Consider the following 56778-nt stretch of genomic DNA (forward strand, 5'->3'; position numbering starts at 1 on the left):
CTGTCCCGGTGCCGGCGAGCAGCGGCGGGAGTGCGGGGCGGCCGGGGTGTGCCGGGAGTGCGGGCAATAGCCGGGGTGACATCATCGTCACCTCCTCAACTGTGCGTGTCCAGCCTCAAAGATTCATCTGGTTCGAATCTATCGTGAGGCACGGACACAACTCCCACCCACGCCCGGAGAGCACCGACACCACAGGTGAAAGACCCTCGACTGAGAGAACACAGACTGCTGACGACGATCACAGACACCGCGCACAGCAGAGACCGCCCGCGCACAGCAGAAACCACCCGGACACAGCAGAGCGGGCCCGCCGAACTCCACAGAGTCCAACAGGCCCGCTCCTACCGAGTCATACGAGACGTATCAGTGAGCGTGCGCTCCACGGTCGTACTCGTACACGAGGCCGACGAGGCCGACCACCGCGAGCACACCGCCGAACGGCATGATCCACCAGCCCACGGCGACGCCCACGAAGGTCAGCGCCGCGCCGGCGCAGAGGAGGATCGGCCACCAGCTCCACGGGGAGTAGAAGCCGTACTCGTAGTGCTCGTCCTCGATCTCCGCGTCGAGGTCGTCCGACGCCAGCGGCGGGCTCTTCTTCTCCCGCAGCCACAGGAACACGCCGATCATCAGCGTCATCCCCCCGACGAGGAGGATCGCCGGGAAACCGACGAGCTCGTCGAAATCGGTCAGGTAACCGTAGACGAACGCGATCGGGAAGAAGAAGCCCACGCTGAGCATGAAGATCCATGCAGATGTCTTCACTGTGCGACCGCCTTTGCTTCAGAGTGGCCGTGCGCCTGGAACTCCAGCAGCTCGGGGTGGTTGGCCTCGAATGCCGGGCGCTCGGAGCGGATACGGGGCAGGGAGGTGAAGTTGTGCCTCGGGGGCGGGCAGGAGGTCGCCCACTCGAGCGAGCCGCCGTAGCCCCAGGGATCGTTCACCGTGACCTTCGGAGCCTTGCGCGCCGTCACCCAGACGTTCCAGAAGAACGGGATGAGCGAGAGGCCGAGGATCAGCGAGCCGACGGTGGAAACCTGGTTCATCCAGGTCCAGCCGTCCTGCGGCAGGTAGTCCGCGTAGCGACGGGGCATGCCGACCGCGCCCAGCCAGTGCTGGATGAGGAAGGTGCCGTGGAAGCCGATGAACAGAACCCAGAAGTGGATCTTGCCCAGCGTCTCGTCCAGCATCTTCCCGGTCCACTTGGGCCACCAGAAGTAGAAGCCGGCGAACATCGCGAACACCACGGTGCCGAACACCACGTAGTGGAAGTGCGCCACCACGAAGTAGGAGTCGGAGACCGACTGGTCGAGTGCCGGGGAGGCGAGGATGACGCCCGTGAGCCCGCCGAACACGAAGCTCACGAGGAATCCGAGCGACCACAGCATGGGCGTCTCGAAGGTGAGCGAGCCCCGCCACATCGTGCCGATCCAGTTGTAGATCTTCACACCCGTGGGCACGGCGATCAGCATCGTCATGAACGCGAAGAACGGTAGCAGCACAGCACCCGTGACGTACATGTGGTGGGCCCAGACCGTCACGGACAGCGCCGCGATGGCGATGGTCGCGTAGACGAGGCCGACGTAGCCGAAGATCGGCTTGCGGCTGAACACCGGGAAGATCTCCGAGACGATGCCGAAGAACGGCAGCGCGATGACGTAGACCTCGGGGTGGCCGAAGAACCAGAACAGGTGCTGCCAGAGCACGGGGCCGCCGTTCTCCGGGCTGAAGAGGTGCGCACCGAGGATTCGGTCTGCCGCGAGACCGAACAGCGCGCCGGCCAGCGGCGGGAAGGCCATGAGCACGAGCACACCGGTGATGAGGGTGTTCCAGCAGAAGATCGGCATGCGGAACATCGTCATGCCGGGCGCGCGCATCGTGATGATGGTGGTGATGAAGTTCACCGAACCCAGGATGGTGCCGAAGCCCTGCAGGGCCAGGCCCATCACCCAGAGGTTCCCGCCGACGCCGGGTGTGTAGGTCGTGTTCGACAGCGGGGCATATGCCGTCCAGCCGAACGAGGCCGCACCTTGCGGAGTGAGGAAGCCGGACAGCGCGATGAGGCTGCCGAAGAGGAAGAGCCAGAACGCGAAGGAGTTCAGCCGGGGGAACGCCACATCGGGGGCGCCGATCTGCAGCGGCATGATGACGTTGGCGAAGCCCGCGAAGAGCGGGGTGGCGAACATCAGGAGCATCACGGTGCCGTGCATCGTGAACAGCTGGTTGTACTGCTCCTTCGTCTCGAGGATCTGCATCCCCGGCTCCCAGAGCTCGAGGCGGATGAGCAGGGCCATCACGCCGCCGAGGCAGAAGAAGATGAACGATGCGATGAGGTACATGTACCCGATCGTCTTGTGGTCAGTGGAGGTGATCCAGCTGACGAAGATGCGTCCCTTGCTGGTGGGAACCGGATCGGCCGGGAGTCCGGCCTCTGCAGCGGTCCGCGGTGCGGTCGCGGTCATCAGTGCTCATCCCCTTCCTGCTCGTAGGGATTCTTGTACCAGTCGGTGCGGTTGTACTCGTCGCCGAGCACGCCCTCGTTGCCCTGCTCCTTGAGGCCGTCGGTGTAGGCGACGTACTCGTCGTAGGGCACGACGCTGACGTTGAAGATCATCTCGGAGTGGAACTCACCGCAGAGCTCGGCGCACTTGCCCACGTAGTCGCCCTCGGCCAGGGGACGGAGGTTGATGGTGGAGCTGCGTCCGGGGATCATGTCGCGCTTCTCGAGGAAGGCGGGGACCCAGAACGAGTGGATCACGTCACGCGACTCCAGCTTGAGCTGCACGTCCGTGTCAGCCGGCAGGTAGAGCGTCGGAGCGTCCTCGCCGGGCTGCTCGGTTCCGTCCAGGTTCGCCTGGACGCCGGCGTAGTGCGCGTCCTGGGTCACGTAGTTGAAGTCCCAGGCCCACTGCTTGCCGTAGACCTCGATGACCTCCTCCGGCTCCGTCTCGTCGTAGATGGTCTTGTCCATCGCATCGACGTTGTGGAAGAAGAAGCCCACGACGAGGACGATCGGGACGATCGTGTAGAAGATCTCGACCGGCATGTTGTAGCGCATCTGCACCGGCAGGCCGCGGTCGTTCTTCCGGCGCCGGTAGGCGACGATGCACCAGAGCATGAGCGCCCATGTGATCACACCGACAATGAGCGCGGCGATCCATCCGCCGTTCCACAGCGCGATGTAGTGCTCGGTGTGGGAGGTCGCACCCTTCGACTCGACGGGAAGGAACCCCACCTCCCACTGTTCTTTCGTACACCCGGCGAGCAGTGTGGTTGCCGCCGCTGCGCCGATAGCACCGAGCCGCTTGGCCCGGGACGCGCCCGTCCTCGGCGCGGGCTGATTCGGAGAATCCACGTGCAGCCTTTCAGAACCTCTGTCGGTGGAGGATCCGAGACCTCGGGCCGCCCGCCTCGCCCGCCGTCACGGGACGGCTGGCGCAAGTGTCAGGCAACGCCCAGGCCCGGGTCACCGAACTCTAACGTTGTCCCTGACAGCGTACCGCTACATGGCGTAGAAATTCACGTCGGTGCGGGCCGCTCGGGAAAAAACTTCACCGGGATCCAGACCCCCCGCATGCTGGAGCCGAACGGCGTAGTCGAAACCGCTCAGCTCCGACACGCCGAGACTCGCCAGATGCGGCGTGATCCACTGGACGTCGAGGAGCCAGGTGGGTCCTCCGGCGTCCAGGAGCCGCACGAGAGCGACCAGGGCGGCCTTGGAGGCATCGGTACGCCGGTGGAACATCGACTCCCCCACGAACACGCGGCCGAAGGAGATGCCGAAGAGCCCGCCGACGAGCTCTCCGTCCTGCATCACCTCGACGGAATGGGCGTGTCCGGCCGCGTGGAGATCCAGGTACAGACGTCTCATCGCAGGCGTGATCCAGGCCCCGTCCCGGTGCGGGTCCGCACAGCCGTCGACGACCTCCGCGAAGCGGGTGTCCACGGCGCAGTCGAACCCGCGCATGGACCTGCGGAGGCTGCGGCTCACCCGCAGATCGCCGGGCAGGAGCACACCGCGTGCGACAGGCGCCCACCAGCCGACGGGAGGCCCGCCGCCCTCACCCAGCCCCATCGGGAACAGTCCGACCCGATAGGCCGCCATCACCGCCTCGGGCTCCGGCAGACGCCCGCCGACCGCCCGCAGGTCCTCGTCGAACACGGGATTCACCCCTTCCTCACCGTTCCCGGACGCACGAAGGGGCTGCGGACGTGACACACGTCCGCAGCCCCTCGGGACGGCTCCGCCGGATCAGTGGAACGAATCGCCGCAGGCGCAGGAGCCCGCGGCATTCGGGTTGTCGATCGTGAAGCCCTGCTTCTCGATGGTGTCGGAGAAGTCGATCGTCGAGCCGCCCAGGTAGGGGACGCTCATCTTGTCCACGACGACCTCGACCCCGCCGAAGTCGCGGATCGCGTCTCCGTCGAGGGTGCGCTCGTCGAAGTACAGCTGGTAGATGAGGCCGGAGCAGCCTCCCGGCTGCACGGCGACGCGCAGGCGCAGGTCATCGCGTCCCTCCTGCTGCAGCAGGCTGCGCACCTTCTCCGCCGCGGCCTCGGAGAGCTCGACTCCGTGGGCGGCTGTGGTCTCTTGCGTGGCAGTCATTGACTCTCCTGACGTATGGGTCGATCCTCAGACCGTAACGCACGGCCCCGCCGATGCATTCCAGGCTACACCGCGGCGCGCTCCCCCAGCCGCTCCAGCAGCAGGGCCTCCGCGACGATCGCGGCCCGGAAATCCGGCACGTAGAGGGACTCGTTGGCGCTGTGGGCGCGCGCATCCGGGTCCTCCACGCCCGTGACGAGCACCGAGGCCTGCGGGAACACCTCCAGCAGGTCCGCGATGAAGGGGATGGAGCCGCCGAGGCCCACCTGCACGGCCTCCGTCCCGAAGCCGTCGCTGAGCGCGCCCATGGCCTCGGCCACCACGGGATCGGCGGTGTTCGCCCGCCAGGGGCTCCCGGACTCCTCCGCACCCATCTCCACCCGTGCGCCGAAGGGCGCGTGCGCGCGCAGGTGCCGCTTCACGGCGGCCAGCGCGTTCTCCGGGGTGTCGCCCGGCGCCACCCGGATGCTGAGCTTGGCGCGCACAAAGTGCTGCAGGGTGTTGGAGGAGACGTCCACCTGCGGCAGATCGAGGCCGATGACGGTGATCGAGGGCTGCGCCCACACCCGGGAGGCGAGGGTGCCGCGGCCGATCAGCTCCACGCCGTCGAGGACCCCGGAGTCCGCGCGGAGCGTCGACTCCGCGTAGTCCACCTCCGCGGTCTCCGCCCCGACCAGCCCCTCGACGGCGACGGAGCCGTCGTCCGCGTGGAGGGACGCCAGGAGCCGGGTCATGGCCATGCCCGCGTCCGGCACCACTCCCCCGTACATTCCCGAATGCACGGCGTGGTCCAGCGTGCTCACGGTGAATTCGAGCGCGGCCATGCCGCGCAGGCTCGTGGTGAGCGCCGGCGTGCCCGCGGCCCAGTTGCCGCTGTCCGCGACGACGAAGACGTCACCGGCGAGCTTCTCCCGGTGCCGCAGCAGGAAGTCGTGGAAGCTGGGCGAGCCCGCCTCCTCCTCCCCCTCGACGAAGAGGACGACGCCCACGCCCAGGTCGTCGTCCAGCAGGCGCATCGCCGTGAGGTGGACGAGGATCCCCGCCTTGTCGTCGGCGGCGCCGCGTCCGTAGATGCGGTCGCCCACCTCGGTCGCCTCGAAGGGCGGCGTGCGCCACAGCCCCTCGTCACCGACGGGCTGCACGTCATGGTGGGCGTAGAGGACGACGGTGGGAGCCCCCTCCGGCGCCGGCGTGCGCGCCACGACCGCCGGCGAGCCCTCGGCGCCGTCCGGCTTGGCAGCGGTGAGGATCTCGACCTCGGCGAAGCCCGCCTTCCGCGCGAGCGCGGCCACGGCGTCCGCCGAGGCCGCCACGTGCGCCTGGTCGAAGGCCGGCCAGGCGATGGAGGGGAGGGAGACGAGGTGCGCGAGGTCGGCCTGCACCTCGGCGAAGATCGAATCGAGGGCGGAGTGGAGGGACGCGGCCCGCTCGGAGCGGGCAATAGGTGCTCGGGTCATAGTCCGATACTATTCAATGCGTGTTTGGACGGAACAGGATCAGTGACAGCGCAGCCGATTCCCAGGACCCCAGGAGCACCGACTCCGAGGCCGTGACCGGGACGGAGGACACTGCCCTGCCCGCGAACCCCGCGGAGGCGAAGAAGAACAGGCCCACGCCCAAGCGCAGCGAGCAGCAGGCGCGCAACCAGCGTCCCCTCGTGGGCGGTGACCGCAAGGCGGCGGACCGGAAGGCCCGCGAGGAGATGCGCCGTCGCCGCGACGAGGCGCGGATCGGCGTGATGAACGGCGACGAACGCTACCTGGGGCCCCGGGACGCCGGCGAGCAGCGCCGGTACGTGCGGGACTACGTCGACGCCCGCTTCTCGATCGGTGAGCTCTTCATCCCCATCGCCCTCGTCGTGCTGCTGGCCGGCATGTTCATGCCGGACTTCGCGATGATCGCCAACTTCGTGGTCTACGGGCTCATCGCCCTCATCGTCCTCGACAGCGTGCTGCTGTGCACCCTGCTGCGCGGCCGGATCCGTGCGAAGTTCGGTGCCGACAGCATCCAGAAGGGCACCAACTTCTACGCCATCATGCGCGCGATCCAGATCCGCCGCCTGCGCGTGCCCAAGCCGGCGGTCAGGCGGCGGCAGTTCCCCAGCTGAGGCGGGCACGGGAAGCGGGCCGCGACGCGCAGGCGGGGAGGGACTCGACCAGAGTCCCTCCCCGCCTTCCGCATCTCCCGTCAGCGGCGACGCCGGCGGGAGCCGCGGACTGCGTTCCCCGCCCAGAACGGACCGCCGTAGATCATGCCGCTGTAGCCCTGCACGAGGTCCGCCCCCGCGCCCAGCCGGGCCGCGACGTCCCGATGGTCCTCCACCCCGCCGACGGAGACCAGGGCGAGACCCGAATCCGGGTGCGCGGCGTCGAGGTGCCTGCGCACCAGACGGAGCACGTCGACGGAGCGCTCCGCGAGCGGCCGGCCGGAGATCCCGCCGGCCTCGCGCAGGGCGAACTCCCGGTCCGCCCCGGTCAGCACCTCGCGGTCGATCGTGGTGTTCGTGAGGACGAGGCCGTCCACCCCCTCGGCGACGGCGAGGTCCGCGACGGCGCAGATGTCCTCGTCCGCGAGGTCCGGGGCGATCTTCACCAGCAGCGGCACGTGGCCGAGCGCGGAGCGGGGATGTTCCACGACCTCGGCGGCGGTGTCCCTGACCGCGCGGATGATGGGGGTGAGCGAGGCCGTCGACTGGAGGTCCCGCAGTCCCGGCGTATTGGGCGAGGAAACGTTGATGACGAGGTAGTCGGCCAGCGCGGCGAGCTCACGGGTCGAGCGGGCGTAGTCCTCGGCCGCGTCCTCCGCGGCGACCACCTTCGTCTTGCCGATGTTCACGCCGAGCACCGGCCGCAGGTGCTCCGGCAGCTCCGCGATGAGACGGCGCTGGTCCGCCACTGCGAAGGAGGCCTCCCGCGCGCCGCGGTTGTTGAAGCCCATCCGGTTGAGGATGCCGTGATGGCCGAGCAGCCGGAAGAGGCGGGGCCGGTCGTTGCCGGGCTGCCCGTGGCCCGTCACCGTGCCGATCTCGATGTGCCCGAACCCCAGACGGGAGAGTGCGCGCACGCCCGTCCCGTCCTTGTCGAAGCCCGCGGCCAGGCCCACGCGGTTCCGGAACGGCAGACCCAGCACCTCCACGGGGTCCGCGGTGCCGCGGCCGCACAGCAGCGAGAGCGCTTCGCGGGCGAGAGGAACGCGGTCGAGCGTCTTGAGAGCGGAGAAGCTCAGGTGGTGCGCCTGCTCCGCGTCCATGCGGACGAGGAGGGCGCGGAACAGGAGGGAGTAGAGAGGCGTTTCCACGCTCAGGAGTCTAACGGGCGGCACGGGCTCCGGCGGGTCAGCGCATCCGGACTAGGATCGATGCCGGAACCGCACACGGACCGTCGCCGACGAAAGGACACCAGCCATGGCGCGCACCGCCGCCTCCCTGCCCGCATTCGAGCAGTCCTCCGCCCGCCCCGGAGGCCTCGCCGCGGACGTGCTCGTCCTCGCCACCCGCACACTCGGCGAGGGCGAGGACCGTCGCGCAGTCCTCTCCGCCCCCGGGCTGGCCGCTAAGACCGTCAGGGAGCTCGAGGCGATCGCCGCAGCCGTGGGCCACTCCGGCGGCGCGGGCTCCGTCCAGCGCGTGCCCTCCCCCGCCGGTGTGAAGGCCGGTTCGATCGTCCTCACCGGCCTCGGTGCGCTCGAGGCCGAGGAGCTCGCGGACGGTGCCGCCGGCGTCCGCGAACCGGTCCGCCGCGCCGCGGGCGCCGCGCTCCTCTCCCTCAAGGGCGTGGACAGCGTCGCCGCCGTCGCTCCCGCGGAGTCCCCTGCGGTCGCCGAGGCCTGGGCCACCGGGGCCCTGCTGGGCGCCTACCGGTACACCGCCTACCGCTCCGAGGCCGCGGGCGGGGAACCGGCCGCTCGCCTCACGGTGGTCGCCGCATCCTCGGCCGCGGTCTCCCGCGCGGAGGTACTGGCCCGGGCGACCGCCGGCACCCGGGACCTCGTGAATCAGCCGCCCCGGGACCTCTACCCGGAGTCGTTCGCCGCCGCAGTGGCCGCACGGGCCGGCGAGCTCCGGAAGGCCAAGGTGCGCGTCGAGGTCCTCGACGAGACGCAGCTGAGGGACAAGGGCTACGGCGGCCTCACGGGTGTGGGACAGGGCTCGCCGCGCGGCCCCCGCCTCGTGAAGCTCAGCTACACGCCCCGCAAGCCGGTCAGGCACCTCGCGCTCGTGGGCAAGGGCATCACCTTCGACTCCGGCGGCCTCTCCCTCAAGCCGCCGGCGGGCATGGAGGAGATGAAGTCCGACATGGCCGGCGCCGCCGCGGCCGCGCAGACGCTCTTCGCCATCGCGGAGCTGGGCCTGCCCCTCAGGGTCACCGCCTGGCTGGCACTCGCGGAGAACATGCCCTCGGGCACCGCGCAGCGCCCCTCCGACGTCATCACGATCTACGGCGGGAAGACCGTCGAGGTCACCAACACGGATGCGGAGGGCAGGCTGGTGCTCGCGGACGCCCTCGTCGCGGCGCAGGAGGAGAAGCCGGACCTCGTGGTGGACATCGCCACCCTCACCGGTGCGCAGATCGTCGCACTGGGCAACCGCACCTCCGGCGTCATGGGCACGGAATCGGCCCGCAACACGGTCGTCCTGGCCTCCGAGGCCTCCGGTGAGGCGATCTGGCCCATGCCCATCCCGGAGGAGCTCATCCGCTCCTTCGACTCGCTCACCGCGGACCTGAAGAACTCCGGCGGGCGCGCGGGCGGCATGCTCGCCGCCGGCGCCTTCCTCCAGGAGTTCGTCGAGGACGGGGTGGAATGGGCCCACATCGACATCGCAGGCCCGTCGTACAACTCGGAGGCCGCGCACGGCTACACGGGCAAGGGCGGCACCGGCGTGCCCGTCCGCACACTCGTCGAGGCCGCAGCACTCCTCGCGGAGTCCTGAGCCGCACCGCACACCCGGTCGGCCCGTGACAGTCATCACCGGACTTTCGCCCGCCACCGGGCGAAATCGGATTCGTTTAGTGGAATGATGGTTGTGAGCGCTCTGCAAGGGGCCACAACAGTCATCGGGAATTGAGGAGTGATCCGTGACCGATTCGTCCAACTCGTATGATCTCGTCATCCTCGGAGGCGGCACGGCCGGCTACGCCGCCGCCTTCCGGGCATCGACGCTCGGCCTCACCGTCGCGCTGATCGAGCGCGACAAGGTGGGCGGGACGTGCCTCCACCGCGGCTGCGTCCCCACCAAGGCGCTGCTCCACGCGGCCGAGGTCGCGGACACCACCCGTGAGGCCGGCCAGTTCGGCATCCGCGCGGAGTTCCAGGGCATCGACATCGAACAGGTCCTGGCCTACAAGGACGATGTCATCTCGAAGAACTACAAGGGCCTGCAGGGGCTCATCAAGGTCCGCGGCGTCGACTACATCTCCGGTGAGGGGAAGCTCGTCTCGCAGGACACCGTGCAGGTGTCCAACGACGAGGGCGGAGTCACCGTCACGGGCCGGAACATCGTCCTCGCCACCGGCTCCGAGCCCAAGACGATCGGCCTCGACGTCACGGGCCGGGTGCTCACCTCCACGGAGGCGTTGAATCTCAAGGACACGCCCAAGTCCGCCGTGGTGCTCGGCGGCGGTGTGATCGGCGTCGAGTTCGCCAGCGTCTGGGCCTCCTTCGGCGCGGACGTGACGATCGTCGAGGGCCTGCCCCACCTCGTCGCCAACGAGGACGAGGCCATCTCGAAGAACCTCGAGCGCGCGTTCAAGAAGCGCAAGATCAAGTTCAAGCTCGGCACCATGTTCAAGGGCGTCACGCAGGACGACGCCGGCGTGCACGTCCAGCTCGAGGACGGCAGCACCCTCGACGCCGAGTACCTGCTGGTGGCGGTGGGCCGCGGCCCGGTCACCCAGGGCTTCGGCTACGAGGAGCAGGGCCTCACCCTGGACCGCGGCTTCGTCATCGTCAACGAGCGCCAGCACACCGGCGTGGGCAACATCTACGCGATCGGCGACATCACGCCCGGTCTGCAGCTCGCCCACCGCTCGTTCGCGCACGGCATCTTCGTGGCCGAGGAGATCGCGGGCCTCAACCCCGCACCCCTCGTGGAGTCCGGCGTCCCCCGCGTCACCTACTGCGAGCCGGAGATCTTCTCCGTGGGGCTCACGGAGAAGCAGGCCAGGGAGAAGTACGGCGAGGACGCGGTCGAGACCGTCGACTACAACCTCGCGGGCAACGGCAAGTCCGTCATCCTCAAGACCGGCGGCATCATCAAGGCCGTCCGCGAGAAGGACGGCCCGGTGCTCGGCCTGCACGGGATCGGCGCACGCATGAGCGAGCAGGCCGGCGAGGCCCAGCTCATCGTGAACTGGGAGGCCCTGCCCGAAGAGGTCGCCCAGCTCATCCACGCCCACCCCACGCAGAATGAGGCGATCGGCGAGACCTTCCTCGCCCTCACCGGCAAGCCGCTCCACGCGCACAACTGAGTCCCAAGGAGTCGTTCACGATGTCCAACACAGTCAATATGCCCGCTCTGGGCGAATCCGTCACAGAAGGCACCGTGACGCGCTGGCTCAAGGAGGTCGGCGAGTCCGTCGAGGTCGACGAGCCGCTCCTCGAGGTCTCCACCGACAAGGTCGACACGGAGATCCCCTCCCCCTACGCCGGTGTGGTCGAACAGCACCTGGCGGAGGAGGACGACGAGGTCGAGGTGGGCGCGCCGCTGGCAGTGATCGGCGACGGTTCCGGCTCCGGCGATGCGGCGCCCGCCGCCGAGGCCGCACCCGCTGCGGAAGAGGCGCCCGCCGCTGAGGAGGCCCCGTCCGCCGAGGAGCCGGCCGCCGCGCAGGAGGCCGCTCCCGCCGCCGAGGCTCCCTCCGGCGCCGCGGAGTCCGGTGAGGGCACCGAGGTGACCATGCCGGCGCTCGGCGAGTCCGTCACGGAGGGCACCGTCACCCGGTGGCTCAAGTCCGTCGGCGAGTCCGTCGAGGTCGACGAGCCGCTCCTCGAGGTCTCCACCGACAAGGTCGACACCGAGGTCCCCTCCCCCGTCGCCGGCACCGTGGTGAAGCTCTTCGCCGAAGAGGACGACGAGGTCGAGGTGGGCGCTCCGCTCGCGCTCATCGGCTCCGGCGCCGCCCCGGCACAGGAGGCTCCGGCACAGGAGGCCCCCGCCGCCGCTCCGGCTCCGCAGGAGGAGGCCCCGGCCCCCGCCCCTGCGGAGGAGGCGCCTGCGGAGAAGGCTCCCGAGCCCGCGGCCGAGGCCCCGGCGCCCGCCCCTGAGGCCCCCGCGGCCTCGGGCGAGGCGATCGCCTCGAGCGTCTCCGGCTCCAACCCCGCCTACGTGACGCCGCTGGTGCGCAAGCTCGCCAAGCAGAAGGGCGTGGACCTCGCGACGGTCACCGGCACCGGCGTGGGCGGCCGCATCCGCAAGCAGGACGTGCTCGATGCGGCTGCCGCTGCGCCTGCGGCCACCGCTGCGGCTGCGTCCGCCTCCGCCGGCTCCGCCGCCGCGAAGGCTCCGCACGTCGTGGAGCTGTCCGAGGAGGCGAAGAAGCTGCGCGGCACCACGCAGAAGACCTCGCGCATCCGGCAGACCATCGCCAAGCGCATGCGCGAGTCCCTGCAGTCGACCTCGCAGCTCACGCAGGTCCACGAGGTGGACGTCACGGAGATCGCGAAGCTGCGCAGGGCCACGAAGGACGCCTTCCAGGCCAAGCACGGCGTCAAGCTCACCTACCTGCCGTTCTTCATCAAGGCGGTCGTCGAGGCCCTGCAGCTCCACCCGCAGGTGAACGCGCAGATCTCCGCAGACGGCAAGGAGATCGTCCACTTCGACCACGAGCACGTGGGCATCGCGGTCGACACCCCGCGCGGCCTCATCGTGCCGGTGATCAAGAACGCCGGCGACCTGTCGCTGGCCGGGATCGCCAAGGCGATCGTCGATCTGGCCGACCGCACGCGCAACAACAGGGTGAAGCCGGACGAGCTCTCCGGCGGCACCTTCTCGGTGACCAACCTGGGCAGCTTCGGCGCGATCATGGACACGCCGATCATCAACTACCCGGAGTCCGGCATCCTGGGTGTGGGGTCGATCGTGCGCCGTGCCGTGGTCCGGCGGACCGCCGACGGCGACGAGGCGATCGTCATCCGCGACATCGTCGAGCTGCCGCTCACCTACAACCACGAGCTGGTCGACGGTGCAGACGCGGGTCGCTTCCTCACGACCATCCGTCAGCGCCTCGAGGAGGCCAACTTCGAGGCCGATCTGGAGCTCTGAGGGTCTGAGCCGAAAGCGGGCGGGGAAGCCGGGACCACCGGCCTCCCCGCCCGCTTCCGCATGCGCTCGCGTCAGCCGCGCACCGCATGCACCTTCCACCGGCCCTCGTGCCTCCGGAGCTCCACCTCCACGTCCGCCCACCGCCCGTCCCCGGTCCGCATCCACGCCCGGACGTGTGCGGTGTCCGGATCCGGCTCGCCGCTCGCGGGATCGCCGACGCTCTCCAGTCCCTCCAGCTTCACCTCTCCGCAGTCCGGGCAGGGCGTGAGCTCCACGGCGGCATCCGCAGCGGCGGCGGGAGAGCCCGGGACGGTGAGCCTCGCGAGTGCCTCCGCGTCCCCGGCCGCCACTGCCGCGCTGCGCCTCTGCGTGAGTGCGGCGAACGCCTCGAGCGGGTTCTCCCGAGGCGTCTCCGGCGGCGTCGCACTGTGTGCCGGCGCCGGCGCCGCGGTCTCCGCGCTGCGCCCAGTGTCCGAGGACCCGGCGACCACGAGCCACGCCCCCGTGCCGAGCAGCACGGCGCACGCCGCACCCGCCGCACTGCGCCACTGCCGCCGGACGAGCCTGCCCACTCGCCCGCTCCTGCAGGAGCGGGCCGCGCGCGTTGCCGGATGACGGTCCCTGCGTTCTGCGGAGCTCTCCGCGGGCACCTCCCGGAGACGGCTGACGACCTCCGCGGCGAGGACCCCGGTGGGCGCGTCGTCCACCTCGACCCCGGCCTCCGCCGGCAGGAACCCCCGTGCGCGGTCCGGGCCGAGCTCCCGCACCCGCCGGAGCACACCCCGCAGCCCCGGGGAGGAGGCCGAGGACTCCAGGAGTGCGGCGGTCAGTTCGCGGACGCGGGGATCGGCCGCGGGCGCGGTGACGGAGAGCGGCCCTCCGGCATCAGCCCACTCCCTCCCGGTGAGCGCGGCATGGAGGATCTCCCCGCAGGCCGCGGAGTCCGTCGTCCGCGCCTCCGGCCGCAGCCGTCCGGGCACCACCGCGATGCGCCCGTCGTTCCGCACCGCGAAGGCGTAGAGGCTCACCCGCGAGTGGCCTCCCGGCGGCCGCGGGGAGGCCAGCACCGCCTCCAGGGCCTCCTCGAGCACGCCCAGCGCCTGGCCCTCGGGCAGCCCTCCCCTGCGCCGCAGGACGTCGGCGAGCAGCCCACCGGACCACCGGGGCACGAGCAGCCCCGTCCGCGCGCCGCCGGCGTCGTCGACCGCGGCGAGCTGGCAGCCCCACGCCTCGGCCTCCGCCTCCAGCACCGCCTCCCCCACGGGCCCGTCCTCTCCGGGCACGCTCAGCCAGGCGATCTCCGCACCCCGACGCACCCGCAGCAGGCCGCTTCCGGCCTCGGCCTCCACCACCCAGTGCTCCTCAATCACAGCCCACCCCTCTCCTCGTATGACGCTCCGTGTCACGCATAAGCGTCGTTTGAGCGTGTTTGCTGATTTTTGATGCATTTCGAGAATGATTGCACAGAGACACGGCTCACACAAGGCTCCCCGCAGGGGCGGGTGCCTGCACCGCCGCGTACAGTGGACGCATGGCATTCGCTGTGAGAGAACTGGGACTGGACCCTCAGCTGGTCGACTACAGGGAGGCATGGGAGCTGCAGACGGCGCTGCACGACGAGGTGGTCGCCGGCACCCGCGACTCCACCCTCCTCGTCCTCGAGCACGAGGACGTGTACACGGCCGGCAAGCGCACCGAGGACTTCGAGCGGCCGACGGACGGCACCCCCGTCATCGACGTGGACCGCGGCGGGAAGATCACCTGGCACGGTCGCGGTCAGCTCGTCTGCTACCTCATCTACCGCCTCCGGGATCCCAAGGAGGTGCGGCTGTTCGTCAGCCAGATCGAGGACGCGATCATCGAGCTCGTCGGCGAGTACGGCCTCGACGCGCAGACCGTCGACGGGCGCGCCGGAGTCTGGCTCCCCGCCTCGGGCGGCAGGCCGGAGCGCAAGATCGGCGCGATCGGCATCCGCATCCACGAGGGCGTGACGATGCACGGGCTCGCGCTCAACTGCTCCAACGCGTTCACCGGCTTCGACGGGATCATCCCCTGCGGCATCGCCGATGCCGGCGTGACCTCGCTCAGCCGTGAGCTCGACCGCACGGTCACCCCAGCAGACGTCGCAGAGCGCATGACCGCCCTGCTCCAGCAGCACATCACCGCCTGATCCGCCCGCGCGCACGCAGCCCCCGAGTGAAGGGACACCGCCCCATGACACTGGCACCCGAAGGCCGACGGCTCCTCCGCATCGAGGCCCGCAACTCCCAGACCCCGATCGAGGAGAAGCCCGCCTGGATCAAGGCGAAGGCGAAGATCGGCCCGGAATTCACGGAGCTCAAGTCGCTCGTCCGCGGCGCCGGCCTGCACACGGTGTGCGAGGAGGCCGGCTGCCCCAACATCTTCGAGTGCTGGGAGGACCGCGAGGCCACCTTCCTCATCGGCGGCGAGCAGTGCACCCGGCGCTGCGACTTCTGCCAGATCGACACCGGCAAGCCCGCGGACTTCGACGCCGATGAGCCCCGCAGGGTCGCGGACTCCGTGCGCCAGATGGGCCTGCGCTACTCGACCATCACGGGCGTGGCCCGCGACGACCTGCCCGACGGCGGGGCATGGCTGTACGCGGAGACGGTGCGGAAGATCCACGAGCTCACCTACTCCGACGGCAGCGGCACCGGCGTGGAGCTGCTCATTCCGGACTTCGACTCCGACGACGAGCAGCTCGCGGAGGTGTTCTCCTCACGGCCGGAGGTCCTGGCCCACAACGTGGAGACGGTGCCGCGCATCTTCAAGCGGATCCGGCCCGGCTTCCGCTACGAGCGCTCGCTCTCCGTCCTCACGAAGGCCCGCGACGCGGGCCTCGTCACCAAGTCCAACCTCATCCTGGGCATGGGCGAGACGGACGAGGAGGTGGTCGAGGCGATGCGCGACCTGCACGAGGCGGGCACCGACATCCTCACGATCACCCAGTACATGCGGCCCTCGGAACGGCACCATCCCATCGAGAGGTGGGTGCGCCCGCAGACCTTCGTGGAGCTGCGCGACGAGGCGGAGCGGATCGGGTTCCTCGGCGTGATGTCCGGTCCGCTCGTCCGCTCGTCCTACCGGGCCGGCAAGCTCTGGGCGCAGGCCATGCGCCACCGGGGGATCGAGATCCCGGCGCACCTGCGGCACCTCGACAAGGACGTCCCCGCCCGCCAGGAGGCTCAGGCGGTGGTGGACACGTTCGGCGAGGGCCAGGAGGTACAATACTGAGTCGACCCATCGCCAGAAACGGTGGGAGCACAGTCCCCCGCACACCCGCGTCGAAGCGAGAGCATGTCCACGAGCAGCGAACCTGAGAAGAAGGGCCTCTTCGGCCGCAGGAAGAAGAAGGCCGATCCGAACAACCCCGGTCGGATCGCGCAGATACGCCAGGTGGCCAGGCTGGCGCGCAAGCACAACCCCGCCTCCATGTGGCTGGTCGCCGCCGCGCTCGTGGGCCTCACGGCCCTCGGCGTGCTCGCGGGCTTCCTCATCTCCGGCTCGGTCCTCAGCGTCATCCTCTGGGGCGTGACCGGCCTCATGCTGGGCGCCGTCCTCGCGATGTTCATGCTCGGCCGGTTCGCGGAGGCCGCCGCGTTCGATCAGATGCGCGGCCAGCCCGGGGCGATCGGCGCGGTCCTCAACACCGCCCGCCGCGGATGGCTCATGGACGAACAGCCCATCGCCTTCGACATGCGCACGCAGGAGATGGTGTTCCGCACCACCGGCCGGGCGGGTGTGGTGCTCGTGGGCGAGGGCCGCAACCGGACCAAGGTGAAGAAGCTCCTCGCCAAGGAGGCCAAGCGCCACTCCCAGATCGTCAAGGGCGTGCCGATCCACACCTTCGAGGGCGGCGAGGCCGAGGGCCAGCTCTCGATGGAGCAGATCACCAAGGAGCTCTACAAGCTGCCGAAGAAGCTCAACAAGGCGGAGATCCTCGCGGTCCGCAACCGGCTCACGAGCATCGGCACGATGGCCTCGCGCCCGCCCGTGCCCAAGGGCGTCGATCCGAACAACGCCCGTCCGGACCGGCGCGCGCTGCGCGGACGCTGAGACCTGCGCACCGCAGAGAGGCCCTGTCCCGCTCCCGGGACAGGGCCTCTCTCCGTCTCTGCGCACGCCGGCCTCAGCGCGTCCGCACGACCACCGCGCCCGAGGCCTTGTCGTGGAGGCCGCGCCCGTCCGGGTCCGCGATGACCACGGGGATGACGAGGCACACCAGCAGCGTCCGGACGATCGCCCTGAGCGCACCGACTGGTCCGGTGGAGGCGAGCGTGCCGTGCGTGCGGACGTCGACCACCCCGATGCCGAGCAGGAGGTGGCCGGGGGTGCGGCCGAGCAGCCAGACGCACAGGAAGTAGAGGAGCGCGAAGCCGGACTGGATCGCGATGTTCTGTGCGAGGACGTCCGCCTCCATGGCCAGGCGCACCACCAGCACCACGAGCGACCAGTCGACGATGATCCCGCCGGCCCGCCGCAGCAGCGTCGCCGCGGACCCGGTGCCGCTCTCCGGCAGCCCCAGGCGCCGGCCCGGCCACTGGCCGTCGGGGAGTCTCGGACCGGTCAGCCACTCCGCGCGCCGTGCCGCACGCTCACCACGATCTGCCATGCCCCCAGGCTAGTCGATGCGCTCCGCGTAACACGCAGGAAACATCCGGGTCACAGACGTGAAATCCACGTCACTATAGACTCGGGTCACGACCCACCCACGAGATCAGGAGAGTGCGCGTGTTCTCAACGGCACAGGAGCTCATCGAGTACGTCAAGAAGAACGACGTCGACTTCGTCGACATCCGGTTCTGCGATCTCCCCGGGGTGGTGCAGCACTTCAACCTTCCGGCGGAGGCGTACGGGGAGGAGGAGATCACGGAGGGACTCCTCTTCGACGGCTCCTCGATCCGCGGCTTCCAGGGCATCCACGAGTCCGACATGAAGCTCCTCGCAGACGTCACCACCGCCTACATCGATCCGTACCGCGATGCGAAGACGCTGGTCGTCAACCACTCCATCGTGGATCCGTTCACGGACGAGCCGTACTCCCGCGATCCGCGGCAGGTGGCGGAGAAGGCGGAGGCCTACCTCAAGAGCACCGGCATCGCCGACACCGTGTTCTTCGGCGCGGAGGCGGAGTTCTACCTCTTCGACAGCATCCAGTACGACACCACGCCGGGTCACAGCTTCTACAAGCTCGACTCCGTCGAGGCCGCCTGGAACACGGGCGCGGACGAGCCCGGCGGCAACCTCGGCTACAAGACGCCCGTCAAGGGCGGCTACTTCCCGGTCTCCCCGCAGGACCACTTCGCGGACATCCGCGACAGGATCTCGCTCACCCTCAAGCAGATCGGCTTCGAGGTGGAGCGCGCGCACCACGAGGTGGGCACTGCCGGACAGCAGGAGATCAACTACAAGTTCAACTCGCTCAAGCATGCCGCGGACCAGCTGCTGGACTTCAAGTACGTCGTGAAGAACGAGGCCCTGGCAGCCGGCAAGTCCGCGACCTTCATGCCCAAGCCCATGTACGGCGACAACGGCTCCGGCATGCACTGCCACCAGTCGCTGTGGAAGGACGGCGAGCCGCTCTTCTACGACGAGAACGGCTACGGCGGCCTCTCCGACCTGGCCCGCTGGTACATCGGCGGCCTCATCGAGCATGCGGGTGCGGTGCTGGCCTTCACGAACCCCACCATCAACTCCTACCGCCGCCTGGTGCCCGGCTACGAGGCGCCGGTCAACCTCGTGTACTCCGCACGCAACCGCTCCGCGGCGATCCGCATCCCCGTCACCGGCTCCTCCCCCAAGGCCAAGCGCCTGGAGTTCCGCGTGCCGGACCCGTCCTCCAACCCCTACCTCGCCTTCTCCGCGCAGCTCATGGCCGGGCTGGACGGGATCAGGAACCGGATCGAGCCGCCGGAGCCGGTCGACAAGGACCTCTACGAGCTGCCCCCGGAGGAGCTCGAGGACATCGCGCTCGTCCCCGGTTCGCTCGAGGAGGCCCTCGACGCGCTGGAGAACGACCACGACTTCCTCACCGCCGGTGACGTCTTCACCCCCGATCTCATCGAGAAGTGGATCGAGTACAAGCGCACGGAGGAGATCGAGGTCGCGCGCCTGCGGCCGACCCCCACGGAGTTCGAGCTCTACTACTCGCTCTGAGCCGAGGGTTCCCGCCCTCTTCCGAGAGACACCGAGAACGGCGGCCGGTCTGCGGAGACGTCATCCGACGTTTCCGCAGACCGGCCGCCGTCGTGCCGTTCGCCGCCGCTCCCCGGCAGACACGCACCGTGCTTACGGCGCGACCACCTCGAGAGTGGGGAACGCGGTCGCATACCTGCCGCGATCCCGGGTGAGCAGGCGATGACCCGCGACGGCGGTATGGGCGCCGGTGTAGAAGTCGGGCAGGGGCGCAGCCTTCGCCCCGCCCCGACGACGGTAGGCGAGGAAGGCCTTGCCGGCGAGGAACCCCGCGGGCCAGGGCAGCTCCTCCCGCGCGAAATGACTCGCGGGGAGGAGCTCGTCCAGCAGCACATTCGAATCGACCAGCGTCGACTCATCCATCGCGCAGCAGACCCATGAGCTCATCCGTGGTGCGCGTGGTCGTCGCACGGCCGCGCATGCGCCGCACCACGCCCGTCCGCACTGGGCACGGATGTCACTAGACTGGCGCGCATGACGCATTTCGACGTGCTCGTGATCGGCACCGGCTCAGGCAACAGCATCATCAACCACCGCTTCGACGGTCTCCGGGTGGCGATCGCGGAGGAGGACCGGTTCGGCGGCACCTGCCTCAACGCCGGCTGCATCCCCACGAAGATGTACGTCTACCCCGCCACGCGCGCGGAGGAGGCCGCGGACTCCTCCGCGGTGAACCTCTCCACCTCCTACGGCTCCGCGGACTGGCCGGCCCTGCGGGACCGCATCTTCGCCCGGATCGACGCGATCGAGGCCGACGGCCGCGCCTACCGCACCGAACGGCAGGAGAACGTCACCGTCTTCCCCGAGCACGTCCGGTTCACCGGGCCGCACTCGCTCGTGACCGCCTCCGGCCGGGAGATCACCGCCGACCGCATCGTCATCGCCGCGGGCTCCGCCCCCGTCGTGCCCGAGATCCCCGGCCTCGACCCCGCACGAGTCGATGCACCGGACTCGCCCTTCCACACCTCCCGCACGATCATGCGCCTGGACTCCCAGCCGGAATCGGTCCTCATCCTCGGCTCCGGCTTCATCTCCGCGGAGTTCGGCCACATCTTCTCCGGTCTGGGCACCCGCACCGTCGTCGCGATCCGCGGCGATCGGATGCTGCCGGGCGCCGATGCCGCGATCCGCGACCGCTTCACCGCGGAGTTCTCCGCCCGCCACGACGTCCGGCCAGGTGTGGAGGCGGCCTCCGTCCGCGTCCTCGACGACGGCCGTGTGGAGGTGGCATTCCGCGCCACCGGCAGGGTTCCCGGAGCCGAGGTGCCCGCACCCCTCGTCGTGGAGCGGGTGCTCTTCGCCACCGGGCGCGCTCCCGCCTCGGCGGGGCTCAGCCCGCAGGCTGCGGGCATCGACACCCGCGCCGACGGGCGGATCGCGGTCGACGAGTACCTGCGGGTGCTCGCGGACGGCGCGCCGGTCCCCGGTGTCTTCGCCCTGGGCGACATCTCCTCCCCGCACCAGCTCAAGCACGTCGCCAACCACGAGGCGCGCGTGGTCAAGGCCAACCTCGTCGCGGACCTCGACGCCGGCGCGCCCGGCGGCGCACCCGCCTCCGCCCTCACGCCGGTGAACCACAAGGGCGTGCCGGCGGCGGTGTTCTCCTCGCCCCAGGTCGCCCATGTGGGCATGACGGAGGAGGAGGCGCGTGCCGCCGGGCACGACGTGGTGGTGGGGACCCGCGACTACGGCGGCGTGGCCTACGGCTGGGCGATGGAGGACACCACGGGCTTCGTGAAGGTCGTCGCGGACCGCTCCTCGCGCCTGCTGCTGGGCGCGCACCTCATGGGGCCCGAGGCCTCGATGATCATCCAGCCCCTCATCCAGGCCATCGCCTTCGACCAGCCCGCGGACGAGGTCGCGAAGGGCCAGTACTGGATCCACCCCGCACTGCCCGAGGTCGTGGAGAACGCACTCCTGGACCTCGATCTCCGCTGAGGCCGCCGGAGCCTCCGGGCTGGCCACCTCAGTACCGGCGGTCCGCCCAGGGGTCCTCGACCTTCGAGTCCTCGTAGGCGAAGAAGAGCCGCTCCACGACCTTGCGGGCCCGCCGGGCCGTGCTGCGGTAGTCCTCCGCCAGCTGCTGTGCGGATCCGGGTGCGTAGCCCAGCAGCCGGGCACAGGCCTCGAGCTCGGCCCGGTCCACGGGCAGGCTCGCCGCCGTCCGGCCCCGGTAGAGCATCGCGGCCGACCGCAGGCCGGAGGCGAGGCTCCACGCCTCCCGCAGCGTCTGCGCGTCCTCGGCCTCGACGAGCCCGGCCTCCTCCGCGGCCGCCAGCGCCGGCAGCGTGGACGTGGTCCGCAGCCCGGCCACGGAGTGCGCGTGCCGCAGCTGCATGAGCTGCACGGCCCACTCCACGTCGCTGAGGCCGCCGTGGCCCAGCTTCAGATGCGTCTTGCGATCAGCACCCCGCGGCAGCCGCTCCGACTCCATCCGCGCCTTGAGCCTGCGCATCTGGCGCACGGAGCTCTCCGGCACCCGGGCGGGATAGCGCAGGGGGTCGATGAGGGCGGTGAAGTCCTCCCCCAGCGACCGCTCCCCTGCGATGACCCGCGCGCGCAGCAGCGCCTGCGCCTCCCAGGGCTCGGACCACTTCGCGTAGTAGGCGGCGTAGGAGTCTAGCGTCCTCACGAGCGGTCCGGAACGGCCTTCCGGCCGCAGGTCCGAGTCGACCTCGATCCCGGGGATCCGGTCCGTGCGCGAGGCCTCGCGCGCCACGGCCAGCGCCACCTTCTTCACGTGCGCGCCGAGGGCCGTGCTGCGGGCATCGGCGGGATCGTGCGGACGCCAGCAGAACATCACGTCCGCATCGGAGAAGTAGCCGATCTCCGCCCCGCCCAGCCGACCCATCGCGATGATGGCGAACTCGTAGCCCGGGATCTCCGCGGAGTCCAGCTCCGCGCGGACGCACGCGAGCACCGCGTCGAGGTAGACATCGGCCGCCGCGGACAGCGCCGCGGAGCTGGTGGGCAGATCCTGCTGCCGCAGCACGTCCGCCAGCGCCGTGCGCAGCAGCTCCCGGCCGTAGAGGCCGCGCAGGGACGCGCCGGCGCGCGCGCCGTGGCGCGAGACCAGGCGGTGCGACTCCGCACGGAGAGCCTCCGGCGCCCGCGGCTGCAGACGGTCCGTGTCGTCGAGCCAGGCGACGGCGTCCGGCCTGTTCTGCAGCAGGCCCGTGGTGTACGAGGACAGCGAGAGGACATCGGCCAGGCTGTGGACGGCCGCACCGGAGTCCCGCAGCAGCCGCAGGTACCAGCTGGAGTCCCGCAGGCTCTCCCCCAGCCGGCGGAAGGCGAGCAGTCCCGCATCCGGATCCACGCCCGCCGCCAGCCAGTCCAGCATGGCCGGCAGCACCTGGCGGTGGATGACCGCGGCCCGGCTCACCCCGGCGGAGAGCGCGTGGATGTGCGTGAGCGCGGTCCGGGGGTCGCAGTAGCCGAAGGCCGCCAGCCGCGCACGCGCATCCGCCTCGCTGAGCGAGGTGAGCACGGAGTCCCTGCTCGCCGCATCCAGGATCGGGCGGTAGAAGATGAGCTCGTGGTACCTGCGCACCTTGCGCCGCACGTCCGCGAGCTGGGCGTCGAGCCGCGCCGGCGTCCGCTCGCCGGACCGGTAGACCGCACGTGCGAGCAGCCGGCGCTTGTCCTCGGCGTCCGGCAGCAGCGCGGCCCGGAGCAGCCGCGGGATCTGGAGGCGATGCTCGACGACGCGGAGGAAGCGGTAGCACTCGTCCAGGCCCGCGGCGTCCTCCCGGGCGATGTAGCCGCGCTCGCCCAGCGCCGCGAGAGCGTCCAGGGTGCCGCGGACGCGGATCGCCTCGTCGAGCTCGCCGTGGACCAGCTGCAGCAGCTGGGCGGAGAACTCCACGTCGCGCAGGCCGCCCACGCCCAGTTTGAGCTGGCGGGAGGCCTCCTGCGAGGGCAGCAGGTCCACGACGCGGCGCCGCATCGCGCGCACGCCCTCCACGAAGCCCTCACGCCGGTTCGCCTCCCAGACGAAGCGGCGCATCCGCTCCGCCCACGCCCGGCCCAGCTCCGCGTCGCCGGCGACCGGGCGCGCCTTGAGGAGCGCCTGGAACTCCCAGGACTCCGCGACCTGGGCGTAGTACGCCTCGAACTCGTCCACGGTCCGCAGCAGCCGGCCCGCGCGGCCCTCCGGACGCAGCGCGGCGTCGAGCTCCCACAGCGCGGGCTCCGCATCCGGTCCGCCCACGATCTCCGTGAGACGGGCCACCATCGACTCCGCCAGCCGGGTCGCCTCCTCCGTGGGCGGTGCCGGACCATCCGCGCCGTCCGGGCCCGCGTGGACGTAGACGACGTCGACGTCGGAGACGTAGTTGAGCTCGCCGGCCCCGCACTTGCCCATCGCGACGACGGCCATGCGCACCCGGGCCTGCGGATCCAGCTCCGCAGCGGCGATCACGAGCCCCGCCTCGATCGCCGCTGCGGCGAGACGGGAGAGCACCCGGCTCACCTCGTCCACGACCGCCGTCGGCTCGGGCGCGTCGAGGTCGTCGGCGACGAGGGCGAGGACGCGATCCCGGTAGGCCCGCCGCAGGGCGGCCACGGCGGTCTCGCCAGTGAGGCCCTCGACGGCCTCGACGAGGGCGGCCCGCAGGGACTCCGCGCTGGAGGAGGCGCCGTGGAGCAGCAGGGGCCCGTGGCCCCCGAGCAGGGCCACGGAGTCCGGATGGCGCACCAGGTGGTCCGTGAGGGCCTCCGAGGCCCCGGTGATCTGGAGGAGCCGCGGCAGGAGGGCGCCGGCGGCCTCCTGCCGCTGGCCGGCCGGCCGGGTGCCCTCCCGGAGGGCCGTGAGAGCGCGAGCGCCCGCCTCGCCCTCCTTCCCCGCGGCCTCGACGATCCGCAGCAGGCCCAGCGCGGCGGCCTCGGCGTCCACGAGCGTGCCGAGCAGGCCGGTCTCGTCCGCGACCGCGCCCGGGTCGGTGCCCAGCAGCTCACCGGCCTCCCGGAGGAACTGCTGCGCGCGGCTGGGCCGCGCCCGTGCGCGCGAGGGGTCCGTCCCCCGCGCGGTCCTGCCGCCCCAGCCGCCGCGCTGCATGCCCGTCACCGCCGTCTCACAGGGAGCGGTAGAGGCGGTCGAGTTCGAAGGGCGTCACCTGGTCCCGGTAGGCCTCCCACTCCGCGCGCTTGTTGCGGAGGAAGTAGTCGAAGACCTCCTCGCCCAGGGTCTCCGCGACGAGCTCCGAGTCCTCCATGAGGGAGATCGCGTGGTCGAGGCTCTGCGGGACGGCGCGGATGCCCATCGCCCTCCGCTCCGCGGCGGTGAGCGACCAGACGTCGTCCTCGGCCTCCTCCGGCAGCGCGAGGCCGTCCTCGATGCCCCGGAGGCCGGCGGAGAGCAGCACCGCGTAGGCGAGGTAGGGGTTCGTGGCGGAGTCCATCCCGCGGTACTCGATGCGCGCGGAGGAGGCCTTGCCGGACTTGTACTGCGGCACCCGCACGAGCGCGGAGCGGTTGCGGTGGCCCCAGCAGATGTAGCTCGGCGCCTCGTGCCCGGACCACAGCCGCTTGTAGGAGTTCACGTACTGGTTCGTCACGGCGGAGATCTCCGGCGCGTAGTGGAGGATGCCCGCGATGAAGTGCCGCCCCACCTCGGAGAGCTGGTACTCGCCGCCCGGATCGTAGAAGGCATTGGTCTCGCCTTCGAAGAGCGACACGTGGGTGTGCATGCCGTTGCCCGGCTGGTCCACCAGCGGCTTGGGCATGAAGGAGGCGAACACGTCCTGCTCGACGGCCACCTCCTTCACCATCGCGCGGAAGGTCATGACGTTGTCCGCCATGGTGAGCGCGTCCGCGTAGCGCAGGTCGATCTCGTTCTGGCCGGGACCGGCCTCGTGGTGGGAGAACTCCACGCTGATGCCCATGGACTCCAGCGTCTGCACCGCGTCCCGGCGGAAGTCGTTGGCCGTGCCGCCGTTGACGTGGTCGAAGTACCCGGCAGTGTCCACCGGCACGGGGGCGCCGCCTCTCAGGTCGCCGGACGTGAAGAGGTAGAACTCGATCTCCGGATGGATGTAGAAGCTGAAGCCCGACTCCGCCGCGCGCTCCAGCGCGCGCTTGAGGACGTGGCGCGGATCCGCCGGCGCCGGGCCGCCGTCCGGGGAGTGGATGTCGCAGAACATCCGCGCCGTGGGCTCCTGTTCACCGCGCCAGGGCAGCAGGGAGAACGTCGCCGGGTCCGGCCGGAGGACCATGTCGGACTCGAAGACGCGGGAGAACCCCTCGACGGACGAGCCGTCGAAGCCGATGCCCTCCGCGAACGCGCCCTCGAGCTCCGCCGGCACGATGGCGACGGACTTGAGCTGGCCCAGCACGTCGGAGAACCACAGGCGGATGAACCGCACGTCGCGGTCCTCGACGGTGCGCAGGACGAACTCCTGCTGCTTGCTCATGGCCATCGCTCAGCCCTCCTCCCAGCTGCGGTCCTCGGCGTCCCAGTCCGCGCTGCGCTCCCGGGCGCGCTCCAGTGCGGCGCGGGCCTCGGCCTCGGTGGCGTAGGGGCCCATCCGGAACTGCCAGCTGCTCTGCGGACCCTTCTCCACCTCGTGGGTCCGGGTGTTGTACCAGTACTGCACGTCGTTCGACTGCGATTCACCGACCATGGTCGCCTCCCGGTGCCTGTGCGGACGTCTGCGCGGGGGCTGCTCCCCCGGCTCCCAAGAGTATCGCGGGGAGGCTCGCGCGGCGCGCCGTTGCGACCGGCGCTCGCCGCTTTAAAGGTTTGGCAGACAGACCTTTTCCGGTCTAGGCTCGTGGCGCACACCACGTCGCACACCCCGGCCCGAGGAGGCACCCATGCGCATCGGCGTACCCACGGAGATCAAGAGCGCGGAGAAGCGCGTCGCACTCACCCCCGCGGGGGTCCATCAGCTGGTGGAGCACGGCCACGAGGTGCGCGTGCAGGCAGGCGCCGGCCTCGGCTCCCACCTCGCGGACGAGGACTACGCCGCCGCCGGCGCGCGGATCGTCGCGACCGCCGCCGAGGCCTGGGGCGAGTCCGGCATGGTGGTGAAGGTCAAGGAGCCGCTCCCGGAGGAGCACGCACACCTGCGCGAGGACCTCATCCTCTTCACCTACCTCCACCTCGCCGCCGCCGAGGACCTCACCCGGGCGGTCCTCGCCGCCGGGACCACCGCGATCGCCTACGAGACGGTGCAGCCGGATGCGGGCGGGCTCCCCCTGCTGGCCCCCATGAGCGAGATCGCCGGCCGCCTCTCCGTCCAGGAGGGCGCGCACCACCTGCTCGCCGCACAGGGCGGCCGCGGCGTGCTGCTGCCCGGTGTGCCCGGCGTGGACCGCGCCAAGGTCACCATCGTGGGCGCCGGAGTGGCGGGCGCCTCCGCCGCACGGGCCGCGGTGGGCATGGGCGCGCAGGTGGAGATCTTCGACATCAGCCTCCCGCGCCTGCGCTACCTCGACGAGGTGTTCGACGGCCGGCTGCAGACGAAGGCCTCCTCGCCGTTGGACATCGCCGAGTCCGTCGCCCGGGCGGACCTCGTGGTGGGCTCCGTGCTCATCCCGGGCCACCGCGCACCCAAGCTGGTGACGGACGAGATGGTCGCCGCCGCCAAGCCCGGCAGCGTCTTCGTCGACATCGCGATCGACCAGGGCGGATGCTTCGCCGGCTCCCGGCCCACCACCTATGCGGAGCCCACCTTCGAGCGGCACGGCGCGCTCTTCTACTGCGTGGCGAACATGCCCGGCGGTGCGCCCGTCACCGCCACGAAGGCGCTCACCAACGCCACCACGCCGTACATCCTGCGGATCGCGGACGGCGGCTGGCGGGAGGCGCTGCGGGCGGACCGGGCGCTCGCCCGCGGTCTCAACGCCCACGGCGGAACGCTCACCAACGCCGCCGTGGCGGAGGCCTTCGGACTCGACTCCGTCCAGCCGGAGGCCGTCCTCGCCGGCTGAGGCGACCGGCTGCGGGACCCGCTCAGTCGCCCATCGTGGTGCTCCGGAAGTGGGTCTCGCAGAGTTCGCCGGCACGGTCCGGGTCCCCCGCCGCGATCGCCTCGACCAGCGCGAAGTGGTCCGCGGCCGCCTGCTCGAACAGGCGCTCGGAGAACGGGTCATGGCGGAAGCCCGCGTTGATGCGGCGGTCCAGGTCCGCGGCGATCTCCACGAGGTGCGGATTGCGCGCGGCCTGGGCCATCGTGTGATGGAAGCGGGCGTCGGCCGTGCGCGCCTCAGCGGCGGTCTGCGCCTGCGCGTAGCGGCCCGCGAGCTCACGCAGGCGGGCGGTGTCCTCGGCCCGGCGCCGCTGGGCCGCGACGGCGGCGATGCGATTCTGGACGACGGCGCGCGCGTCGAGCAGATCGCGTCGCGTCTCACGGAACTCCGCGAGCCGCTCGGCGTACTCCTCCACCCGCGCCGGCTCCACCCGGGAGATGAAGGTCCCGCCGCCCCGGCCGCGGCGACGGACGACGAAGCCCGCCCGCTCCAGGGTGGCCAGTGCCGCGCGGACGCTGGACCGGGACACCTCGAGCTCGTCGGCCAGCCTGCGCTCCGGCGGCAGGCAGGTGCCCTCCGGCAGCGCACCCACCGCGATCGAGGCCATGATGTGGTCGGCGATCTGCCGCGGGGTGGAGGACTGGGAGACCACCCCGGCGAGATCCGCGTAGCCCGCGTCGAACTCCGGCTCCGTCTGCGCCATGCGCCCTCCCTTCCCGGCCGTGCTCCGCTCGGACCCACCATAGCCGCGCGGCCGCGGCGGCACCCACGGCTCTCGATAGACTGGACCCATCATGACTGAGACCACCGCTGCGCAGAACTCCGCCCTCCCGACCACCGCACCGCTGGGCACCCTCGTGCCCGGCACGCTCTCCCCCCAGCGTCCCGTCCCGCAGTCCATTCCGCGCCCGGAGTACGTGGGGCGGAAGGAGCCCGACGAGGGCCGCGGCGGCGACTTCCACTCCCCGGAGGAGGTCGAGCGCATCCGCGCTGCCGGCCGGATCGCCGCGGACGCCCTCGCGGAGGTGGGGAGGATCATCCGTCCGGGCATCACGACGGACGAGATCGACGCGGTCGCGCACGAGTTCATGGTCGCCCACGGCGCCTACCCCTCGACGCTGGGCTACCGCGGCTACCCCAAGTCCGTGTGCACCTCCGTCAACGAGTGCGTGTGCCACGGCATCCCGGACTCGACTGTCCTCGCCGACGGCGACATCGTCAACGTCGACATCACCGCCTACAAGGACGGGGTCCACGGCGACACGAACTTCACCTTCCTCGTGGGCGACGTCGACGAGGAGTCGCGGCTCCTCGTAGAGCGCACGCACGAGGCGATGATGCGCGGGATCAAGGCGGTGCGTCCGGGCCGTGAGATCAACGTGATCGGCCGGGTCATCGAGAAGTACGCCAAGCGGTTCGGCTACGGGGTCGTCCGCGACTTCACCGGCCACGGCGTGGGCCGCGAGTTCCACTCCGGCCTCATCGTCCCCCACTACGACGCGGCTCCGGCGCACAGCGAGGTCATCGAGCCGGGGATGGTCTTCACCATCGAGCCCATGCTCAACCTGGGCACCGTCGCGTGGGAGCAGTGGGACGACGGCTGGACCATCGTCACCAAGGACCGCAGGCGTTCCGCCCAGTTCGAGCACACCTTCGTCGTGACGGAGACCGGCACGGACATCCTCACCCTTCCGTCCGCGGGCGTTACGATCAGCTGAGAGAAGCACGCCGCAGCCGCCCGGCGGGCAGACCGCCGGGCGGAGGACGGCCAGACGAGAGAGGTCCACCATGGCTCAGGAGCAGCAGCCGAATCTCCAGCATCTCGCAGTGGGCATCGACATCGGCGGGACCGGCACCAAGGTGGGTCTCGTCGATGTCCGCGAGGGTGCGCTGATCGGCAAGCGCTGCCGGCTCGACACCCCCGGCGACGCCCGTGCGGAGGAGATCGTCGCCACCGTCCGCGCGGCACTCGACGATCTCGCGGCGCAGACGGCGGAGGCAGGCGTCATCTCCGCGCCGGAGCACCTGTCCAAGCTCCCGGTGGGTGCGGCGTTCCCCGGCGTGGTGAAGAAGGGCACCGTCGCCTTCGCGGGCAACCTCACCGCGGCGATCGGCGCTCCCATCGTGGACATGCTGAGCGAGGCGGTGGGCACGGCGGTCCACATCGCCAACGACGCGGACGCCGCGGGGCTCGCGGAGATGACCTACGGCTCGGGACGCAAGCATCGCAAGGAGAGCGTCATCGTCACCACCCTGGGCACCGGGATCGGCACTGCGCTGTTCACCTCCGGCCGGCTGTACCCGTACTCGGAGCTGGGCCATCTCATGATGGGCGAGGAGGTCGCGGAGCGGCAGATGTCCGTCGCGGCGATGCGGCGCCTCGACCTGGGCTTCGAGGAGTGGGGCGCACGGCTGACCGCCTACTATCGCGAGCTCGAGCGTCTGTTCTTCCCGGACCTGTTCATCCTGGGCGGGGGCATCTCCAAGCGCAGTGCGGAGTTCCTCCCGCACATCGCGGTGGACACCCCCATCCGGGTCGCGAAGCTGCTCAACAACGCCGGGATCGTGGGCGCCGGGCTGCTGGGGGCCAACCAGGGCAAGGCGAAGGTGGGCCGCAAGCGGAAGTGAGCGGCGGCTGATGTGTGAGTGAGGGCAGGCCGCCTGTACGCCGGGTTCTGTTCGTGCACCGGGTCACCCCTGTGCACGCGACGACCATCTGTCTGGGACCGCTGTTGCCAGCGGCCTCGAGCGATCCACCCGACGGCTCGGGCGAGCAGCCCTCGAACGCCGTCTGTCCGATCTTGCTCCGGGTGGGGTTTACCGAGCAGCCGCAGTCACCTGCGGCCCTGGTGGTCTCTTACACCGCCGTTTCACCCTTACCCGCCGTGTGCACGCACACGGCGGGCGGTCTGTTCTCTGTGGCACTGTCCCGCGGGTCACCCCGGGTGGCTGTTGGCCACCACCCTGCTCTGCGGAGCCCGGACGTTCCTCAGCGGAGAGGCTTTCGCCGTTTCCCCGCCGCGGTCGTCCGGCGACCTGCCCTCAGCCCGCTACTGTACACCGGGGCGCACGCACCGCGCGCCTTCCCCCACCGACCGCAGTCCGCATCCCAGCTGAAGGAGACGTGCTCCACCCGTGAAGATCCTGCTTCCCCCGTCCGAAGGAAAGACCGCGCCCGCCGCCGGCCCCGCCGTGGACGTCGGGGCGCTCGCGTTCCCCCAGCTCGCGGATGCGCGTGAGGAGGTGCTCGCGTCCCTGCGCACGGCCTCGGCCGCCGAGGACGCGCTCACCGCCCTCGGCGTGGGGAAGTCGCTGGCCGCCGAGGTCGAGGCCAACACCCGCCTGTGCACCGCACCCGCCGCGCCCGCGCACGAGGTCTACACCGGGGTGCTCTACTCCGCGATGGGTGCCGCGGACATCGCCCCGGAGCGGCTCGCGCACGTCTTCGTCTCCTCCGCACTCTTCGGCGTGGTGAATCTCACGGACCCGATCCCCGCCTACCGCCTCTCGATGGGCACCGCACTCCCGCCTCTCGGCCGCATGCGCACCTGGTGGCGGAAGCGGCTGGCGCCGGTCCTCGACGAGGCGTTCGCGGGCGAGCTGCTGCTCGACTGCCGCTCCGCCGACTACCGCGCCTCCTGGCCCGGCCGCCCGGCGCAGACCGTCACGGTCGACGTCGTGCAGGTGCGCGGCGGAAAGCGGACGGTCGTCTCCCACTTCGCCAAGCACACCCGCGGCGAGCTCGCCGGGCGGCTCCTGCGGGCGGAGGCTCCGCTGCCGGAGACGCCGGAGGGGATCGCCGAGGCCGCCGGACGGTGGTACGAGGTCGAGTACGCGCAGCCCACCGCGCGGAAGGCCGCCTCACTCACCGTGGTGCTGCCGGAGACCTGAGTCCCCGCGCCGGGGTACCGCCGCCAGCGGGTCCTCCCGCAGCACCTCGACCGGCACCGCGGATTCTCTGCTCAGCGCACGCAGGAGGCCGGCGCGGGTGGCGAAGCCCGCGGCCCGTGCCGCGCTCGTCGCGCTCGCGCCGCCGCGCAGACCGCGGACGGCCTCGCTCAGCCTCCGCCGCGTCCGCCACCGGCTGAAGCTCATTCCCGTCTCGTCCGCGAAGATGCGCTGCACCTGGCGCTCGCTCATCCCCACCCGCGCACAGAGGGCTGCGAGCGGGGCCGGGGAGCTCACGGCCGCCTCGGCGATCCGAGCCGCCACCGGATGCACCGGCATGACGGCGGGGAAGGCCTCGACCCGCAGCTGGAGCAGCAGCTCCTCCAGACCGTCGGTGAACACCGCGCACTGTTCGGGCGTGCGCGGCTCCGCCGCCATCCGGGCGAGCATGAGGCGGGTGATGCCCGGCACCGCGCCCAGCCGCTGCACCCGCACGGCCGGCGCGACGTGCCCGGCGAGGACCGGCCCCAGCACGATCGAGTGCTCCTCCAGCCGCACGGCGTGCGGCACGTCCGCGGCCAGCCAGACCGAGGTGCGCGGCTCGAGGAGGATGTCCGTCCCGTCCGCAGTCAGCCTGCCCCGCCCCATCACGAGATGCACGAGGTGCGGGCGGTCGTGCGCATGCATGGGATGGCCCGTGAACCGCATCGCCGTCTCCGGCACCACCGTGGCGAACTCCCGCCTGAAGCCCATCATCCGCCTCCCCGTCACAGCCGCACGGCCCACCGCTCCGGCGCCGTCCACTCCATTTCGCAAAGCAATTATGCCCTAACTGCAGGACGTGTCGGCTCCGGACCCGGACGATGTCGCCTCCGGACCGCCCCGCCCGCGAAACCGCACCTAGGGTCGGTCCTTGGCATTTAAGTGAGGCTGCCCTTATCCCAATCGGAGGTTCCCGTGATCCGCACATCCCACCCGCTCCGCACATCCCCTCGCCGCGCGTCCCGCACCCTGGCTGCGGCGACACTCGCCGCCGGCCTGCTCGCACTCACCGCCTGCGGCGGCTCCGCGGCGGACGAAGGGAGCGAGGAGGAGGCAGCGGGCGGCACGCGCACCGTCTCCACGCCCTACGGTGATGTGAAGGTCCCCACGGACGCCCAGCGCATCGTCGTCCTCAACTACGCACTCGCCGGCTATCTGTACGACATGGACGTGCCGGTGACGGCGACGATCCCGGAGGACGCCGACCAGCGCAACCAGGAGTACTCACCGCTGTGGGGATCCGCACCGGACGAGGACGGCACCGAATTCCTGCCGTGGTCGACCGACGGCTTCGACCTCGAGGCGGTGCTCGAGGTCGACCCGGATCTCATCATCGGCGGCGGCTGGGGCTTCCCGAGCTTCCACGCGGAGAAGGCGTACGAGGACCTCTCCGCCATCGCCCCCACCGTCGTCGTCGACAAGGCTCTCCCGGACTGGCAGGGACAGGCGGAGTTCCTCGCCGTGGACGTCTTCGACCGGCCCGAGGCCTACGAGGAGATGGTGACGGAGTACGAGACCCGCCTGGAGGAGGTGAGGGATGCGATCGAGGTGCCGGAGCAGCCCACCTCGTTCGTCTCCGTCACGGGTGAGGGCACCCCCTACCTGGTCCTCGAGGACCAGGGCCTGCCGCGCATGTTCGACGCGCTGGGCTTCGAGGTCAACGACATCGCGGCCCGCAACGGGCTCGAGCCCTACCAGCCCGGCGGCGACCTCGCGGAGCTCTCCACCGAACAGCTCGGGCAGCTCGTGGACAGCGAGACCCTCTTCGTCATGGGCTTCAACGCGGACACGGCCAGTGCGGAGGCGCTCGCGGACGATCCGGCCTGGTCCGGGCTGCCGGCGTTCGCCCACCACCGTGCGTACGATCTGCCCTACTGGGCGCTGCGGCACGACTTCGACGAGTCGCTCGAGGTCCTCGACCTCGTCGAGGAGGAGTTCGGCAGGTGAGCCTCCACGATCTCCGCATCCACCCGCTCGTGGTGCGCACCGTCACGGTCGCCGCCGTCGAGGACGTGACCCCGCGGATGCGCAGGATCCGCCTCACGGGAGAGGAGCTGGGCGCCTTCACCCGCGACGGGCACGCGCATCCGCCCTTCTCCTCCCCCGGGTTCGACGACCACGTCAAGCTCGTCCTCGCCCGGGGAGGCCCCCTCGAGACGGCGCTGCCGCTCCAGCTGCCCGACGGCATCGAGTGGACGCCCGCACCGCACCGCGAGACCCGCGACTACACGCCGCGCAGCTTCGACCCGGAGGCGGGCGAGCTCGTCCTCGACTTCGTCATGCACGGCGACGGGCCGGCCGCGACCTGGGCGCGGGACGCCGCGCCGGGCGATCCGCTGACCTTCGTGGGGCCCAAGTCCTCCCTCGTGCTACCCACGGACGCCACCGCGCTGGTGCTGGTGGGCGACGAGACCGCGCTGCCGGCCCTGGGCAGGTTCTTCGACGAACGCCCGCTTCCCGCGCCTGCCCACGTCCTCGCGTTCGCAGCGGATCCCGCGGCGCACCAGCCGCTGGCACTGGGTCCGGAGGACTCCGTGCGGTGGGAGCACATGCCGCACCCGGACGGCGAGGCGATCGCGCGCAGCTTCGACGAGTTGGTCGAGGACCGCGACCTCGGGGAGCGGCCGTACGTGTGGGCCGCGGGCGAGGCCTCCTCGCTGCTGCCGCTGCGCCGCAGGCTCTCCGGTCTCGTGGCACGCGGGGACCGCAGCATCACCGGCTACTGGCACCGGACGGAGGAAGCCGAGGCCGCAGCAGTCGCCCCGGCCCTCCCGGAGGCGCCGGCGGCCTGGTTCGCGATCCGTGCGGCGCTCGACCTCGGGCTGCTCCCGGTGCTGTCCGCCGGAGCGCGCACGGCGGACGGGATCGCGGCGGCGCTCGGGGTGCCGCACGTACGGCTGCGGCCGCTGCTGGATGCGCTGGTCCCCTCCGGCCTCCTGGAGCGGGACGACGCCGGAGCATGGCGGCTGTCCGCGCTCGGCCGTGATCTGCTCGACGATCCGCACGCGCAGGAGGAGTTCACCGGGCCCGAGGCCGCACAGATCCTGGCCCTGGCGCACACCGCCGAGGCCGTCCGCGGCGGGACGCCCGCGTGGGAGCTGGCCCACGGCACCCCCTTCGCCCGGACGCTCGCGGATCCGGCGACCGCCGCGCATCTCGCCCACGAGGCGGAGTCGCTCGCGTTTCTCCAGTACGGCCTGGTGCGCAGGCTCGCGGAGCTGGACGCGCACAGCCTCCTGGCCGTCGGACCCGCCGCCGGAGTCCTCGCCGAGGTCGCGGCCCGCGGCGGAATCGCCGTCCGTCCGCTCGCGGCAGGCGAGGAGCGCACGCCCGCGCCCGAGGCCTCCCCTGCGGCCGCGACGGACGGCGGGACCGTGATCGTGTCCGCCCTCCTGCTGCACCACCTCGACGACGCGGCTGCGCTCGCGCACCTGCGGACGCTCGCCGCACACGCATCGCGTGCGCTGCTGCTCGACTCCCCCGCACCGGACGCCCTCTCCCCCGACGCGGCCCTCCGCACGCTCGTGCAGTTCGGGACCAGCGGCACGCCTCCGCGCACGCCCGCGGACGTCGCCGCCCTCGCACAGGAGGCCGGGTGGACCGCTCTGTCCGCACGCGGCCTCGGCTGGGGCCTGCACGCGACGGAGCTCGTCCGCGGATGAACGCCTCCTCCGCTCCGCGGCCGGCCGCGCTGACGGCGGCACTGCTGGCAGCGCTCCTCCTGCTCGGGGCCGTCGCCGTGCTGAGCCTCTTCGTCGGCTCCGCCGCGCTCTCGCCGGCGGAGGTCGTGGGCGCACTCTCACGTGCGGACGAGGACCTCATCAGCCGGATGACGGTGTCCGGCCTGCGGCTCCCCCGCACGCTGCTGGGCATCGCCGTCGGGGTCGCGCTGGGAACGGCGGGCGCGCTGGCGCAGGCGGTCACCCGGAATCCGCTCGCGGACCCCGGGATCCTGGGGGTGAGCGCCGGCGCGGGCCTGGCGGTCTCCCTCGCCGTCGCCTTCCTCGGACTCACCCGCGTGGAGGACTACAGGTGGTTCGCGTTCGCGGGCGCCCTCGGGGCCTTCGCCCTCGTCTACGCGATCGCGCTGCGCGGACCCCACGGCGCCACACCGGTCCGCCTCACGCTCGTGGGCGTGGCGCTGTCCGCCGTGCTCACCGGCGCCAGTCAGTCGCTCGCGCTCCTGCGTCCGCACGTGTTCGACCAGATGCGCTTCTGGGGAGCGGGCACGCTCGCCGACCGCCCGCAGGGCACGCTCACGGCCGTCCTGCCGTTCATCGCGGTGGGCGTCGTGTGCGCGCTGCTCACGGGCCGCGCCGCGAATGCGATGGCGCTCGGCGACGAACGCGCACGCACGCTCGGCGTGCCCGTGGGCGTCCTGCGCTGGCTCATGACGGTCCTCATCGCGGTGCTCTGCGGGGCGGCGACCGCCGCGGCGGGGCCCATCGCCTTCGTGGGACTGATGGTCCCCCACGCCGTCCGCGCCGTGACTGGCCCGGACCAGCGCTGGGTGTTCGCCCTCTCCGCCGTCCTCGCCCCCGTGCTCCTCCTGCTGGCGGACATCCTCGGCAGGCTCCTCGTGTGGCCGGCGGAGCTGCAGGCCGGCATCGTGACCGCCTTCCTCGGCGCCCCGGTGCTGGTCCTGCTGGTCCGCCGCGCGGAGAGGGGCGGACTGTGAGCGGCGTCCTGCGCCTGGGCCCGGTCAGCCGGCGCTTCTCCCCGCGGGACGCAGGCATCGCAGCCGCCCTGCTCCTCCTGGTGGCCGTCCTCACCCTGCTCGGGCTGTCACTCGGAGAGCGGCCGGTGAGCGCGGACCGCGTGCTCGCGGCCTTCCTCCCGGATGCCGAGGCGCTCGATCGGATGGTCGTCGTCGAATGGCGCGCACCGCGCGCCTTCGCCGCCGCCGTGTTCGGTGCGTGCCTGGGGATCAGCGGAGGCCTGTTCCAGGCGCTCACCCGCAATCCCCTGGGCAGCCCGGACATCATCGGCCTCAACACCGGCGCGTACTCGGGAGTGTTGTGCGTGATCCTTCTCGGCGGCAGCGGCTACGCGGCCTTCGCCGCCGGAGCCGTGGGCGGCGGCGTCCTCGCCGCCGGGCTCGTGTACCTGCTCGCGTACTCCTCCGGCCTCCAGGGGTTCCGCCTCATCGTCGTGGGCATCGCCGTGAGCGCCTTCCTTAGCTCCGCGAACTCGTGGTTCGTCGTCAAAGCGAACCTCGACGAGGCGATGCGCGCCGCCGTCTGGGGTGCGGGGACCCTCAACGGGATCCGCTGGCCGCAGCTCCTCGCCGCGGGGACGGCGGCCCTCGTCCTCCTCTGCGTGCTCCCGTGGCTCAGCCGCAGGATCGCACAGCTCGAGCTCGGGGAGGACGCAGCCCGCGTCCGCGGCGTGCGGGCCGAACCGGTGAAGGCCGTCCTCGTGCTCGTCGGAGTGGCGCTCACCGCCCTCGTCACCGCCGTCACCGGACCCATCGCCTTCATCGCACTGGCGGCTCCCCAGATCGCCCGCAGGATCCGGCGCGAGACCAGCGGCTTCGACGCGGTGGGAGCGGCGCTCGTGGGCGCGGTCCTGCTCAGCGGTGCGGACCTCCTCGCCCAGCACGCCCTGCCCGATTCCGCGCTCCCCGTGGGCGCCGTCACCGTCTGCCTGGGCGGCGCCTACCTCGTCTGGCTGCTGTTCGCAGAGAACCGGAGAAGCTGACATGTCCCACACACCCTCCGCGGAGATCGCGCTGCAGGCGGTGGACCTCACCGCCGGATACCGCTCCCAGGACCCCGTCCTCCGCGCGGTGGCCGCCGCCGTGCCCCGCGGCGGCTTCACCGCCGTGATCGGGCCCAACGGCTGCGGCAAGTCCACGCTGCTGCGCGCCTTCACCCGTCTGCTCGCCCCCGCCTCCGGCGGTGTCCTGCTCGACGGGAGGGACATCTCCGCCCTGCGCACGGCCGCGCTGGCCCGCCGGATGAGCATGCTCCCGCAGCAGTCGCCGGTGCCGGACGGCATCCGCGTCGCGGAGCTCGTGCGACGGGGCCGATATCCCCACCAGACGCTGTTCGCGCAGTGGTCGGCGGACGACGAGGCCGCCGTCGCCCGTGCCATGGAGCTCACCCGCGTGAGCGGCCTCGCGGACAGGCTCGTGGACACACTCTCGGGCGGGCAGCGCCAGCGGGTGTGGATCGCGCTCGCGCTCGCCCAGGACACCGAGCTGCTCCTCCTGGACGAGCCCACGACCTTCCTCGACATCGCGCACCAGTACGAGACCCTGCGGCTGCTGCAGTCGCTGCAGGCGCAGGGGCGGACCGTCGTGGCGGTCCTGCACGACCTCGACCACGCCGCGCGCTTCGCCACGCACGTGGTGGCGATGAGGGACGGGCGCACCGTCGCCTCGGGGACGCCCGCGGAGATCCTCACCGAGGAGCGGGTGCGCGAGGTGTTCGGGCTCGACTGCCGCATCCTCACGGATCCGGACACGGGCACTCCCGTCGTGCTCCCCCGGTAGCGCCGCTCACCCGCCGGCGCGCAGCAGCACCGCGCCGCAGTCCTCGCACTCGAGGCAGGTGCCGGGTGCGGCGTTCCGGTACCGGTCCGCACTCGCACCGGAGAGCTGGGCGCCGCAGGCGGTGCAGGCGCCGCCGGAGACGGTCGCGGCAGCCGGGTACTCGCCGTCCGCGGACAGTCGCGGCGCGAGAGACTGCGGGAGCTGCGCGACCGCGGCGGTCAGCCGGGCGTCGAGCTCCGCGATCTCGCCGCTCAGGCGCTCCGCCTCCGCGGTGCGCTCGGCCTGCAGGTCCCGCCCCGTGCTCGCCACCTGGTCCGCCTGTGCACGGACGCCGGCGAGGGCCTCGGCGGCGGTCTCCCCCGCCTCCAGCTCCTCCACCTGCCGGGTCTCGATCTCGCTCACGCGCCGGCGATGCCCCGCGATCTCCTCCTGGAGGCCCAGGAGGTCCCGCGAGGTGAGGCCCACACCGGCGTTGAGCTTCTCCTCCGTCCGGCTGATGCGCGCCCGCAGCGCGTCCGCCTCCGCCTCGCACTCCGCGGCCTGCCGCTCGTGCTCCGTCTGCCGGGCGGCGAGTGCGTCCGCCTCCTGCCGCAGCCGCCCGTGCTCCGCCGCGAGCTCACGCAGGCGGGCCAGACGCTGGGTCTGCCGGGCCTCGTGCGCCCGGGTGCGGCGCGCGGCCGCGAGGTCGATCCACTCCAGGAGTGCCTGTGCCTGGCCCTCGTCGAGTCTGAGCTCCGACATCCTCAGTGCTCCTTCCGCGATGCGTGTGCTGCCGCTGTATGCGCCGACTGCGAACCCGCCATGTCCTGCCCGATCCGTTCCGCCCACGCGTCGGTGCGCAGACGCGAGACCTCGATCTCGAGCTCCCAGCCGCGCTCCCGGGCCGCGGCGGACAGCTGTGCGGCCGCGCGGTCCAGCCAGAGCGACTCCGAGGCCCAGTGGGAGATGTCGATGAGGTGCGGAACGGGAGCGGCCGGCAGACCCGGGCCGGTCCGGCGCGCCGTGTCGCGGGCCTCCGTCGCGGGGTGGTGGCGGAGGTCCGAGGTGACGTAGACCTCCGCGCCGCACGCGCGCACCTCGTCGAAGAGCGAGTCCCCGGCCCCGCCGCACACCGCCGCACGGGTCACCTCCGCGTCCGGGTCACCGGCGATGCGGACGCCGGTGACGGTGGCGGGGAGGGCCGCGGCGAGCCGCCGCGCCAGGTCCCGGACCGTCGCGGGCTCCGGCAGATCCGCCCAGCGCCCTATGCCCACCGCGGGGTCCGCCGCCGAGGTGGGAGCGAGCGGCCGTGCCTCCCCCGCCCCCAGCGTCTCGATGAGCACGTCGGAGACCCCGCCGGGGGCGACGTCCGCATTGGTGTGCGCGGCGATGTGTGCGACCCCGGCACCGATGAGCCTCACGAGCTGGCCGCCCTTGAGGGTGTCCGCGGCCACGGAGGTGACCCCGCGCAGCAGGAGCGGATGGTGGGTGAGCAGCAGGTCCGCGCCGCGCTCCACGGCCTCCTCGACGACCGCGTCCACGGGATCCACGGCGAGCAGGACACGGCGCACGTGCCGGGAGGGATCGCCGGTGGTGAGCCCCACGGAGTCCCAGGATTCCGCCAGCCGCTCCGGCCAGAGGGCGTCGATGAGTGCGTGCAGGTCGGCGAGTGCGGGCTCCGTCATGGGACAACCGTAGTACGGTGAGCGCCATGTCGCAGATCACACCCGTGCGCAGGAGCACGATCGCAGACCTCATCCGCCGCACCGCCGGGCGCACCCCCGAGGCCACCGCCGTGGTCTTCGGCGACCGCACCTGGTCCTATCGCGGACTCGACGACGCCGTCACCGCGCTCGCCCGCCACCTGCTGGGGCTGGGCCTGGTCCCGGGCGACCGGGTGGCCGCCATCGGCCTCAACTCCGACCTCTATGCGCTGACCTTCCTCGCCTGCGCCCGCGCGGGCCTCGTCCACGTCCCGGTCAACTTCCAGATGCGCGGGGACGAGCTCGACTACTTCTTCACCGATTCCGGGGCCAAGGCCGTGTTCGCGGACGCCGCGCTCGCAGAGCACGTGCGGGCCACGCCCACCGGCGCCGTCCTGGAGGTGCGGACGTTCGAGGACCTCCTCCCCGTCGTCACCGCGCCGGAGGTGCCTCGGGCCGGCGATGACGAGTTCGCCGTCACGGACACGGACATCGCCCAGCTGCTCTACACCTCGGGCACCACCTCTGCCCCCAAGGGCGCGATCATGACCCACCGCGCGCTGGTCCACCACTACCTCAGCTGCCTCGACGGCCTCGATCTCAGCGCCGAGGACCGCTGGGTCCACGCGCTGCCGCTGTACCACTCCGCGCAGATGCACGTCTTCCTGCTGCCGGCGCTCATCACCGGCGCCTACAGCGTGATCGTCCCCAGCCCGGTGCCGGACGAGCTGCTCACGCTGATCGAGGAACAGCGCATCACCTCCTTCTTCGCCGCACCCACCGTCTGGGTGGCGATGGCGCACAATCCGCGCCTGACGGAGGCGGACCTCTCCTCGCTGCGCAGGGCCTACTACGGCGCCTCGATCATGCCCGGACCGGTGCTGGAGCGGCTGCGGACCGCGTTGCCGGAGCTGGGGTTCTACAACTGCTTCGGCCAGTCCGAGATGGGGCCGCTGTGCACCGTGCTGCGCCCGGAGGAGCACGACGACCACCCCGGCTCCGCCGGCAGGCCGGCGCTGTTCGTCGAGGCCAAGGTCGTCGACTCCCAGGGTGATGAGGTGGGCCCGGGCGAGCAGGGCGAGATCGTCTACCGCTCGCCGCACCTCTGCGAGGGGTACTGGAACAAGCCCGAGGCCACACAGGAGGCCTTCCGCACCGGCTGGTTCCACTCCGGCGACCTCGTGGTCCGCGACGCGGACGGCTTCGTCGAGGTCGTGGACCGCGTGAAGGACGTCATCAACACCGGCGGCGTGCTCGTGGCCTCACGGCAGGTCGAGGACGCCGTCTTCGAACTCGAGGAGGTCGCCGAGGTCGCGGTGGTGGGCGTGCCGGACGACAAGTGGATCGAGGCGATCACCGCCTTCGTCGTCCGCAAGCCCGGGGTGGGCGACGATCAGCTCACCGCGACGACGGTCACGGACCACGTCCGCTCGCGGCTGGCGCCGTTCAAGGTGCCCAAGGCGGTGCACTTCGTCGAGGAGCTGCCCAAGAACACGGCGGGCAAGATCCTCAAGCGCCGGCTGCGGAGCTGAGGAGGCCGCGGCGCCGGCGAGCCGGACCGGGTCTCAGTGGGCACACACCGTCCGCTGGGCGGAATCGCATCCTGCTACTGTGTCCGGATGCACAACAGGCCCACCGATCAGCCGGGCGGTCCGCTCGCCGCTCTGTCACGCAAGCTCTCCGCCGCCGCAGGCAACGATGCCTTCGGCGGCACGCTGCTCCTCCTCGCTGCCGTCGCAGCGCTCGTCCTGGCGAACACGCCCCTGTCCGGCTGGTACGAGGCTGTGCGGGACTTCCGCGTGGGCCCCTCCGCCCTCCACCTCGATCTCACGATCGGCACGTGGGCGGCCGACGGCCTCCTCGCCGTCTTCTTCTTCGTGGTGGGACTGGAGCTCAAGGAGGAGTTCGTCACCGGCCGCCTGCGCGACCCCCGCCAGGCGGCCGTCCCCGTGGCCGCGGCCGCCGGCGGCGTCCTCGCGCCCGCCCTCATCTTCATCGGCTTCAACCTGCACACGGGCGGCGGCGCTCTCAACGGCTGGGCCATCCCGACCGCCACGGACATCGCCTTCGCCGTGGCCGTCCTCGCGGTCGTGGCGAAGAACCTGCCGTCCGCGCTGCGCATCTTCCTCCTCACGCTGGCGGTGGTCGACGACCTCATCGCGATCACCATCATCGCCATCGCCTACACCGCGGGCGTCCAGCTGGGCTGGCTGCTGGCCGCGATCGTCCCGCTGGCCCTGTTCGCCTTCCTCACCTACCGGGGCGTGCGCTCCTGGTGGATCCTCGTCCCGCTCGGCATCCTCACCTGGTACTGCGTGCACAGCGCGGGCGTGCACGCCACCGTCGCCGGTGTGCTCCTGGGCTTCGCCGTGCCCGTCCGGCCCACGCCGCGGGCGCGGGTGGCCCACGGCACGGACGCGGACGGAGTGATCCGCTACGAGGGCCTCGCCGGTCACTTCGCGAGCCGGTGGGGCGTCTTCTCCACACTCTTCGCCGTGCCGGTCTTCGCCTTCTTCTCCGCAGGCGTGGAGACGGGAGGGCTGAGCGGCCTCGGCGAGACCTTCGCGGATCCGATCGTCCTGGGCATCGTCTGCGGCCTCGTCCTCGGCAAGCCCATCGGCATCCTCGGCACCACGTTCCTGCTCACCCGCCTGCCGTTCTTCCGGCTGGAGAAGTCGCTGAAGTGGATCGACATGCTGGGCATGTCGATGGTCGCCGGCATCGGCTTCACGGTGGCCCTCCTGGTGGGCGAACTCGCCTATCCCGGCATGGAGCACCTCGCCGGCGAGGTGAAGATCGGCATCCTCTCCGGCTCGCTCATCGCCGCCGTGCTGGGCGGCATCCTCCTCTCGATCCGCAGCGGCATGGCCGGCAACCAGCGCGAGCGGCTCGACGTCTGAGGCATGAGCGCTCCCGTGCCGGCCCCGGAGACGGAGGTCTACCTCGATCACAACGCCACGACACCCGTCGCGGAGCCCGTGGCGCTGAGGATGTGGCCGCATCTCACCGAACGGTTCGGCAACCCCTCGAGTGCCACCCGGCGCGGACGTGCCGCGGCCGCCGCCGTCGACCGCGCACGGCAGGAGCTCGCCGCGCTGATCGGCGCCGAGCCGGACGAGATCGTCTTCACCTCCGGGGGCACCGAGGCCAGCAATCTGGCCCTCCGCGGGGCCGCCGCGGGCGCCGGCTGCCGGCGTGTGCTCACCTCTCCGCTCGAGCACCCCGCCACGACGGCGCCGCTCGCGCACCTGCGGACGCGGGACGGCTGGACGGTCCATACGCTCGACGTCGACGCCGGGGCCCGGATCGATCCGGATTCCGCTCCCGGCACTGAGCTGGGTCTGGGCACCCTCATCCTCGCGCACAACGAGGTCGGCACCGTCCAGCCGGCCGCGGCCTTCTCCGAAGCGGTCCACCGCGCGGGCGGCCTCGTGCACATCGACGCCGCACAGGCCGTCGGCAAGATCCCGGTCGACGTGCGGGAGATCGGGGCAGACCTCCTCTCCGTCGCCGGACACAAGCTCTACGGTCCGCAGGGGGTTGGCGCCCTCTGGGTGCGCCGGGGCACGGCACTCGCACCGGTGCTGCGCGGCGCCGGCCAGGAGCGGGGACTGCGCCCCGGCACGGAGAACGTCGCCGGGATCGTGGGCCTGGGAGCCGCCGCCGCACTGGCCGCCGAGGAGCTGCGGCGCGGGACCGCCGCACAGGTGAGGCTCCGGGAGCTTCTGTGGTCCCTGCTCAGCGCGGGTGCTCCCGCCCTCGTGCGGATCTCGCCGCCGGCGGGATGCCTGCCCAACACCCTCATGGTCGCGCAGCCGGGAACCGTGGGACAGGAGGTCCTGGACGCCGCGGAGGGGGTCGCCGCCTCGACCGGCAGCGCCTGCCATGCAGGCGTCCACGCCCCCTCGGCCTCCCTCCTCGCGATGGGAGTGGACCCGCGCACCGCGGTGGGAGCGCTCCGGCTGTCGCTCGGCCGGTCGACCACGGAGTCGGAGGTGCGCACCGCTGCGGAAGCCCTCTGTGCGGCGCTGCGCCGGGCGTCCGGCTGACGCCGCGAGGAGAGAAACCGCACAGCGGGCACCCTCCGGCTGGGCTCTGCCTGCCGCGGCTGAGTATCCTTAGCTGCGGTCCGGGGACGGACCCCGCACGCAGTCGCTGCGGCCCGACGGGTGCTGAGGAACCTGCGACCGCTGACAGGAGAGAGCACACGATGACAGAAGGGCCCACCGGCACCGCCGCGGCGCCGACGGCGGCACCCGCCGCGGTTCGCACCACCCCGGCGGTGGGAACGGCGCACGCGAAGGCGATCCTGTTCGGCGAGCACTCGGTGGTGTACGGCTCGCCGGCCGTCGCCATCCCGCTCACCTCCCTCAACGCCACCGCCCGCATCACGGCGGGGACGGGCGGGCTCCGGATCGACAGCGACCTCTACTCCGGCGCCGCCGCGGACGCGCCGCCCCGGCTGCAGCCGCTCATCGCGGCGGTGCAGTCGGCCTGCGCGCGCACCGGCGCGGATCCTGATCTGCTCGCCCTCGAGCTCACGAGCTCCATCCCCTACGAGCGCGGGCTGGGCTCCAGCGCCGCCGTGGCCGTCGCCGTCGCGCGCGCCGTCGCGGCCCTCACGGCGACGCGGCTGGACGAGGACGAGGTGCACGAGGTCGTCATGGCCGCGGAGCGGATCGCCCACGGCCGGTCCAGCGGGCTGGACGGGCGGACCGTCGCCTCGTCCTCCCCCATCCGCTTCCAGAACGGCGTCGTCACGCCGGTGGAGGTGGGCGGCACCTTCGAGTTCGTCCTCGCGGACTCCGGCCACGCAGGCTCCACGTCCGAGGCCGTGGGCTCCGTCCGCGCCCGGATGGAGGACTCCCCCTCGGAGGTGGGCGCGGTCCTCAACCGCCTGGGCGCGCTCGCAGAGGGCTCGCTCAGCCGGCTCGCGGCCGGGGACGTCGCCGGGCTGGGCGAGCAGATGGACGATGCCCACGCCCTGCTCGCGGAGCTGGGCGTGAGCGACGCCTCCCTCGAGACCCTTGTCGCGGCGGCGCGCGGTGCCGGCGCGGCGGGGGCCAAGCTCACCGGCGGCGGCCGCGGCGGCTGTGTGCTCACACTCGCCCGCGACGGCGCGCACGCCGCACAGATCGCAGAGACGCTCCGCGCCGCCGGTGCCGCGCGGACCTGGCAGACGAAGGTGGAACCGGCATGACCCGGGCGACCGCACGCGCACATCCCAACATCGCCCTCGTGAAGTACTGGGGCAAACGCGACGAGGCGCAGATGCTCCCGGCCGCGGGCAGCATGTCCATGACGCTCGACGCCTTCGCCACCACGACCACGGTCGAGGTCGACGGGACGCTCACCGAGGACGCCTTCTCCCTGGGCGGCGCGGAGCAGACCGGCGTGGCCCTGGACCGCACCACGCGCTTCCTCGACGTCGTCCGCTCCCTCGCCGGGGACGGCCGCCGCGCCCGGGTGCGCTCCCACAACGAGGCGCCCACGGCGGCGGGACTCGCCTCCTCGGCCTCGGGCTTCGCCGCGCTGGCGCTCGCCGCCGCGGCGGCCTACGGGCTCGATCTGGACGAACGCGCGCTGAGCCGGCTGGCCCGGCGCGGCTCCGGCTCCGCCACCCGCTCCGTCATCCCCGGCTACGCCGTGTGGCACGCGGGTACGGACGATGCGAGCTCGTACGCAGAGGGGATCGAGGCTCCGGACCTGCGCCTCGTCATCGTCACCGTCGACGGCTCCCCCAAGTCCGTCTCGAGCCGCCGGGCCATGCGGCTCACGGCCGCCACCTCCCCGTTCTACGAGGCCTGGGTGAGTTCCACGGAGCAGAGCCTCACGGAGATGGTCCGGGCCTGCGCGGACGGCGACGTCCCCCGGATCGGTGCGCTCACGGAGTCCCATGCGCTGCGCATGCACGCCGTCATCGCCACCTCCACGCCGCCCGTGCGCTATCTGGCCCCGCGCAGCATCGAGGTGTTCGATGCTGCCGTCCGGCTCCGTGAGGCCGGTGTGACGGCGTGGGCGACCGCGGACGCCGGCCCCAATGTCTGCGTGCTCACCACTCCCGCCGAGGCAGAGGCCGTCGCGGCCGCCGTGGCGGAGCACGGCGAGGTCCGCATCGTCGGCCCGGGACCGGGGGCGCACCTGCTCGCGGAGCACCTGCCGGAGCCTGCACAGCGGGACGGAGGAGAGACCCCACGGTGACCGCCTCCGCAACCGCCGCCGGCCCGGACGTCCTCGCACGCGCACCGGGCAAGCTCTACATCGCCGGTGAGTACGCGGTCGTGGAGCCCGGCCACCCGGCCGTCCTCATCGCCGTGGACCGGGTCATCACCGTGCGTCTCACGGCGGCCGCCGGCTGCGGGCGGGTCCGCTCGAGCAGATGGGGGCACAGCCCCGTGACCTGGGTGCGCGGTGCGGACGAGCAGATCGTGCTCGACCACAGCCCGCTCGACTACGTCACGTCCGCGATCGCGCTCATGGAACGGCTGCGCGCGGAGCGGGGGCTGGCGCCGCGCTACTTCGACCTCGCCATCGACAGCGAGCTCGACGATCCCAGCGGGCGGAAGTTCGGCCTCGGCTCCTCCGGTGCCGTGACCGCCGCGGTCGTCGACGCCGTCGGCCGCTTCTACAGTATGGGACTGCGGCCTCAAGACCGGTTCCGGCTGGCGCTGCTGGCCACGATCGCGATCGCACCGCGGGCCTCGGGCGGCGACGTGGCGGCCAGCACCTACGGCGGGTGGATCGAGTACACAGCCCCGGATCGCGCCGCTCTCCGCGCCCGAGCGGCGGCCTCCACCGTCACCGCCATGCTCACGGCACCGGAGTGGGAGGTCAGCCGGATCCGTCGCCTGGGCGACCCGGCCGGCCTTGCCCTGCTGGTGGGCTGGACGGGACGCCCCGCCTCCACCGAGCACCTCGTGGCGCGGGTGCACAGGGACGCGACAGACGTCGATGCGCGCTACGCGGACTTCCTCACCGGTTCCCGCCGCGCAGTGGAGGAGCTGACGGCGGCATGGACCACGGATCCCGTGACCGTGCTCGGCCGCATCCGCACGTGCAGGAGCATGCTGCAGGAGCTCGGCGCCCTCCGCGGCACCGTCATCGAGACCCCGCAGCTGCAGCTGCTCTGCGACCTCGCGGAGGCCCACGGCGCAGCGGGCAAGCCCTCCGGCGCCGGCGGCGGGGACTGCGGGATCGTCCTGCTGCCGGACACCGCAGACCCGGCGGCGCTGCTCGAATCCTGGCGGGAGCACGACATCCTGCCGCTGATGCTGCGGGCCCATTCCCCGGCCGCGGCCCCCACCGCACCGGACCAGGCAGGAGACACACATGACTGAGCGGGAAGCACTCGATGCGGCCGCACTCGACGCCGCCGGGCGGCACACGCGCAAGGAGGACCACGTCCGCCTCGCCGCGGCCCAGTGGACCGGCGGCGGGCCGCGGTCGGACTTCGACGACGTCGCCTTCGTCCATCACGCTCTGGGCGCGGTGGCGGTCGAGGAGGTGGACCCGTCCGTGGAGATGCTCGGCCGCCGCGTCGCGTGGCCGTTCTACATCAACGGGATGACCGGGGGCACGGAGCACACCGGGCGCATCAACCGGGATCTCGCGATCGCCGCGCGGGAGACCGGGATCGCGATGGCCTGCGGATCCATGTCCATCGCCCTCGACGACGCCGAGGCCGCCCGTGCCTTCACCGTCATCCGGGACGAGAACCCGGACGGCCTCGTCATGGCGAACCTGGGTGTGGGGAGGACGGCCGAGGACGCCGCGCGGGTCGTGGAGATGCTCAGGGCGGACGCCCTGCAGCTCCACGTGAATGCCGTGCAGGAGACGGTCATGCCGGAGGGCTCCCCGGAGTTCGGCTCCTGGCTGCGCGGCATCGAGGAGATCGTGAGAGCGAGCCCGGTGCCGGTGCTCGTGAAGGAGGTCGGATTCGGCCTCAGCCCGCGCACGCTCCTCCGGCTGCAGGAGCTCGGCGTGGAGTGGGCGGACGTCTCCGGCCGCGGCGGCACGGACTTCCTGCGGATCGAGAACGACCGGCGGCCCGGCGGCGACTACGCCTATCTCACCGGGTTCGGCCAGTCCGCGCCCGCCTGCCTGCTCGATGCAGCGGCGACCGCCGAACTCTCCCCGGGGCCGGTGCTGCTGGCCTCGGGCGGGGTCCGCAGCCCCCTCGACGTGCTGCGCGCGCTGGCGCTGGGCGCCCGCGCGGTGGGCGTCGCCGGCGCCTTCCTCACGGCGGTGGACTCCGGCGGGCCGGACGCGCTCGTCCCTCTCCTGCGGACCTGGCAGGACCATCTCCGCGATCTGTCCGCGCTGCTGGGTGCGCGGACGCCGGCGGACCTCGCACACACGGACGTGCTCATCCGCGGCGGGCTGCGCGAGTACTGCGAGCTGCGCGGCATCGAGGCGGGGCGTTACAGCCGGCGGAGCGAGGACTGAGCACCCCGCCGCGCACCGGCACGCGGCCCCATCCTCTTCATTCGTTCACTGTTTGACATCATTCAAATGTAGGACGAGCATGGCCCTTGAGAGCCTCGCACCTCGCGAGCCGAGGGGCAGAAGGAGCCCTTCGCATCGAAGGAGGATGATGATGGAAGCATTCGATCCGCAGCACGCCTCGACCACGGAGTCCGGCGCACCCCGGGAGTCCGACGCGCATTCGCTCAGCGTGGGCCCCGACGGCCCGCTCCTCCTCCACGACGTCGCACTCGTGGAGAAGCTCGCCCGCTTCGACCGCGAACGCGTGCCCGAACGCAGCCCCCACGCCAAGGGCTCCGGCGCCTTCGGCGAGTTCGAGGTCCTCGAGGACGTCTCCGCCTACACCAAGGCCGATTTCCTCCAGCCCGGCAGGCGCACGCCCATGCTCGCCCGCTTCTCCACCGTCGCCGGCGAGCTCGGCTCCCCGGACTCCTGGCGCGATGTCCGCGGCTTCGCCCTGAAGTTCTACACGGACGAGGGCAACTTCGACATGGTGGGCAACAACACCCCGGTGTTCTTCGTCCGCGATCCCATGAAGTTCCCCGACTTCATCCACTCCCAGAAGCGCCTGCCCGACTCCGGCCTGCGCTCGCCCAACATGCAGTGGGACTTCTGGTCCCTCTCCCCCGAATCCGCGCACCAGGTCGCCTACCTCATGGGCGACCGCGGGCTGCCCCGGACCTGGCGGCACATGAACGGCTACTCCTCCCACACCTACATGTGGATCAACGCCGCAGGCGAGAGGTTCTGGGTCCAGTACCACTTCCACACGGACCAGGGCGTGGAGAACATGACCAACGAAGAGGCCGCCAGGCTCGCCGGTGAGGACGCGGACATCCACCGCCGGGACCTCTTCGAGGCGATCGAGCGCGGGGACCACCCCAGCTGGACGCTCTCGGTGCAGATCATGCCCTACGAGGAGGCCAAGACCTACCGGTTCAACCCCTTCGACCTCACCAAGACCTGGTCGAAGAAGGACTACCCGCTTCACCGTGTCGGCAGGTTCACCCTCAACCAGAACCCCACCAACCACTTCGCCCAGATCGAGCAGGCCGCCTTCAGCCCCTCGAACACCGTTCCCGGCACGGGCGTGTCCCCGGACAAGATGCTCCTCGGGCGCGTCTTCTCCTACCCGGACGCCCAGCGCAACCGGGTGGGCACGAACTTCAACCAGCTGCCCGTCAACGCCCCCAGGACCACGGTGAACTCCTACGACAAGGAGGGGCAGATGCAGTACCACCACTCCGGTGCCGCACCCGTCTACGCACCCAACTCCTACGGCCGTGCCTACCAGGACGCCCAGGGCACGGTGGACAACGGCTGGGAGGCCGACGGTGCACTCATCCGCTCCGCCTACTCCCTCCACGCCGAGGACGACGACTTCGGCCAGGCCCACACCCTGGTCCGCGAGGTCTACTCCGAGGAGGAGCGCGACCGGCTGGTCGAGACCGTCTCCGGCATGCTCGCCTCCTGCGAGGAGCCCGTCCTGGCCAACTCCCTCCAGTACTGGAGGAACATCGACGCCGAGGTCGGCGCGAGGATCGAGAAGCGGGTGGGCGAACTCCGCTGACGCACGCTCCGAGGGTCCGGACGTCCGCTGCGGGCGTCCGGACCCTCCTCTCTGCGGCTGGGCCGCCGTGGCCCGGCCCGCCCGGCGACGGTTTGTGACATCGCTCGCACGGGCGCGGGCTCCGCTGGGGCATCCTCGACAGTGCCGGGCGGCCTCCGCGCGCAGCGGAGACCGCCGTGCACTCGCCCCGACGCCCACCCGTGCACTGCAGTGCACCGACCGACTGGAGACCCCCATGACCAACGAGCTGACCTCCCGCCTCGACGCCGGGCCCGTGATCGTCGCAGAGGGCTTCCTCTTCGAGCTGGAGCGCCGCGGCTACCTCACCGCAGGCGAGTTCGTGCCCGAGGTGGCGCTCGAGCACCCGGAGGCGCTGCGGACCCTGCATGTGGACTTCCAGCGGGCGGGTTCGGACATCGTGGAGGCGTTCACCTACAACGGCCACCGCGAGAAGATGCGCGTGATCGGCAAGGAGGATCTGCTCGAGCCGCTCAACCGCAGCGCCCTGCAGATCGCCCGCCAGGTGGCGGATGCGAAGCCCGGCAACCTCATGGCCGGCAACATCTCGAACTCCAACATCTGGGACCCGGAGAACCCGGCCGCGCAGGCAGAGGTCCGCTCGATGTTCGAGGAGATGGTGGGCTGGGCCGTGGAGGAGGGCGCTGATCTCATCATCGGTGAGACCTTCTACTACGCGCAGGAGGCGCTCACGGCCCTGGAGGTGGCGCGGGCCACCGGCCTGTCCACCGTCATCACCCTCGCACCCATGGCCTTCGAGGAGATGGCCGACGGGGTGAGCGTCGTCGAGACCGCGAAGCGCCTCGAGCAGGCGGGTGCGGACGTGGTGGGCCTCAACTGCTTCCGCGGACCGGCCACGATGCTGCCGCACCTCACGGCGATCCGCGAGGCCGTCTCCTGTCACGTGGGCGCTCTGCCGATCCCCTACCGCACGACGCAGGCGGAGCCCACGTTCTTCAACCTCAGCGATGTCGCGGCCAGCGTGCCCTCGCCCCACGGCCGCACCTTCCCCACCGCGCTGGACCCGCTGCAGACCAACCGCTATGAGATCGGCGCGTTCGCCCGCGAGGCCTACGGCCTGGGCGTGAACTACCTGGGCGTGTGCTGCGGTGCGGCCCCCATGCACATCCGTCAGGTCGCGGAGGCCGTGGGGCTGGAGACGGAGGCCAGCCGCTTCTCGGAGAAGATGGAGAACCACTTCATGTACGGCAGCAACGAGCGCCTGCCGGAGCACATCGTGGGCCTCGGCGCCCGCGCCTGAGGCGCTTGCTCGACTCCTCACCGCATGCGCTTGCGCCGCCGGCTCCATCCGGCGGCGCAAGCACATTCAGCACCCGGTGCATCGCTCCTCCCCACGCGCAGGTGCCGGCGGACCTTCCTTGAAAAATACCCCCTGGGGGTATATTCTCCGGAGAGTGGTCGGCCGACGACCACACCGCTCCACGCGGCCGCCGCCATGGGAGGAGGAACGCCGATGACCCCCGGTCACCCGCACTCGTACTCGCACGACTCTCGCACACACCCCGCCCCGCCGGCGCACGACCACGAGGCGCATCACCACGGCGCGCTGGCCTCGGACACCGCGGCGGAGCCCGCCGGGCACGGAGACCACTCGGGTCACTCGGGTCATGCTGCGCACGCCGAGCACGCGGGCCACTCAGGTCACGCGGGTCACTCCGGGCACGGAGACCACGTCGCACAGTTCCGGCGGCTCTTCTGGATCATGCTCGCCCTCGCGGTGCCCGTCGTCGCCTTCAACTCCATGTTCGCGAGCCTGCTCGGCTACGGCCTGCCGGATCTCGCCTGGGTGCCGTGGGTCTCGCCCGTCCTCGGCACGCTCATGTACGTCTGGGGCGGCAGGCCCTTCCTCACGGGCGGCCTCGCGGAGATCCGCGACCGGAAGCCGGGGATGATGCTGCTCATCGCTCTGGCGATCACCGTCGCGCTCCTCTCCTCCTGGGGCGCGAGCCTGCATCTCCTCTCCCACGAGCTCGACTTCTGGTGGGAGCTCGCCCTGCTGATCGCCATCATGCTCCTGGGGCACTGGCTGGAGATGCGCTCACTCGCGCAGACCAGCTCCGCGCTGGACTCCCTCGCCGCTCTCCTGCCGGACGAGGCCGAGAGGGTCGAGGGCGAGCAGATCGCCACCGTCTCCCCGGAGGACCTGCGGGTGGGCGACGTGGTGGTCGTACGGCCCGGCGCCTCGGTGCCCGCGGACGGCCGGATCATCGACGGTGCGGCCAGCATGGACGAGTCGATGGTCACCGGTGAGTCGCGGCCGGTGCGCCGCGGAACCGGGGCCGCGGTGGTCGCGGGTACGGTCGCCACGGACTCCGGGCTCCGCGTGGAGGTCACCGCCACGGGCGATGAGACCGCTCTCGCGGGGATCCGGAAGCTCGTCTCCGACGCCCAGGCCTCCTCCTCCCGCGCTCAGCGGATCGCGGACACCGCCGCCGGGTGGCTGTTCTGGTTCGCCCTGGGATCCGCCGCGGTCACCGCGCTCGTGTGGAGCCTGCTCGGAATGCCGGACAGTGCGGTCGTGCGGACCATCACCGTGCTCGTCATCGCCTGCCCGCACGCCCTCGGCCTCGCCATCCCGCTGGTCGTCTCGATCGCCACAGAGCGCGCCGCCCGCGCTGGCGTGCTCGTCAAGGACCGGCTCGCGCTCGAATCCATGCGCACGGTCGACGCCGTCCTGTTCGACAAGACCGGCACGCTCACCAGGGGCGAACCCACCGTCACCGGAGTGGAGCCCGCCGGCGCACGAACCGCGGACGAGGTGCTGGCGCTGGCAGCCGCGGCGGAGGCGGACAGCGAACACCCCCTCGCGAAGGCCATCGTGGGAGCGGCGGAGCACCGCGGCCTCGGGCTCGCCTCCGCCCGCGACTTCACCTCCTCCCCCGCGGAGGGCGTGAGCGCCCGGATCGAGGACACCCTCGTGGCAGTGGGCGGGCCGCATCTGCTGGAGCGCCACGGTACTGCAGAGCTGCCGGTGGCGGAGCAGTGGCGGGACGAGGGCGCGATCATCCTCCACGTCCTCGCGGACGGTGAGGTGATAGGCGCGCTGCGGCTGGCCGACGAGATCCGGCCGGAGTCCCGTGCGGCGGTGGACGCCCTCCACGCCGCGGGAAGTGAGGTCGTGATGATCACCGGAGACGCCGAGGCCGTCGCCCGGACCGTAGCCGGTCAGCTCGGGATCGACCGGGTGTTCGCCGGGGTGCGCCCGGAGGACAAGGCCGCCACCGTCGCCTCCCTCCAGGAGGAGGGGCGGAAGGTCGCGATGGTGGGCGACGGGGTGAACGACGCCCCCGCGCTCGCGCAGGCCGACGTGGGCATCGCGATCGGCGCGGGCACGGACGTGGCGATCGGCTCCGCGGGCGTCATCCTCGCGTCCTCGGATCCGCGCGCCGTGCTCTCCGTCTTCGCGCTCTCGCGGGCGACCTTCCGCAAGATGAAGCAGAACCTCTGGTGGGCGGCCGGCTACAATCTCATCTCCGTGCCGCTGGCCGCCGGGGTGCTCGCACCCGTGGGCTTCGTGCTGCCCATGAGCGTGGGCGCGATCCTCATGTCCGCCTCGACCGTGGTCGTCGCGCTCAACGCGCAGCTGCTGCGTCGTCTGGACCTCTCGCCGGAGGCGCTGACGTCCCCGCGGCCGTGAGAGGCCTCCCCGTCGAGCAGACGCCAGCCCTGCTATGATGTGAACATCATGATCAGCCCGTTGCCGCAAGGCGCGGGCTGATTTTCGTAGAGAGGAGAGCCACATGGCCGAGTACGCGAAGCCGTGGCTGTCCGTCGAGGAGCAGATCCTCCGACTCACGCGACAGGGAGTCGAAGTGTCGGACAAGGCTCACGCAGTCGCACTGCTGGAAGCGGTGGGCTACTACCGTCTCACCGGTTATCTCTATCCGTTCAGAAAGTCCGAACAATACCTCGACGCGCAGGGTCGCCCCCGCATGCGAATCCTCAGCGGATACCGGTCGGGGACCACGCTCACACACGCTGCAGAAATCATCACCTTCGACAGACAGCTGCGCATGCTTGTCATGGAAGGTGTTGAACGCATCGAAGTCGCAGTCCGCACGCGTATCGGCTATGCACTCGGGCGCACTTCCGCATTCGCACATGAAGATCCAAACTGTTTCACCCCGGCATTCACAGCTGAAAGCACTGACACGCGCCGACCCGCCCCAAGCCGACACGTGCAATGGCTCCAACGAGTCAATGCCCGCCGGGCAGGCTCCGATGAGCGGTTCGTCGACCATTTCCGCGAGAAGTACGACGACCGAATGCCGATCTGGGCGCTCACCGAAATACTCGAGTTGGGCCACCTCGCAGTGCTCTATCGAGGCATGAAGCAGGTGGACGCGGAACAGATCGCAAGCGCATTCGAAGTTCCGACGAAGAAGCTCATGGCCAGTTGGCTCGCCAGCCTCAACTACGTGCGAAACGTGGCTGCGCACCACGGAAGGCTGTACAACCGCAGTCTCCAATATGCGCCAGCAAGACCCAAGATCGGTCAGATTCCGGCCTTGGATCACCTGAGAGACGAGGAAACCACCAAGGGAACTTTTGGGACGTACAACGCACTGGCTGTCATCGCCTACCTACTGCGGACGATTGACTCCGGCTCTGACTGGCCTCTGCGTCTGGCAGCGCTCCTACAGGCATTTCCGACCTCACAGACCCTGACTGTCCAGTCGATGGGGGCTCCCCGAAGGTGGCAGGACGTTTCCCTCTGGCATTCCTGAAGGGCAGACAGGCGCCCTGCATTGAGTGAGGCGCCCTCAAACCTCAGCCCGCAGCCGGGCGAAGGCGCGGCCGGCGAGGAGCACGATGAGCGGGATCAGGAAGACCATGGCGATGAGACCGAGGGCGGAGAAGCTGGTCAGCGCGAGCAGCGGGCCCGCGGCGAACGACCAGCCGACGCCGAGCAGGATGAGGGAGCAGATGATCCACGGCGTGCCGTCCGGTCGCCGGACCGCAAGGAGAAGCGACGCGAAGAAGATCAGCACACCGATGGCGATCGCGGAGCGGTGGCCCATCCGGTCCGTCACCTGCCCCACCACAGGAGCGAGCACGTACATGCCGAGAACATGGAGGCTGATGGTGATGCCCACCAGCGTCACGGTGTCGGCCTGAGGGGCGATGTGCACCGGGGTCATCGTCATGATGGACACCATCACGATCTGTGCGAGGACGATCGCGAGGGCCGCTGGACGTGCACGAGGGTTCCCGCGCAGCTCCGCCCCGGCCTCCCGGATGCGCGCGGACGGGGCCTTCTTCGCAGCGGGGACGCTTCCCTCCGCTGCATTCCCGGCCTTCACCGCTCCCGGACCACCCGAGCCGGTGAGCGGATCCGGGCGGAGCCAGACGAAGACGGCGAGTCCACCCAGAAACAGACAGACCGCTGCGATGAGGAACGCACCCGCGAACACCGTCATGCCCGTCACCGCACTGGGCGCCCCGCCTGGCACACCGAGGTTGGGGCCGAGCACCATTCCGAGTGTTCCGACCCAGACGGTGAGTGACAGAGAGAGCGCCCGCTGCGGAGATCCACCAGCCGGTGGCGAGTGCGGTCCGCCTGCCGTGCGTGGCGGCGAGGCTGCCCAGCGGCATTCCCAGCAGGGCAGCACCGAGAGTGCTCGCAGCCGCCCAGGTCTCATTGGCGCTGACCTGCTCGGCGAGAAGCACCCCGATCGAGGGAGCGAATGCCGCCATAACCTCCGGCTATGCTCCTGTAGGGACCGCGACTCCCCTCCTGCTCCCGAAGAAGGTCAGCCCCGCCGAGCGACAGCTGCGGTGAGGCGGGAGATCGCCTCGTCGACGGTGCTGCGGGGACATCCGAGATTGACCCGCATGTAGCCGTTGCCCTCGACGCCGAACTTGGGCCCGCGGTCCAGCCAGAGGCGCGCCTGCGTGAGCATGAAGTCGTCGAGCTCCTCGACGCTCAGCCCCAGCCCGCGGCAGTCCATCCACGCCAGGTAGAGGGAGTCGCCCGGGAGCACGTGCAACCCGGGGCAGGCGCTGTTGACGCTCTGCGCGAAGTGCTCGCGGTTGCCCCGCACGTACTCCAGCAGGCCCTCCAGCCAGGGCTCGCCGTGCGTGTAGGCGGCCTCGGCGGCCACCATCCCCAGGCTGTTCAGCAGGGGGAAGAAGTTCCTCTCGTAGGTGCGCGCCACGGCCGCGCGCAGTCGCGCGTCCGGGATGACCATGGCGGCCGCCTGGAGCCCCGCGAGGTTGAAGGTCTTGCTGGGGGCCACACAGGTGACGCTGTTCCGCGCGAACTCCTCGCCCAGCGTGGCGAACGGCGTGTGCGCCGCCGCAGGGTTGAGCACGAGGTCCTGGTGCACCTCATCGGAGACGACGAGGACGCCGTGCCGGGCGCAGATCTCACCCATCTGCCGCAGTTCGTCCGCAGACCAGACGTTGCCGGTGGGGTTGTGGGGGTTGCTGAGGATGAACACCGCAGTGTCCGGCCGGATGGCGGCCTCGAAGACCTGCGGGTCGAAGCGGTAGCGATCGCCCTCGCGCACCAGGGGTGCGTACGCCAGGCGGCGGCCGTTCATGAGCATGTCCTCATGGAAGTGTCCGTAGACCGGCGGCTGGATGAGGACGGTGTCGCCGGGCCGGCTGACCGTCTGCACGACGGTCTTGAGCCCGGTGATGATGCCGGCGGAGGGCAGCACCCACTCGGGATCGACCGTCCAGCCGTAGCGGCGTCCCTGCCAGGAGGTCAGCGCCTCGAGGAATCCCGCGGAGAGCCCTGCGGAGTACCCGAACACGCCGAACTCCACCGCCTCGTGCAGCGCATCGACGACCGGCTGCGGTGCGCGGAAGTCCATGTCGGCCACCCACATGGGAAGCGGCTCCGCCGCGGCCTGGGCCGGCGTGAGCGTCGCCGCAGCGGCGTCCCACTTCATCGAGTTGGTGCCCCGGCGCTCGATGACGGGGTCGAAGGCGCTGGTCTGCGGGGAGGCGGAGGCCTGACGCGTGTGCATGGTGGGTGCCCTCACAATACGGTCGGAAGCAGGGTGCGACTTCAGACTAATGCGCTCCGGGCTCTCAGGCACCGGACCGGACGCCCAGGACGGTCTCGGCCCAGGCCTCGACCAGCCGGTCGTTGTCCACCGCGGTCACCATGTCCACCTCCGTCCCCTCCGGATCCGGCAGCAGCTTGCCGGCCGGGCGCTCCGCGATCCGCACCCGGCGCCGCGCACGGGCTACCAGCCCGGGCTCCACGAGCGCGGCGAGGACCACGAGGTCGTGCAGCCACATCCCATTCACCGGGCGGGTCGCGCTGCTGTGCGCCAGCCAGGGCTCCAGCCACCGCCCGATCGAGGCGAGGTCCTCCGGGCTGCGAGCCCGTGCCTCTGCACTGATCCGGGTCCACCGCTCCCACGAGAGCTCGGTCGTCCTCGTCACGTCGAGCGGCACCACGGTGAGCGGCAGCCCGCTGCTCAGGACGGCCCGCGCGGCATGGGGATCCACCGCGAAGTTGGTGTCCACGTCCTCGTTCCTGGCGAGGAAGCCTCCCATGAGGCA

49 protein-coding genes and 1 other RNA gene (1 of these 50 only partly in view) are annotated in these 56778 nt (G+C 71.4%); 29 read left to right on the forward strand and 21 right to left on the reverse strand.

What is annotated here, in order from left to right; genetic code table 11:
• Positions 1 to 363 precede the first annotated feature (363 nt).
• The 6 genes from ABD240_RS15530 to ABD240_RS15555 form a co-directional block, all read right to left on the reverse strand.
• Complete coding sequence (locus ABD240_RS15530) at positions 364 to 765, reverse strand: cytochrome c oxidase subunit 4 (protein ID WP_291794704.1); 402 nt, start codon at positions 763 to 765, stop codon at positions 364 to 366.
• On the reverse strand, positions 762 to 2462 hold the full coding sequence (gene ctaD / locus ABD240_RS15535; protein ID WP_344338342.1) for an aa3-type cytochrome oxidase subunit I: 1701 nt from the start codon (positions 2460 to 2462) through the stop codon (positions 762 to 764). The genes ABD240_RS15530 and ctaD overlap by 4 nt, the downstream gene beginning before the upstream one ends.
• The gene (gene ctaC, locus ABD240_RS15540; protein WP_291794706.1) at positions 2462 to 3355 is read right to left on the reverse strand and encodes an aa3-type cytochrome oxidase subunit II; all 894 of its coding nucleotides are present in this window, start codon (positions 3353 to 3355) and stop codon (positions 2462 to 2464) included. The genes ctaD and ctaC overlap by 1 nt, the downstream gene beginning before the upstream one ends.
• A gap of 147 nt (positions 3356 to 3502) precedes the next feature.
• Positions 3503 to 4171, reverse strand: a complete 669-nt coding sequence (gene aat / locus ABD240_RS15545) for a leucyl/phenylalanyl-tRNA--protein transferase (RefSeq protein ID WP_291794707.1) — start codon at positions 4169 to 4171, stop codon at positions 3503 to 3505.
• 81 nt (positions 4172 to 4252) lie between these two features.
• Complete coding sequence (locus ABD240_RS15550; RefSeq protein WP_291794708.1) at positions 4253 to 4606, reverse strand: HesB/IscA family protein; 354 nt, start codon at positions 4604 to 4606, stop codon at positions 4253 to 4255.
• 65 nt (positions 4607 to 4671) lie between these two features.
• Positions 4672 to 6063 (reverse strand): dipeptidase, encoded by a 1392-nt coding sequence (locus tag ABD240_RS15555; protein ID WP_344338347.1) that lies wholly within the window; start codon positions 6061 to 6063, stop codon positions 4672 to 4674.
• A 20-nt stretch (positions 6064 to 6083) separates the two neighbouring features.
• On the opposite strand from ABD240_RS15555, the gene ABD240_RS15560 reads away from it, so the two are divergent.
• Complete coding sequence (locus ABD240_RS15560) at positions 6084 to 6713, forward strand: DUF3043 domain-containing protein (RefSeq protein ID WP_344338349.1); 630 nt, start codon at positions 6084 to 6086, stop codon at positions 6711 to 6713.
• Between the two features lie 80 nt (positions 6714 to 6793).
• Here the strand turns inward: ABD240_RS15560 and ABD240_RS15565 are convergent, their stop codons facing one another.
• Positions 6794 to 7903, reverse strand: coding sequence for a quinone-dependent dihydroorotate dehydrogenase (locus ABD240_RS15565; RefSeq protein WP_344338351.1), 1110 nt, complete (start codon positions 7901 to 7903; stop codon positions 6794 to 6796).
• Between the two features lie 106 nt (positions 7904 to 8009).
• On the opposite strand from ABD240_RS15565, the gene ABD240_RS15570 reads away from it, so the two are divergent.
• The 3 genes from ABD240_RS15570 to sucB all read left to right on the forward strand — a co-directional run bounded on the left by ABD240_RS15570 (position 8010) and on the right by sucB (position 12866).
• Entirely contained in the window at positions 8010 to 9536 is a 1527-nt protein-coding gene (locus tag ABD240_RS15570; RefSeq protein ID WP_344338352.1) for a leucyl aminopeptidase, read from the forward strand.
• A gap of 145 nt (positions 9537 to 9681) precedes the next feature.
• On the forward strand, positions 9682 to 11073 hold the full coding sequence (lpdA, locus tag ABD240_RS15575) for a dihydrolipoyl dehydrogenase (protein ID WP_344338354.1): 1392 nt from the start codon (positions 9682 to 9684) through the stop codon (positions 11071 to 11073).
• A 20-nt stretch (positions 11074 to 11093) separates the two neighbouring features.
• Positions 11094 to 12866, forward strand: coding sequence for a 2-oxoglutarate dehydrogenase, E2 component, dihydrolipoamide succinyltransferase (sucB, locus tag ABD240_RS15580; protein WP_344338356.1), 1773 nt, complete (start codon positions 11094 to 11096; stop codon positions 12864 to 12866).
• 71 nt (positions 12867 to 12937) lie between these two features.
• On the opposite strand, the gene ABD240_RS15585 is transcribed toward sucB, so the two are convergent.
• Positions 12938 to 14236 (reverse strand): hypothetical protein, encoded by a 1299-nt coding sequence (locus ABD240_RS15585; protein WP_344338358.1) that lies wholly within the window; start codon positions 14234 to 14236, stop codon positions 12938 to 12940.
• A gap of 161 nt (positions 14237 to 14397) precedes the next feature.
• On the opposite strand from ABD240_RS15585, the gene lipB reads away from it, so the two are divergent.
• The 3 genes from lipB to ABD240_RS15600 all read left to right on the forward strand — a co-directional run bounded on the left by lipB (position 14398) and on the right by ABD240_RS15600 (position 16943).
• Positions 14398 to 15036, forward strand: a complete 639-nt coding sequence (lipB, locus tag ABD240_RS15590; RefSeq protein WP_344338360.1) for a lipoyl(octanoyl) transferase LipB — start codon at positions 14398 to 14400, stop codon at positions 15034 to 15036.
• A 44-nt stretch (positions 15037 to 15080) separates the two neighbouring features.
• On the forward strand, positions 15081 to 16121 hold the full coding sequence (gene lipA / locus ABD240_RS15595; protein WP_344338362.1) for a lipoyl synthase: 1041 nt from the start codon (positions 15081 to 15083) through the stop codon (positions 16119 to 16121).
• Between the two features lie 63 nt (positions 16122 to 16184).
• Positions 16185 to 16943 carry a DUF4191 domain-containing protein gene (locus tag ABD240_RS15600; RefSeq protein ID WP_291793647.1) on the forward strand — a complete coding sequence of 253 codons (759 nt, stop codon included), beginning with the start codon at positions 16185 to 16187 and terminating at the stop codon, positions 16941 to 16943.
• 73 nt (positions 16944 to 17016) lie between these two features.
• Here the strand turns inward: ABD240_RS15600 and ABD240_RS15605 are convergent, their stop codons facing one another.
• Complete coding sequence (locus ABD240_RS15605; RefSeq protein ID WP_291793650.1) at positions 17017 to 17499, reverse strand: RDD family protein; 483 nt, start codon at positions 17497 to 17499, stop codon at positions 17017 to 17019.
• A gap of 119 nt (positions 17500 to 17618) precedes the next feature.
• Between ABD240_RS15605 and glnA the strand changes: the two genes are divergently transcribed.
• Complete coding sequence (glnA, locus tag ABD240_RS15610; protein ID WP_291793653.1) at positions 17619 to 19043, forward strand: type I glutamate--ammonia ligase; 1425 nt, start codon at positions 17619 to 17621, stop codon at positions 19041 to 19043.
• 132 nt (positions 19044 to 19175) lie between these two features.
• On the opposite strand, the gene ABD240_RS15615 is transcribed toward glnA, so the two are convergent.
• Entirely contained in the window at positions 19176 to 19445 is a 270-nt protein-coding gene (locus tag ABD240_RS15615; protein WP_344338365.1) for a type II toxin-antitoxin system VapC family toxin, read from the reverse strand.
• Positions 19446 to 19556: 111 nt separating this feature from the next.
• Between ABD240_RS15615 and ABD240_RS15620 the strand changes: the two genes are divergently transcribed.
• Entirely contained in the window at positions 19557 to 21020 is a 1464-nt protein-coding gene (locus ABD240_RS15620) for a mycothione reductase (protein WP_344338367.1), read from the forward strand.
• Positions 21021 to 21048: 28 nt separating this feature from the next.
• On the opposite strand, the gene ABD240_RS15625 is transcribed toward ABD240_RS15620, so the two are convergent.
• Genes ABD240_RS15625 through ABD240_RS15635 form a run of 3 tightly spaced genes read right to left on the reverse strand, consistent with a single transcriptional unit; the run spans position 21049 to position 25705 of the window.
• Positions 21049 to 24141, reverse strand: coding sequence for a bifunctional [glutamine synthetase] adenylyltransferase/[glutamine synthetase]-adenylyl-L-tyrosine phosphorylase (locus ABD240_RS15625; protein ID WP_344338746.1), 3093 nt, complete (start codon positions 24139 to 24141; stop codon positions 21049 to 21051).
• Positions 24142 to 24157: 16 nt separating this feature from the next.
• Entirely contained in the window at positions 24158 to 25495 is a 1338-nt protein-coding gene (locus ABD240_RS15630; RefSeq protein ID WP_291793700.1) for a glutamine synthetase family protein, read from the reverse strand.
• Between the two features lie 9 nt (positions 25496 to 25504).
• On the reverse strand, positions 25505 to 25705 hold the full coding sequence (locus ABD240_RS15635) for a hypothetical protein (protein ID WP_291793662.1): 201 nt from the start codon (positions 25703 to 25705) through the stop codon (positions 25505 to 25507).
• A gap of 193 nt (positions 25706 to 25898) precedes the next feature.
• Here ABD240_RS15635 and ald point away from each other — a divergent pair, with 193 nt between their 5' ends.
• The gene (ald, locus tag ABD240_RS15640; protein ID WP_344338370.1) at positions 25899 to 27017 is read left to right on the forward strand and encodes an alanine dehydrogenase; all 1119 of its coding nucleotides are present in this window, start codon (positions 25899 to 25901) and stop codon (positions 27015 to 27017) included.
• Between the two features lie 22 nt (positions 27018 to 27039).
• On the opposite strand, the gene ABD240_RS15645 is transcribed toward ald, so the two are convergent.
• Positions 27040 to 27759 (reverse strand): FadR/GntR family transcriptional regulator, encoded by a 720-nt coding sequence (locus ABD240_RS15645; protein ID WP_344338373.1) that lies wholly within the window; start codon positions 27757 to 27759, stop codon positions 27040 to 27042.
• 91 nt (positions 27760 to 27850) lie between these two features.
• Here ABD240_RS15645 and map point away from each other — a divergent pair, with 91 nt between their 5' ends.
• Both map and ABD240_RS15655 read left to right on the forward strand, forming a co-directional pair.
• Positions 27851 to 28774, forward strand: a complete 924-nt coding sequence (map, locus tag ABD240_RS15650) for a type I methionyl aminopeptidase (RefSeq protein WP_291793671.1) — start codon at positions 27851 to 27853, stop codon at positions 28772 to 28774.
• A 70-nt stretch (positions 28775 to 28844) separates the two neighbouring features.
• Positions 28845 to 29684, forward strand: coding sequence for an ROK family protein (locus ABD240_RS15655; RefSeq protein WP_291793674.1), 840 nt, complete (start codon positions 28845 to 28847; stop codon positions 29682 to 29684).
• Positions 29685 to 29704: 20 nt separating this feature from the next.
• On the opposite strand, the gene rnpB is transcribed toward ABD240_RS15655, so the two are convergent.
• An RNA gene (gene rnpB / locus ABD240_RS15660) (RNase P RNA component class A) lies at positions 29705 to 30096 on the reverse strand.
• Between the two features lie 95 nt (positions 30097 to 30191).
• Between rnpB and ABD240_RS15665 the strand changes: the two genes are divergently transcribed.
• Entirely contained in the window at positions 30192 to 30947 is a 756-nt protein-coding gene (locus ABD240_RS15665; RefSeq protein ID WP_291793677.1) for a YaaA family protein, read from the forward strand.
• On the opposite strand, the gene ABD240_RS15670 is transcribed toward ABD240_RS15665, so the two are convergent.
• The gene (locus ABD240_RS15670) at positions 30918 to 31700 is read right to left on the reverse strand and encodes a helix-turn-helix domain-containing protein (RefSeq protein WP_291793679.1); all 783 of its coding nucleotides are present in this window, start codon (positions 31698 to 31700) and stop codon (positions 30918 to 30920) included. The genes ABD240_RS15665 and ABD240_RS15670 overlap by 30 nt on opposite strands.
• A gap of 201 nt (positions 31701 to 31901) precedes the next feature.
• On the opposite strand from ABD240_RS15670, the gene ABD240_RS15675 reads away from it, so the two are divergent.
• Genes ABD240_RS15675 through ABD240_RS15695 form a run of 5 tightly spaced genes read left to right on the forward strand, consistent with a single transcriptional unit; the run spans position 31902 to position 37482 of the window.
• Entirely contained in the window at positions 31902 to 32933 is a 1032-nt protein-coding gene (locus ABD240_RS15675; protein ID WP_291793682.1) for an ABC transporter substrate-binding protein, read from the forward strand.
• The gene (locus tag ABD240_RS15680) at positions 32930 to 34648 is read left to right on the forward strand and encodes a siderophore-interacting protein (protein ID WP_344338379.1); all 1719 of its coding nucleotides are present in this window, start codon (positions 32930 to 32932) and stop codon (positions 34646 to 34648) included. Before ABD240_RS15675 ends, ABD240_RS15680 begins: the two co-directional genes overlap by 4 nt.
• Complete coding sequence (locus tag ABD240_RS15685) at positions 34645 to 35664, forward strand: FecCD family ABC transporter permease (RefSeq protein WP_344338381.1); 1020 nt, start codon at positions 34645 to 34647, stop codon at positions 35662 to 35664. Before ABD240_RS15680 ends, ABD240_RS15685 begins: the two co-directional genes overlap by 4 nt.
• Positions 35661 to 36686 (forward strand): FecCD family ABC transporter permease, encoded by a 1026-nt coding sequence (locus ABD240_RS15690; RefSeq protein WP_344338383.1) that lies wholly within the window; start codon positions 35661 to 35663, stop codon positions 36684 to 36686. Before ABD240_RS15685 ends, ABD240_RS15690 begins: the two co-directional genes overlap by 4 nt.
• Before the next feature lies 1 nt (position 36687).
• The gene (locus ABD240_RS15695; RefSeq protein ID WP_344338385.1) at positions 36688 to 37482 is read left to right on the forward strand and encodes an ABC transporter ATP-binding protein; all 795 of its coding nucleotides are present in this window, start codon (positions 36688 to 36690) and stop codon (positions 37480 to 37482) included.
• Positions 37483 to 37488: 6 nt separating this feature from the next.
• Here ABD240_RS15695 and ABD240_RS15700 read toward each other — a convergent pair whose 3' ends face one another.
• The gene (locus ABD240_RS15700; RefSeq protein WP_291796178.1) at positions 37489 to 38223 is read right to left on the reverse strand and encodes a zinc ribbon domain-containing protein; all 735 of its coding nucleotides are present in this window, start codon (positions 38221 to 38223) and stop codon (positions 37489 to 37491) included.
• 2 nt (positions 38224 to 38225) lie between these two features.
• The gene (locus ABD240_RS15705; protein ID WP_291796175.1) at positions 38226 to 39146 is read right to left on the reverse strand and encodes a Nif3-like dinuclear metal center hexameric protein; all 921 of its coding nucleotides are present in this window, start codon (positions 39144 to 39146) and stop codon (positions 38226 to 38228) included.
• A gap of 26 nt (positions 39147 to 39172) precedes the next feature.
• Between ABD240_RS15705 and ABD240_RS15710 the strand changes: the two genes are divergently transcribed.
• From ABD240_RS15710 to ABD240_RS15760, 11 genes are all read left to right on the forward strand, one after another.
• Positions 39173 to 40696, forward strand: a complete 1524-nt coding sequence (locus ABD240_RS15710; RefSeq protein WP_344338388.1) for a fatty acyl-CoA synthetase — start codon at positions 39173 to 39175, stop codon at positions 40694 to 40696.
• A gap of 87 nt (positions 40697 to 40783) precedes the next feature.
• Entirely contained in the window at positions 40784 to 42064 is a 1281-nt protein-coding gene (nhaA, locus tag ABD240_RS15715; RefSeq protein WP_344338390.1) for a Na+/H+ antiporter NhaA, read from the forward strand.
• Positions 42065 to 42067: 3 nt separating this feature from the next.
• On the forward strand, positions 42068 to 43213 hold the full coding sequence (locus ABD240_RS15720; protein ID WP_344338392.1) for a cysteine desulfurase family protein: 1146 nt from the start codon (positions 42068 to 42070) through the stop codon (positions 43211 to 43213).
• 161 nt (positions 43214 to 43374) lie between these two features.
• Positions 43375 to 44364, forward strand: a complete 990-nt coding sequence (mvk, locus tag ABD240_RS15725; RefSeq protein WP_344338394.1) for a mevalonate kinase — start codon at positions 43375 to 43377, stop codon at positions 44362 to 44364.
• Positions 44361 to 45365, forward strand: coding sequence for a diphosphomevalonate decarboxylase (mvaD, locus tag ABD240_RS15730; protein WP_344338396.1), 1005 nt, complete (start codon positions 44361 to 44363; stop codon positions 45363 to 45365). The genes mvk and mvaD overlap by 4 nt, the downstream gene beginning before the upstream one ends.
• On the forward strand, positions 45362 to 46501 hold the full coding sequence (locus tag ABD240_RS15735; RefSeq protein WP_344338398.1) for a phosphomevalonate kinase: 1140 nt from the start codon (positions 45362 to 45364) through the stop codon (positions 46499 to 46501). The genes mvaD and ABD240_RS15735 overlap by 4 nt, the downstream gene beginning before the upstream one ends.
• On the forward strand, positions 46494 to 47609 hold the full coding sequence (gene fni, locus ABD240_RS15740) for a type 2 isopentenyl-diphosphate Delta-isomerase (RefSeq protein ID WP_344338400.1): 1116 nt from the start codon (positions 46494 to 46496) through the stop codon (positions 47607 to 47609). The genes ABD240_RS15735 and fni overlap by 8 nt, the downstream gene beginning before the upstream one ends.
• A 151-nt stretch (positions 47610 to 47760) precedes the next feature.
• Entirely contained in the window at positions 47761 to 49218 is a 1458-nt protein-coding gene (locus ABD240_RS15745; RefSeq protein WP_291796151.1) for a catalase, read from the forward strand.
• A 235-nt stretch (positions 49219 to 49453) separates the two neighbouring features.
• Positions 49454 to 50497: a homocysteine S-methyltransferase family protein gene (locus ABD240_RS15750; protein WP_344338403.1), complete on the forward strand. Its 1044-nt coding sequence runs from the start codon at positions 49454 to 49456 to the stop codon at positions 50495 to 50497.
• A gap of 213 nt (positions 50498 to 50710) precedes the next feature.
• Complete coding sequence (locus ABD240_RS15755; RefSeq protein WP_344338405.1) at positions 50711 to 52894, forward strand: heavy metal translocating P-type ATPase; 2184 nt, start codon at positions 50711 to 50713, stop codon at positions 52892 to 52894.
• A gap of 103 nt (positions 52895 to 52997) precedes the next feature.
• Entirely contained in the window at positions 52998 to 53984 is a 987-nt protein-coding gene (locus tag ABD240_RS15760; protein WP_344338407.1) for an Abi family protein, read from the forward strand.
• A gap of 36 nt (positions 53985 to 54020) precedes the next feature.
• On the opposite strand, the gene ABD240_RS15765 is transcribed toward ABD240_RS15760, so the two are convergent.
• The 3 genes from ABD240_RS15765 to ABD240_RS15775 all read right to left on the reverse strand — a co-directional run.
• The gene (locus tag ABD240_RS15765) at positions 54021 to 54899 is read right to left on the reverse strand and encodes an MFS transporter (protein ID WP_344338409.1); all 879 of its coding nucleotides are present in this window, start codon (positions 54897 to 54899) and stop codon (positions 54021 to 54023) included.
• Positions 54900 to 55010: 111 nt separating this feature from the next.
• The gene (locus ABD240_RS15770; RefSeq protein ID WP_344338411.1) at positions 55011 to 56234 is read right to left on the reverse strand and encodes a MalY/PatB family protein; all 1224 of its coding nucleotides are present in this window, start codon (positions 56232 to 56234) and stop codon (positions 55011 to 55013) included.
• A 64-nt stretch (positions 56235 to 56298) separates the two neighbouring features.
• On the reverse strand, positions 56299 to 56778 hold the 3' portion of the coding sequence (locus ABD240_RS15775) for a nucleoside hydrolase (protein ID WP_344338413.1). 480 nt of this gene lie beyond the right edge of the window; only the last 480 of its 960 coding nucleotides appear in the window; its start codon lies off the right edge, out of view; its stop codon occupies positions 56299 to 56301.

It is taken from the genome of Brevibacterium salitolerans (genome assembly GCF_039531405.1).
GTDB lineage: Bacteria > Actinomycetota > Actinomycetes > Actinomycetales > Brevibacteriaceae > Brevibacterium > Brevibacterium salitolerans.

What these genes read in the sequence shown, in the direction of transcription:
- ABD240_RS15630 (WP_291793700.1), bottom strand. Translation starts at nt 25,495, where the DNA reads ATGAGCAAGCAGCAGGAGTTCGTCCTGCGCACCGTCGAGGACCGCGAC.
- nhaA (WP_344338390.1), top strand. Translation starts at nt 40,784, where the DNA reads ATGCACAACAGGCCCACCGATCAGCCGGGCGGTCCGCTCGCCGCTCTG.
- sucB (WP_344338356.1), top strand. Translation starts at nt 11,094, where the DNA reads ATGTCCAACACAGTCAATATGCCCGCTCTGGGCGAATCCGTCACAGAA.
- ABD240_RS15760 (WP_344338407.1), top strand. Translation starts at nt 52,998, where the DNA reads ATGGCCGAGTACGCGAAGCCGTGGCTGTCCGTCGAGGAGCAGATCCTC.
- map (WP_291793671.1), top strand. Translation starts at nt 27,851, where the DNA reads ATGACTGAGACCACCGCTGCGCAGAACTCCGCCCTCCCGACCACCGCA.
- lipB (WP_344338360.1), top strand. Translation starts at nt 14,398, where the DNA reads ATGGCATTCGCTGTGAGAGAACTGGGACTGGACCCTCAGCTGGTCGAC.
- ABD240_RS15655 (WP_291793674.1), top strand. Translation starts at nt 28,845, where the DNA reads ATGGCTCAGGAGCAGCAGCCGAATCTCCAGCATCTCGCAGTGGGCATC.
- mvk (WP_344338394.1), top strand. Translation starts at nt 43,375, where the DNA reads ATGACAGAAGGGCCCACCGGCACCGCCGCGGCGCCGACGGCGGCACCC.
- ABD240_RS15710 (WP_344338388.1), top strand. Translation starts at nt 39,173, where the DNA reads ATGTCGCAGATCACACCCGTGCGCAGGAGCACGATCGCAGACCTCATC.
- ABD240_RS15635 (WP_291793662.1), bottom strand. Translation starts at nt 25,705, where the DNA reads ATGGTCGGTGAATCGCAGTCGAACGACGTGCAGTACTGGTACAACACC.
- ABD240_RS15645 (WP_344338373.1), bottom strand. Translation starts at nt 27,759, where the DNA reads ATGGCGCAGACGGAGCCGGAGTTCGACGCGGGCTACGCGGATCTCGCC.
- ABD240_RS15605 (WP_291793650.1), bottom strand. Translation starts at nt 17,499, where the DNA reads ATGGCAGATCGTGGTGAGCGTGCGGCACGGCGCGCGGAGTGGCTGACC.
- ABD240_RS15570 (WP_344338352.1), top strand. Translation starts at nt 8,010, where the DNA reads ATGGCGCGCACCGCCGCCTCCCTGCCCGCATTCGAGCAGTCCTCCGCC.
- ABD240_RS15600 (WP_291793647.1), top strand. Translation starts at nt 16,185, where the DNA reads ATGTCCACGAGCAGCGAACCTGAGAAGAAGGGCCTCTTCGGCCGCAGG.
- ABD240_RS15670 (WP_291793679.1), bottom strand. Translation starts at nt 31,700, where the DNA reads ATGATGGGCTTCAGGCGGGAGTTCGCCACGGTGGTGCCGGAGACGGCG.
- ABD240_RS15700 (WP_291796178.1), bottom strand. Translation starts at nt 38,223, where the DNA reads ATGTCGGAGCTCAGACTCGACGAGGGCCAGGCACAGGCACTCCTGGAG.
- ABD240_RS15620 (WP_344338367.1), top strand. Translation starts at nt 19,557, where the DNA reads ATGACGCATTTCGACGTGCTCGTGATCGGCACCGGCTCAGGCAACAGC.
- ABD240_RS15685 (WP_344338381.1), top strand. Translation starts at nt 34,645, where the DNA reads ATGAACGCCTCCTCCGCTCCGCGGCCGGCCGCGCTGACGGCGGCACTG.
- ABD240_RS15765 (WP_344338409.1), bottom strand. Translation starts at nt 54,899, where the DNA reads ATGAGACCTGGGCGGCTGCGAGCACTCTCGGTGCTGCCCTGCTGGGAA.
- ABD240_RS15555 (WP_344338347.1), bottom strand. Translation starts at nt 6,063, where the DNA reads ATGACCCGAGCACCTATTGCCCGCTCCGAGCGGGCCGCGTCCCTCCAC.
- fni (WP_344338400.1), top strand. Translation starts at nt 46,494, where the DNA reads ATGACTGAGCGGGAAGCACTCGATGCGGCCGCACTCGACGCCGCCGGG.
- ABD240_RS15755 (WP_344338405.1), top strand. Translation starts at nt 50,711, where the DNA reads ATGACCCCCGGTCACCCGCACTCGTACTCGCACGACTCTCGCACACAC.
- ABD240_RS15625 (WP_344338746.1), bottom strand. Translation starts at nt 24,141, where the DNA reads ATGCAGCGCGGCGGCTGGGGCGGCAGGACCGCGCGGGGGACGGACCCC.
- ABD240_RS15750 (WP_344338403.1), top strand. Translation starts at nt 49,454, where the DNA reads ATGACCAACGAGCTGACCTCCCGCCTCGACGCCGGGCCCGTGATCGTC.
- ABD240_RS15615 (WP_344338365.1), bottom strand. Translation starts at nt 19,445, where the DNA reads ATGGATGAGTCGACGCTGGTCGATTCGAATGTGCTGCTGGACGAGCTC.
- ABD240_RS15745 (WP_291796151.1), top strand. Translation starts at nt 47,761, where the DNA reads ATGGAAGCATTCGATCCGCAGCACGCCTCGACCACGGAGTCCGGCGCA.
- mvaD (WP_344338396.1), top strand. Translation starts at nt 44,361, where the DNA reads ATGACCCGGGCGACCGCACGCGCACATCCCAACATCGCCCTCGTGAAG.
- ABD240_RS15550 (WP_291794708.1), bottom strand. Translation starts at nt 4,606, where the DNA reads ATGACTGCCACGCAAGAGACCACAGCCGCCCACGGAGTCGAGCTCTCC.
- ABD240_RS15720 (WP_344338392.1), top strand. Translation starts at nt 42,068, where the DNA reads ATGAGCGCTCCCGTGCCGGCCCCGGAGACGGAGGTCTACCTCGATCAC.
- lipA (WP_344338362.1), top strand. Translation starts at nt 15,081, where the DNA reads ATGACACTGGCACCCGAAGGCCGACGGCTCCTCCGCATCGAGGCCCGC.
- ABD240_RS15770 (WP_344338411.1), bottom strand. Translation starts at nt 56,234, where the DNA reads ATGCACACGCGTCAGGCCTCCGCCTCCCCGCAGACCAGCGCCTTCGAC.
- ctaD (WP_344338342.1), bottom strand. Translation starts at nt 2,462, where the DNA reads ATGACCGCGACCGCACCGCGGACCGCTGCAGAGGCCGGACTCCCGGCC.
- ald (WP_344338370.1), top strand. Translation starts at nt 25,899, where the DNA reads ATGCGCATCGGCGTACCCACGGAGATCAAGAGCGCGGAGAAGCGCGTC.
- ABD240_RS15695 (WP_344338385.1), top strand. Translation starts at nt 36,688, where the DNA reads ATGTCCCACACACCCTCCGCGGAGATCGCGCTGCAGGCGGTGGACCTC.
- ABD240_RS15705 (WP_291796175.1), bottom strand. Translation starts at nt 39,146, where the DNA reads ATGACGGAGCCCGCACTCGCCGACCTGCACGCACTCATCGACGCCCTC.